This is a genomic window from Sphingomonas sp. SKA58 (assembly GCF_000153545.1).
Classification (GTDB): domain Bacteria; phylum Pseudomonadota; class Alphaproteobacteria; order Sphingomonadales; family Sphingomonadaceae; genus Sphingobium; species Sphingobium soli.
This window is the reverse complement of the sequence record NZ_CH959308.1, coordinates 5,001-61,912: the sequence shown is the minus strand read 5'-3', so window position 1 is coordinate 61,912 and position 56,912 is coordinate 5,001. Positions and strand designations below refer to the sequence as shown.

Sequence of the window (56,912 nt, the reverse complement as noted above, 5' to 3'; positions counted from 1 at the left end):
GGTCGGGGCAGGCGCCGGGCGATCCGGCGCACGGCGATACCGATGCCAAGCAGCAGGAGCAGAACCGCGCCGACGGCGCCCAGAACCGCCGCGGAGAATAGCGGATCGCCCGCCGTCCCAAGCGCCAGCGCGACGAGCAGCAGGCCGGCCAGCGTCATGGCGGCAAGGCTGCGTCGGTCAAAACCGGAGCGACGTTCGATCGCACCCCGGAACAAGGCGGCGGCGGGCTGGGTCCGTGCCCGGGCCAGCGGCGGGAACGTGAAGAGAAAAGCGATGAGCAATCCATAGAGCGCGCTTGTCGCCAGCGGCAGCGGGAACAGGCGGAAACCCGGGCTGACCGGCAGCACGTCGCCCGCGAGCGCGACCACGAGCGGGGGCAGCACCGCGCCGACGACGAGCCCTGCGGCAATGCCCAGCAGCGCAACGGCGCCCACCTGCAAGCGGTAGATGCGCGCGATGTCCGCCGCGCTTGCGCCCAGCACCTTGAGCGTCGCAATGCCATTGCGCTTGCCCGCGAGATAGGAAGCGACCCCGTTGCTGACGCCGATCCCGGCGATGACCAGGGCGGCAAGGCCGATCAGCGACAGGAACTGCCCCATCCGGTCGATGAAGCGATTGGCACCGGGCGCGGCACGATCGCGATCCTTGAACGTCCAGCCTTCGCCCGCGCGCGCCTTTTCCCAATCCTTGCGCACGGTTGCCGCGTCATAGCGCGGGTCGAGGCGAATGCGATATTTGGTGGAATAGAGACTGCCGGGCTGGATCAAGCCGGTCCGACGCAGCCCCGACAGGGACGTGATCGCCACCGGCCCCAGGGTGAAGCCCTCCCCCAGCCGGTCGGGCTCATCCACGATGATGTCGCGGACGGTGAAGAGCGCGTCGCCGTAGCGCAGCTTTGCGCCGCGACCGATGCCCAGCCGTTGGGACAAAGCGTCGCCGATCAGGATATCGCCGGCATCAAGCGGACGATAGATGCCGTGCCGCAACGCCAGCGCGCCATAAAGCGGATAGGCAGCGTCCACCCCCTTGAGCTCGGTCAGGATGGCGGGCGGCGCGTTCCCCCTCCCCTGCCCCACCCGCTGGGCCATGGCGCGCATGCGGATAGTTTGGCTGAGCGCGCCAAGTTGACGAAAAGCCTGTTTGTCGCCCAGGCTGGCTTCGCGCTGGGTCATGCCGATTTCGATATCGCCGCCCAGGATCAGCCGTCCCCGATCGCGCAGTTCCTGCGTGATCGCGCTGGTCAGGCTGCCGATCGCGGCCAGCGTCGCAACGCCCAGAAACAGGCAGAGGAACAGGAGGCGCAGGCCGCGAAAGCCCAGATGCAGGTCGCGACGGGCAATGCGCCACGCTGCGCGCCAGCCAAGCCGGCTCACGCCATGTGATCCGACAGGATGCGTCCGTCACGCATTTCGATGATGCGCTCGCAGCGCTGCGCCAGCGCGGCGTCATGCGTGATGATGAGCAGCGTCGCCCCCGCCGCCGCCTGCCGTTCAAACAGCAGGTCCATGATCGCCGCGCCAGTCGCGGCGTCCAGATTGCCGGTGGGCTCGTCGGCAAAGAGCAAGGTGGGGCGCGGCGCCACCGCGCGCGCGATGGCGACGCGCTGTTGCTCGCCACCCGACAATTGCGCGGGATAATGATCCAGCCGGTGGCCAAGGCCGACCGCGCGCAATTCGTCAGCAGCAATGGCAAAGGCGTCCGCCTGCCCCGCCAGTTCGAGCGGCACCGCGACATTTTCCAGCGCGGTCATGGTGGGAAGCAGATGAAAGGATTGGAGGATGATGCCGATCCGACCGCGCCGGGCGCGTGCCAGATCATCCTCCCCCAAGGCGCCGAAATCGACCCCGCCAATTTCCACCCTTCCCCCGCTTGCCCGCTCCAGCCCTGTCAGCACCGCCATCAGCGAGCTTTTGCCCGATCCCGACGCGCCCAATATGGCGACGCTCTGCCCGCGCTGCACATGCAGGTCGATCCCCTTGAGGATCGTTACCGGGGCCTCGCGGGTTCCAAGCTGAAGCGTGACATCCTGGGCACGGATGGCGATAGTTGCAGGATCAAGTGGCAAATGCATGAAGGGAATGGGTCCTTGGCGGGCAGGTTGACGCAATATGGGGCATTGACGCTGATTGTCCATCTGACGGCGGGTTGTTCTCCTGACGCGCCGCCCCCTCCCCCGGCGAGAGAACAGGCGCAGAGGGTGGAGCCGCCGGCCCGGGCGACGCCATCTGCCGACCGCAAACTGGTCGTGGCGTTTGGCGACAGTCTCTATGCCGGCTATAATCTGGACCAGGGACAAGGGCTGGCGCCGGTGTTGGAGCGCGCGCTGGCCGACCGAGGCCTCAAGGCGCAGGTGGTGAATGCCGGCGTATCGGGCGACACGACGACGGCGGGGCGCGCCCGGCTGGCCTTCACGCTCGACGGACTGCCGCGCACGCCGGACCTGATGCTGGTCGGACTTGGCGGCAACGACATGCTGCGCGGGCTGTCGCCGCAGGAAACGCGCGACAATCTGGACGCGATCCTGCGCGAAGCCAAGGCGCGCGGTATCCCGGTTATGCTGACCGGCATGCTCGCGTCGCCCAATATGGGGGCCGATTATGCCGCCGCGTTCAACCCCATCTTTCCGGATCTGGCGCACAAATATGACGCCGCGCTTTACCCGTTCATGCTGGATGGGGTGCTGGGCGACCGGACGCTGCTTCTGCCTGACGGCATCCATCCCAATGCGCGAGGCGTGACAGTGATCGCCCGCCGGCTGGCGCCGATTGTTGCGCAAAATCTTAAAGGCTGACGCCGGCGACGCCGTCGCCGCTTGGGGGTGATTTTGGGAGGGCCGACCCGGTGCAAGCGCGCGCGATCGGCGCCTAGAGTTGACTTTCCCAAGCGGCCTTTATCATTGAATATACTATTCTTTCTTGTTGATAATAAACAGATTATCATACCCTGCCATATATAGGACAGGAGGCGGCCCTTGGAGGAAGATCGGCAGCTCGCTTATGCGCATGCGCAGGAGGCTCTAGGCCGTCTGGACGAGCGCATGCGGCTCAGCCCGGTTCGCGCGGCCTTCCGTGTGCGCGCCCACGTCGCCGAACGTCAGGCATTGGCCGCGATCGATGCCGTTCCGTTGCATGACCATGATATCGAGATTGACGGCCGGGGCACGGTAAGAACATCGACCTTCGACCTCAGCCTGGGGCGACGGTCCATCGGAACGCCCATTAGTCTGGACGCGCTGGCAGGCGACGCCATGGCGGTGCTGGACTGGCTTGGCATGAAACCAGACCCGATGGGCGATGGCGGGGTGGTCAACGGGCCAATACTGGATGACATGATCGCGCGCGTGGAGACTTGGCAGCGGGCGATAGAGCGGTGGCGCGCCTCCCCTCCCCTGATCGCCAGCGCGCATGTCGCTGCGTCCTGGCGATCGCACGCGCCTCTTGGTCGGAGCGATCTGGCCGCCAGCCTCCTGATTGGGGATCGATGGGGACCGGGGCGCTGGAATGGGTCGCATGGCGGCCTGATTGCCCTGGGTCTACACACGCAACAGAGCGGATGGCGGATGGCGCGAGACGCTGCGCTGGAGCGCGTATGGCTGGACGCCATTCGGGATGCTGCGCAGATGCTGCTGGACCTGGAGCTTCGCCTGCGCGGTTTTGCCGCACGCGCACGCCATTTTTTGGACTCGCGGCGGCGCGCTGGGCGGCTGGGTGACGTGCTGCATCTCGCAATGTTGCGGCCCTATGTAACGAGCGCAATGGTGGCGCGGCATTTGCAGCTGACCAGCGCCGGTGCGATCAAGTTGTTGACCATCGCGGCAGAGGCGGGGCTGCTGATCGAACGCACCGGGCAGGCAAGCTATCGCCATTATGCGATACCGGTTGCCGCACCGCCCGGTGTTCCGCGCGACGGCCGCAATCCGCTGGACCGGTCAGAACCGAGCATCTGGCAAGATGACTCGGTGCCATGGGATTGGCCGGGATGACAATTGCTGCCTGTGCAATTGCGACCATAAAAAATCAAAATATCGAACCATGCCCGTCGCGTCAGCGGCGGGAGATTCCAGGATTCTAGAGATTCTAAGATTCGCCATATGTAAGTTATTCTTTTCGCAGCGGGATTCAGCACTGACCTGACCCGGTGGGGGTGATTCCCTGTCCTTGTGGGGGCGCAAGCCTGACCCGATGGGGGGCTTATCCTGCCTTCTTGGGGACTGTCCTGACCGCTTGGGGGAACGAGTATGAGCACCCCATAGGGCGTAAATTCGAGCGTTGATGCGCCCAGGGGCTCGCAAGTCCGCGACTCGGGGCGAAACAAAGATTTCCTATTGAGCAGCGCGAATTTCTATCCTGACCTGATGGGGGCATCCATACCGGTCTATCCTGTCCTGACTTGACCTTCGGCGTCAGGACAGGCATTTCTGGCGCGATCGACGGGGTGGCGCCATGGACGAATCTGCAGGCATCGAGCAACAGCAAAGCGAAGAGGCGGCCGCGACGCCGCGGTCGATGCGGGTCGCGGCCGCGCTGTCGCGCAAGGGCGGCGATGAATTCGTCAAACCCGGTCGGCTGGTCGAGGTGCGGTTCGTCAAGGGTCAGTCACTTAGCTTGACCGCTTCGCGCCTGCTCGCCCTCATGATCCTGACGGCCGGGGGCGATGCCTGGCGTGATATTCCACATCGTATGCGCAAGGCGGATATCCGGCGCGGCCACAAGGGCAATGAGCGGATCGTCGATATGCTGGAAGAATTGCACCGGACGCTGTTTGCCGAAGACGACAAAAGCTGGCGGGGAAAGCGTGCTACCAAGCGGTTCAATTTGATCCAGGCATCGTGGGAAGAGGTCGAGGACGGGGACAAGGAAACCGGGTGGATTGAATGGCAGTTCACGCCCGATGCGCGGCGGCTGATCCAGGAATCAGAGACCTATGCCGTCATGAACCGGCAGGCGGTGTTGGGTTTCCGCTCGGCTTACGCCCTCAAACTGTACGAGGAGGGCGCGCTGCGCCTGCACCGCCGGCAGCCTGTATGGAAGGTCGATATCGTCGGGCTCAGGGCAGCTTTGGGTATTGATCCGGACAAATATGGCGATTTTGCACAGTTGCGTCGCAAGGTGCTCAAGATCGCAAAGACGGAGATCGACCAGCTGGCCCATTTCACGGTGGAATGGGAGGAAATCCGCCGCGGCCGCGCGGTGGTGGAGATCATATTCCGCTTTGCGCCCAAGGGCGCGCCATCGCAGATCGCGACCGTCGATGAATTGGCGCGCCACTCCGCCGGTAGGAAGGCCAGGCGAGAGCATGCGGTGGAAACTGTGATCGCAATTGGGCGGGAGGAAGATCTGGCAGACCCGGCAGAGGTCACGCATTTGCTGTCTGCCGCGACAACGTCACTGACCGTGAGCGAAGAGCGGGCGCGCGACAAGGCGGCGGCGCCCTGGGCGCGGTTTCCGCGTGGCAGGCTGCATTTCGGGACGACAGAGCAGGCGGCACGGGCCATAGGCTTGCGTCATGGCGGGGGGTGGGACGTCGACCTGATTGCCGATGCCTATCGAGAGGCCATGGGCGACCGGCTCGACAGCCTATCAGGCGCGAAGCTTGAAAAGTCGTGGAAGGGATTTTGCGAGGCATTCTTCGCGCGGCGGGGGCGTCCATCGTAATAATTGCAGCCCTGCAATTTTTCCTGAAGGGCGAATGCGGCGACCTGAGATGTCGCCTATCATATTTACGTCGAACTACGTTGGGGTAGCCTTTGGACCATCAACATAGCTGGCGTCCTTTGATGCAGAGCATGAGCGCCAAGGGCGCTACATGCATGCGGACAAATCGCGACGGCGCCCCTTTGCCGCTCGCCTAAGTCGTGCGTGCGCCCGCATCTCCGGTGGGGGTGTGCGCGATCGTTTTCGTGAACCGGCTTTTGCCACCGCTGAGGATCCGCTGGCGCACCCGCCTATTGGAACGGGAGCCAAGGGCGTCGCTGGTTGTTCGGGCGGCTTGATACACGGGGAGGTTCGCGATGTCTGAACCATTGCTCTGCTCATGCTCCTTCTGCTGATGCGCAGCGCCCTCCCCTTCGGCGCCACCCAAGAATCGCGAATGCACAAAATCCAGGTGGAAAGAATCAAACCGGTTAATCTGATGACTGGAACATTTACCGACTCCCTCGGCATCATGCGCCCACCCTTCAAGGGGTCACGGTGCCGATTGCGCAGGCTAATCAAGAATTGCAGCCCTGCAATTTTGTATCGCCGCCCCCAAAAGGTCAGGATCCATCATGCTCTGTCATGTCGACCGCCCCCATCAGGTCAGGATAGGTAGCACAATTTACGATGCGCTGAAGCTACAACGCGGATTTGTGAATTTAACGCGCATATTGACGGGAAAGTGAAAATCGAAGATGTAGTACGCCAGTTTCACAAGGAGCAGCTATGGCTTCCGCATTTGAACAAGTGCGGCTGGGGGAAGCACTGGACGTTGCCACTCTAGCCTCTCGGTCCTCTTCTGTCCTCGAAAAGCTGCGCAATTCTGCACGCAACGCGCGAGCCGACGAACGGCGCGAGCCAACTTTCCAGATCGGAAAGGCCGCCGACCTGGTGGGGCGAACGACAGCAGCGATTCGGGAGGCGGAAAGCGATGGCCGCCTTGTCCCCCCTCCCCGTGCGGACAATGGGCGGCGTATGGGTTACACGCTCGCGCAACTCAACGATATGCGCGGCACCTTTGGCACGCGGCCGTGGCGGGAACCCGAAGACCCATGCTCGATCATCGCGGTCCAGAATTTTAAGGGCGGTGTCGGCAAATCAACCGTGTCGGTGCACCTTGCCCAATATCTGGCCATTCGCGGCTATCGAGTGCTCCTCATCGATTGTGACAGCCAGGCGTCGGCCACGACTCTGTTTGGCTATGTGCCCGATCTCGATCTGGATGAGGACGAAACCCTGTACCCCTATCTGCGCGAGGGGGAGCGGGCGTCGCTCGACTATGCGATCAAGAAGACGCATTTTGACGGGCTGGACCTGATCCCCGCCAATTTGCGACTGTTCCAGTCGGAATATGAACTGGCCGCCCGCATGGCGCGGGGGCAGGGGACTTTGCTGGACCGCATGGCGCATGGCATCGCGTCGGTCCAGGATCTTTATGATGTGATCATCCTGGACCCGCCGCCAGCGCTCGGCGCGATTTCCCTGTCGGTGTTGCGCGCAGCCAATGCCCTGGTGGTCCCGGTGCCGCCCACGGTGATGGACTTTTCCTCGACGACCGCCTTTCTGGCGATGCTGGACGAGACGATCCAGGAACTCGCATCCTACGACCTTGCGCCGCAACTCGCTTTCCTGCGGTTCGTGGCGTCGAAGGTGGACGAGGGCAAATCCATGCAGAAGGGGCTGCTGGATCTGATGCGACAAGTCTATGGCAATGCCATGGTGCGCACGCCGCTCAAGGATTCAGCGGAAATCGACAATGCGACCGCGCGATTGATGACGGTCTACGAACTGGAAGGTCCGATGACCAGCAAGGCGGTTCGCGACCGGTGTCTGACCTATCTCGACGGAGTGAATGCGGAGATCGAGCTGGAGATCCGCAAAACATGGCCCAGCCATCTGGGACGCCTGCGCAAGGCGGGCCACGCATGAGCAGGAGAAATTGCAGCCCTGCAATTTGGCATGGAGGAGAGCGAGCATGAACTCCCGGAACAAGAGTTTCATGGCCGACCTGGTGTCGGCAGTGGAGCCTGCGGCCGAGGGACAGGGGCGGCCTTCGCGCCTGGGCGTTGGCGTGCTGGGGGGACGCAACAACCGGTTGGCGGAACTGGCGTCCGGGTCGGTGGTCAATAACCCGCAGGAGCTTGTCGATCCTGCCCGGTGCCGCATCTGGGATCGGCACAACCGGGATTATGCGGCGCTGAATGAAGAGCGCTGCAACGACCTTATCGAAAGCATAGTGGCGCAGGGCAAGCAGGAGGTGCCTGCGATTGTCCGGCGCGTGCAGGACCCCGATTATGATTATGAGGTGATCTGCGGCGCCCGCCGGCATTGGGCGGTGTCCTGGCTGCGCCAGCATAATCATCCTGAAATACGCTATCTCGTTGAAATCAGGGACTTAACGGATGAGCAAGCGTTCCGCATCTCGGACCTGGAAAATCGCGCGCGGGCGGACCTAAGCGACCTGGAGCGCGCGCGTGACTATTTAAAGGCGCTCGACCTTTATTATGCCGGCAGTCAGAAGCAGATGGCCAAGCGGCTCAACCAGTCAGAGGCCTGGCTGAGCCGGTATCTTGACCTTGCCCGACTGCCGCAGGATTTGGTGGAGGCGTTTCCCGACCCCTTCGACCTTAAAATCTCCCATATCGGCAGTCTAAAGCCGATCCTGAAGGCCGATGACATGCGCGCCACGGTGCTGGGCGAGGCACGCCGAATTCGCGAAGCACGATTGGCAGGGGAGGGGGGCATTCCTGCCAATGCGCCGGAGATGATCCGCGCTTTGGTCGCAGCGGCCGGCATGACCGCCAATATGCGGGAAAAGGCTCGTCCGCCCAAGGCCCCCAAGAGGACAGGATCGGATGCCGTCATCGTCCACAGCGCCGCAGGCGCGCCTCTGTTGCGGGTCGATGCGAAGGACCGGCGTGGCGTGACGTTGACCCTGTTTCACAAGGGTGGCGGGTCGCGTGCTGAGGCCGAAGGGGCTTTACGCGACCTTCTCGACAATCATTGGCCAGCCGGATAACAGGCAGGGTGCGCGATCCGCGTTCGAAAAAAGGGCTGTGGCTTGCCATATAGGCACTGCAGATATTTGCCTGAATGCCCTTGCGCCGGTGCGGCCTGCTTGCAATATGGCCGCGCGGCGTGGGGGCGCTGTTACAAGAGTGTGGAAACATAATGCCCTCCCTGTTCGGGATGACGCCGGCGCGATCTTCGACGCTGCTTCCCTTTGCCTTGCTGATCCTGATGATCCCGCCCTTTCTGGCGGACATGGCATTGCCACTCGGCATGTCGGTATGGGTGCTATACCTACTGCCGCTCACCTTGTCCTACATGACGTCACGGGCGATCATTCCGCCACTGCTGGCGGTGATCGCGACTCTCTTGATGGCGATCGGCTATCAGATCGCGCCGGCGGGCGTCGATCCGACTGTTGCGCAGGTCAATCGCTCGCTCGGGGGCCTAACGGCCTGGTTGTTGGGCGGCCTTGGCTATGCGTTCATTCGCACGAAACTGGCCGTGCGGAGGGAGGAATGGGTTCAGCGATCGCAGATCGGCCTTGGCCGGGCCATGGCGGGCGAACGCAATCTTCAGACGCTGGGCGAAGACCTGCTCCGCAATCTCGTGACACGTCTGGATGCGCAGGCGGCCCTGCTATTCGTCGATGACGGCGCGGCCTATCGCAGGGTCGCCAGCATCGGGGTGCCCCAGGGCGCGGACATTATCAGCTCGACCGGTCCAGACGATGGTCTGATCGGCGTCGCCATCACCGAACGGCGCATTGTCCGCGTCGGTCCGGTGCCGCCATCCTATCTGGCCTATGGCGCCGGCATGGGGCAGGCCGCGCCCACCACCATGCTGGTCGCGCCCGCCTGCGCTGACGATGATGTCGTTGCCGTGCTGGAAATCGGTTTTGCGCAGGAGCCAGACGCCCAGGCGCTGATATTGCTGGAGCGGGCAGGGGAAGCGATCGGCAAGGCGATCCGCGCCGCGCGCTATCGCGAGCGCTTGCAGGAATTGCTGGAGGAGACGCAGCAGCAATCGGAGGAATTGCAGGCGCAAAGCGAGGAGTTGCGCAGCGCGAACGAGGAACTGGAAGAGCAAAGCCGGGTGCTGCTCGATTCTCAGGCGCGCCTGGAAACGCAGCAGGCGGAATTGGAACAGACCAATGTCGAGCTGGAGGAGCAAACGCAGCAGCTGGTTCAGCAGCGCAATGATCTGACCCGGGCGCAGGCGTCGTTGGAGGAGCAGGCGCGCGAACTGGAGCAGGCGAGCCGCTACAAATCCGAATTTCTCGCCAATATGAGCCATGAGCTGCGCACCCCGCTCAATTCGCTACTGATCATGGCGCGATTGCTAGCCGACAATCGAGCAGGAAACCTGACCGCCGAGCAGGTTCGCCATGCCGAAACCATCGAGACGTCGGGCAACGACCTGCTGCTGCTGATCAACGACATATTGGATATTTCGAAGATCGAAGCGGGTCATGTCGACCTTCAGACGCGGCCCATGCGCATCGCGCCGATGGTCGAGAAGCTGCATGCTCTGTTGGAACCGGGCGCGCGGCAAAAGGGGATTGCGCTGCGTATCCCAGCGGCCAGCGCCATGCCGGTCGAGATTGAGAGCGACCCCCATCGGGTGGAGCAGATCCTCAAGAATTTCCTGTCGAACGCGATCAAGTTCACCGACAAGGGCGAAGTCACGCTGACGGTGGAGGAGGCTGGGGACGACGCCATTGCCTTTACCGTCCATGACACGGGCATCGGCATTCCGGTCGAGCAGCAGCAGACTGTCTTTGAACCCTTCCGGCAGGCCGATGGATCGGTCAGCCGCAAATATGGCGGCACCGGGCTGGGCCTGTCCATATCGCGCGAACTGGCGAAATTGTTGGGCGGCGAGATCAGTCTGGTGAGCGCGCCGGGGGAGGGGAGTAGCTTTACGCTCACGCTGCCACGCCATTTCACCGAGACGCCCGTCACCCGTCCGCATTATCGGCCCGCGCCGCGCGAGGCGGCCCCGCTGCTGGCGACCCGCACCGACCTGCCAGCGCCACCGCCGCGCGTCCGGTCTGTCGAGGATGATCGGGACGCCCTGACCGGCGACAGCCGCGTCATCCTGTTTGTCGAGGATGATCCGGCCTTCGCCCGCATATTGTGCGACCTGGCGCGCGAACTGGATTTCCAGTGCCTGTTGGCCGAAAGCGCGGACGAGGGCGTGACGCTGGCGCGCCAGTTCGTGCCGCAGGCGATCATCCTGGACATGGGGTTGCCCGACCATAGCGGGCTGTCCGTGCTCGACCGGCTGAAGCGCGACGTCAATACGCGGCATATTCCAGTGCATTGCGTATCTGTGGCCGACCATGCGCATGCGGCGCTGTCGAGCGGCGCGGTGGGCTATATGTTCAAACCGGTCAAACGGCAGCAGCTTACCGAGGTGCTGGAAGGGTTGCAGCATCATTTTTCCGCGCGCATGCGCCGCGTTCTGCTGGTGGAGGATGACGCCACCCAGCGCGAAAGCCTGCGCCTGCTGCTGGCGACGCGCGATGTCGATACGGTCGAGGCGGCCGACGCAAGCGAATGTCTGGAGCGGCTGTCTACCCAGACGTTCGACTGCATGGTCATGGATCTCAATCTGCCGGACGCATCGGGCTTTGAGCTACTGGAAAAGCTGAGCCGCGATGACAGCCTCTCCTTCCCGCCGGTGATCGTCTATACCGGCCGCGATCTGTCGGCCGAGGAGGAGTTGCGCCTGCGCCGCTATTCCAAGTCGATCATCATCAAGGGGGCAAAGTCGCCCGAGCGGCTGCTCGATGAAGTGACGCTGTTCCTGCACCAGGTGGTCGCCGATCTGCCCGCGCGGCAGCAGGCGATGCTGGCGACCGCGCTCAATCGCGACGCGCTGTTGGAAGGGCGCCAGATATTGGTCGCGGAGGATGATGTGCGCAATATCTACGCACTCACCAGCCTGTTCGAGCCGCATGGCGCCACCGTTCATATCGCGCGAAACGGCGTGGAAGCGCTTAAATTCCTGGAGGGCGAGCGCGGACGGGATATCGACCTGGTGTTGATGGACGTGATGATGCCCGAGATGGACGGGCTGACGGCCACGCGCGAGATCAGGGCCAATCCGAACTGGCGCGACTTGCCGATCATCAGCCTGACCGCAAAGGCGACCGCGCAGGATCAGGCGCAATGCATCGCCGCGGGGGCCAATGATTATCTGGCAAAGCCCCTGGACGTGGACAAGCTGCTATCGCTGGTGCGGGTGTGGATGCCGCGATGACGATCGACGCGGTCGTGGCGAACGACACCATCGAAGAGCTGCAATTGCTTGAGCTTGACTGCCTGCTCGACCTGCTATGGCGCCGCCACCAGTTCGACTTTCGCGGCTATTCGCGCGGGTCGATGCTGCGCCGCATGGTTCGGGCGCAGCAATTTTTCCAGTGCGACAGCTTGTCCATGTTACAGCATCGGATGCTGCACGAACCGGCCATATTGCCCGACCTGCTGAGTTTCCTGACCATCCATGTCAGCGAGATGTTTCGCGATCCCGGCTATTTTCGTGCCCTGCGCGAAGAGGTCATCCCCCATCTCGCGACGTTCCCCTCACTCAAGGTCTGGGTCGCGGGATGCAGCACGGGGGAGGAGCTCTATTCGCTCGCCATCCTGTTTCGGGAGGAAGGGCTGGACAGCCGCACGCTCTTCTATGCCACAGACATCAGCCCGGCCGCGCTGCGCAAGGCGGAAATGGGCATTTACGATCTGGACCGGCTGGCGGGCTTTACCGCCAATCATCAGGCGTCGGGCGCGCGCACATCGCTGAGCGATTATTATACCGCCGCTTATGGCGGTGCGCGCTTTGATCCCAGCCTGCGCGAGCGCACGCTTTTTGCCGAGCATAGCCTGGTCAATGATCAGGTGTTTGGCGAAGTGCATCTCATATCCTGCCGCAATGTCCTCATCTATTTCGATCGCCCCTTGCAGGACCGGGCGATCGGATTGTTCCAGGACTCGTTGGTCCGAGGCGGTTTTCTGGGTCTGGGCGCCAAGGAAACCTTGCGTTTTTCAACCCATGCAAATGCATTTAGCGAATTTGCCGCGCAGGAGCGGATTTACAGGAAAGCCCAAAGCGCAGGAAATGTCGTCCATGTCTGAAGAAGCGCCGATCAATTTCCTGCTGGTGGACGATGTGCCCCAGAATCTGGAAGCGCTCGAAGCGCTGCTGGCCAATGACGGACTGCGCCTGTTCAAGGCGCAGTCGGGCGCGCAGGCGCTGGAACTGATGCTGGAGCATGAATTCGCGCTGGCGTTGCTCGATGTGCAGATGCCGGAAATGGACGGGTTCGAACTGGCCGAGATCATGCGCTCGACCGAGCGGACCCGCGCTATTCCGATCATCTTTCTGACGGCTGTCGCGACCGATGAACAGCGCCGCTTTCGCGGATATGAGGCCGGTGCGGTCGATTATCTGCTCAAGCCCATCGACACGCGCATGCTGCGCAGCAAAACCGATGTCTTTTTCGAACTGAGCCGGCAGCGCCAGACATTGGCACGCCAACGCGATGCCTTGCGCGACACGGCGGAGCAGCTGGCGACGACGCTCAACCGCCTCAATGCCCATCGCGACAATTCGCCGCTGGCCATCGTGGAATTCGAGCCTGACCTGAGGCTGATCAGCTGGACACGCGGGGCGGAACGGCTGTTCGGCTGGTCGGCCGAGGCGGTGCTGGGACGCCATGCCGGAACCATCGGATGGATGGATGTGGACACGGCCGGTGCGGTCACGCGCCATGTCGCGGCCCTGACGCTTGGCGGGGAACAGCGCGACATGCAGGTCCATGCCGTCCAGCGGATCGACGGCGCGTCGCTGGAATGTGAATTTTATTATTCCCTGTTGCTGGACCATCAGGGCAAGCCGGCTTCCGTTAGCGTCCAGATTCTGGATATTACCGAACGGCGGCGGGCGGAGGAAACACAGCATCTTTTGATCGGGGAGCTTAACCACCGGGTCAAGAATACGCTCGCGTCAGTACAGGCGATCGCCTTCCAGACGATCAAAGGAGCGCCCAGCCCCGCTGAATTCGCTGACAAATTTACCGGTCGCCTTCAGGCGCTGGCGCAGGCGCATTCGCTGCTCAGCCGCCAGACCTGGCAAAGCGCCAGCCTGTCGCAACTGGTGCAGGATCAACTCGACCTGGGCACGATCGATGAGGGACGATGTTCGGTGTCCGGCCCTCAGGTCGAATTGTCGCCCAACCTGGCGCTGCATCTGGCGCTGGTCCTGCACGAACTGGGCACCAACGCCGCCAAATATGGCGCGCTATCCAACCGCGAGGGGCATGTGTTCATCGACTGGCGGATAGTGAATGAACGATTGTTGCTTAGCTGGCGCGAAAGTGGCGGGCCGGCCGTCACCCCGCCAACGCGCAAGGGCTTCGGCACGATATTGGTCGAACGCAGCCTTTTGGGGGAGGGTGGGGCGGTGAGCGCCGACTATCCGGTCGAAGGCGTGCACTGGCAGTTCGACCTTCCCTGGTCCCCGGCCACGACGGACATGGGATCGGCCAGCCCACCTCCCGGCGCGGCAGTCCATGAACCGATCATCTATGGCGAACGGCTCAACAGCCACACCATCCTTGAAGGGCTGGAATTTCTGGTGGTGGAGGATGAACCGCTGATCGCGTTCGAACTCGCCGACGTGTTGACCGAAGCCGGCGCGCGGGTGGTCGGGACGCCATCGACCCTGGACGATGCGGTCAATGCAGCCGAAACACTTGCTTTCGACGCGGCGATCCTCGACGGCAACCTGCAAGGGGCGGCGGTCGATCAGATCGCCGAAGCGCTGGATCGCCGGGGCATACCCTTTCTGTTCCTGTCTGGCTATGGACCCGAGCATCTGCCCGTCGCCTTCAACGAGCGGCCGTTGCTGAACAAGCCGTTCGACAGAGGCCATCTGCTCACCATCTTGCGGCACATCGTCAAGTCGCCGACGCCTGAACCGGTGCCCGCGCGCCACGTTGCGAATTAGGGCGCGAGCACCGTATCGACCGCCTGGGCCAAAGTGTCCGGATAGTCGAGGGTATAGTGTAAGCCGCGGCTTTCCTTGCGATGGAGCGCGGAGCGAACGACGAGCCGCGCCACTTCCAGCAGGTTGCGCAATTCGATGAGGTCGGGCGTCACCCGGAAATTGCCGTAATAATCGTCAACCTCGCGCGAAAGCAGGTCGATGCGGTGTTGCGCCCGCTCCAGCCGCTTGGTGGTGCGCACGATGCCGACATAATCCCACATGAAGCGGCGGATTTCCTTCCAGTTATGCTGGACGATGACTTCCTCGTCGCTGTTGGTGACGCGGCTTTCGTCCCACGCGCGGATCGGCGGGGGCGGGGGCAGGTCGTCCCAGGAGCCACGGATATGCTTGGCCGCCGCTTCTCCAAAAACGAAACATTCCAGCAGGGAGTTGGACGCCAGGCGATTGGCTCCGTGAAGGCCGCTTTCGGTCACTTCGCCAGCGGCATAGAGGCCGGGCAGGTCGGTGCGGCCATCAAGGTCGATGATGACGCCGCCACAGGTATAATGCTGCGCCGGGACGACCGGGATCGGCTCCTTGGTAATGTCGATGTCGAGATCCAGCAGCCGGGCATAGATGGTCGGGAAATGATGCCTCACGAATTCCGGCGGCCTGTGGCTGATGTCGAGATGGACATAGTCCAGCCCCAGGCGCTTGATTTCATGGTCGATGGCGCGTGCCACGATGTCACGCGGGGCGAGTTCCGCGCGCGCGTCGAAACGCGGCATGAAGCGTTCGCCGCCACCCGGCACGCCGGGGGGGAGTTTTAGATGACCGCCTTCGCCGCGCACCGCTTCAGTGATCAGGAAATTCTTGACCTCCAGATTATAGAGGCAGGTGGGGTGAAACTGGTTCATCTCCATATTGGAAACGCGGCACCCCGCGCGCCAAGCCATGGCGATGCCGTCCCCGGTCGCGCCGCGCGGCGCGGTGGAGAAGAGATAGGTGCGGCCTGCGCCGCCAGTGCACAGGATGGTTGCGCGGCCCAGCAGTGCGTCGACGCGCTTGGTCGCCTTGTTAAAGGCATAGACGCCCCAGACATGGCCGTCGCCCGAATAGCGCTCGCCATGGCGCGAGGTGATAAGGTCGATCGCGACCATATCCTCCATCAAGGTGATGTTGGGATTGGCGCGCGCGGCCTTGAGCAAGGCGACCTGGACGGCGTGGCCGGTGGCGTCGTCGACATGGACGATGCGGCGATGGCTGTGCCCGCCTTCGCGCGTAAGGTCCCAGCGCTTGCCAAAGGCGTCGCCGCCATCCTCGCTGGGGTTGAAGGGCACGCCGAGCGCCGCGAGCCGCTCGATCGCGGCGGGCGCTTCGGACACGACGAATTCCACCGTCGCGCGATTGTTGAGGCCCGCGCCGGCGACCATCGTGTCGTCGACATGCGCCTCAAAACTGTCACCCGCGTCGAGTACAGCAGCAATGCCGCCCTGCGCCCAGTTGGTCGACCCGCTGTCGAGCGCGCCCTTGGCCAGCACCAGGACCTTGCGATCCTGCGCGAGGTTGATGGCGGCCGTCAGTCCGGCGGCGCCAGAACCGATGATGATGACGTCATGGGGGGTGGTGGGCATATATAGCGCTCTTGCTGCTTCTGTTCTACGCCCCTTCCGCAGACGGAAGGGGGGACTGTTTCGCGTTACGCCGCCGCCGTCAGATGCAGGAACACATCCTCCAGGTCCGGGTCGCGGGTCACCACATCGACGATCGACAGGCCGCTTGCCTGCACGGCGCTCAGCACTTGGCCGGCATTGGCGCGGTCCTTGCTGTAGGTGATGGTGAGTGTGCGTTCGCCGGACAGTTCCACCTTTTCGAAACAGGGGGCATCTGGCGCGGCCGTCACATCGCGATCGACCGTTACCTGCACGACCTTCTCCTGTGCCATGGCGATCAGTTCGCGTGTCGGCTTGTCGGTGATCACCTTGCCATGATTGATGATCCCGATGCGGTCACACAGTTCCTCGGCTTCCTCCAGATAATGGGTGGTGAGCACGATGGTGACGCCCATGGCATTGAGTTCGCGGACGTAGTCCCATAATTGCTGGCGCAATTGCACGTCGACGCCGGCGGTGGGTTCGTCCAGCACCAGGATGGGTGGCGAATGGACCATGGCCTTGGCGACCAGCAGCCGACGCTTCATACCGCCCGACAGGGTGCGGGCATAGGCATTGGCCTTGTCGTCCAGATGCACCGCGCGCAGCAATTCCATCGACCGGCGCTTGTCCTTGGGCACGCCGTAGAAGCCTGCCTGATTGTCCAGCGTCTCCAGCGGCGTAAAGAAGGGGTCGAAGACGATTTCCTGCGGCACGATGCCGATCGAATTCTTGGCGTTGCGCGGATTGACGTCGATGTCGAAGCCCCAGATGCGCACGTCGCCGGCCGTCTTGTTCACCATGCCGGCCAGGATGTTGATCGTGGTCGACTTGCCCGCGCCATTGGGGCCGAGCAGGCCGTAAATCTGGCCGCGTGGAATGGTGAGGTCGATGCCGTCGAGCGCGCGCTTGCCGCCCTTGTAGACCTTGGTGAGGTTACGGATTTCGATAGCGGCTTGCGGGGCAGGGCTGTCAGTCATGCCTGTTCTATGGGGATGGCGACAGAAGAAGGGAAGAGGGCGGAGGCATTGGGGAGGCTAAGGATCGCCTGGCGGCCTTTCGGGATCGGGGCCGGCAAGACATGGAGTGCCCCGAGTGGGTTGAATATGGGCTTGATGATTTCCGCCGGGACGCTTTTCGTGTAGGGGTAGGATTCCCAAGGTGTGGGCATGCGTTCCAAAACCCGCACTGCTATTGGTCCTTTCCATCCGCCTCTCATCTGGAGACTATTGATGAAAATCGCCCTGATTACGGAAAACAGCCAGGCGGCGAAGAATTCGACGATCCATTCGGCATTGACCGCCGTTGCCGAACCGCTGGGCCATGAAGTGTTCAACTATGGCATGTATACGGCCGAGGATAAGGCTTCGCTGACCTATGTCATGAATGGCATCCTGACCGGCATCCTGCTCAATTCCAAGGCGGCCGACTTCGTCGTTACCGGCTGCGGCACGGGCATGGGTTCCATGCTGGCATGCAATGCCATGCCCGGCGTGTTTTGCGGCCTGGTCATCGATCCGACCGACGCTTTCCTGTTCGCACAGATCAATGACGGCAACGCCATTTCCATGCCCTATGCCAAGGGTTTTGGCTGGGCCGCCGAGCTGAACCTGCAGGATGTCTACCGCAAGCTGTTCGAAGGCGAGCGGGGCCTTGGCTATCCCAAGGAACGGGCCGAAATCATGGCCAAGAATCGCGGCATCCTGAAATCATTGAAGGACGCTTCGTGCAAGGACATGGTGACGGTATTGAAGTCGGTCGATCAGGATCTGCTCAAGGCCGCGATCGCCGGTGAACGCTTCCAGGAGTATTTCTTCGCCAATGCGCAGGATGAGGCCATTCGCGATTATGTGAAGGGCGTTCTGGAAGGGGCGCCGGCATTGGCTGACGCCTGAGTATGAGGCGACCGGGCGGCAATCGCGCCGTCCGGTTTGCTCTTAAAAATCTTCGGCGATATCCATGAGCGCGAGCAGCTTCTTCGGCGCAACCTGCCGCCAGCTAGCGCGAAGCCGATCGCCGATGTGGTCCCAGTCATTGGCGCCTTGGTCCAGCCGGATGCCGACCCAGTCCGTGCCGAAATAGGCCGGGCGATAATATCGGTCGGGGTCCGCATCGATCAACGCCGCCTGTTCGTCCGGTGCGGTGGTCTTGACCAGCAGTGCAACGATGCCGTCGCCATGATGGTCGCGGGTGAACCAAGCGAATTTCTTGCCCTTTTCAATCCCGAAACATGGCATGCCATGGGAGGTGATCTCGTCTGCCTGGGGCAGGGCAAGGGCAATTTCCCGGACGCGGTTGAGCATCCATTCGGGCTGCTGCTCGCGCGTGACGAACTCCGCCAGCGTGCGCGAATAGAGCTGGTGCTCGGCGATCAGGATGCGGGCGGCAAGGCTGTCGGCGCTATCGTCCGGCAGGATCGCGACCGCAGTCTGCGCCAGAACCGGCCCGTCGTCCAGTTCGGCCGTCACGACATGAACGGAGCAGCCAGCTTGGCTGTCGCCTGCGTCGATGGCGCGCTGGTGCGTGTCGAGGCCCTTATATTTGGGCAGCAGGCTGGGATGGATATTGAGCATCCGGTTTTCCCAGCCGGCAACGAATTCCGGCGACAGCAGCCGCATATATCCCGCCAGAGCGACATAGGCCGCACCCGCTGCGCGCAATTGGGCATCGATGATCGAATCGAATTCGGCGCGTTTCAGCCCCTTGTGGCTGTAGCCAAAGGTGGCGATGCCCTCCGCCGCCGCCAGCGCCAGGCCCGGTGCGGCCGGGTCATTGGCGGCGACCAGCACGATCTCATAGGGGCAGTTGTCAGCCTTTGCGGCATAGAGCAACGCCGCCATATTCGACCCCCGCCCGGAAATCAGAACAGCGACCCTGGCTTTTGCCATCATTTTCCCTCCGTTCCGCCGGACAAGGTTGGTGGCATCACCCCAGATGGGTGGCCGACCAGTCTGCTTTCGCGCTCCAGCTGTCAGCGCTGCCCCGGACGGTGCAGCCCTTTTCCCCGGTAACGACCGCGCCGATGGCGAACACGGCTTCGCCCGCATCCTCCAGCGCCTTCGTAACGGCGGTAACATGCGCCTCATCCACGGCCAGCACCATGCCGATGCCGCAGTTGAACGTGCGCGCCATCTCCTCCGGCTCGATATGGCCCTGTGCCTGCAAGAAGGCCATCAGCCGGGGCTGAACCCAGGCGTCGGCTTCGATCACGGCGTGCGCGCCTTCGGGCAGGACGCGGGGTATATTTTCCAGCAAGCCGCCACCGGTGATATGCGCCAGCGCGTTGATCAAGCCCGCGCGCACCAGCGGCAGCAAGCTTTTCACATAGATGCGCGTGGGCGCCATCAGCGCGTCGATCAGCAGCACGTCCTGGTCGAACAGGGCAGGGCGGTCGAGCCTCCACCCCTTGTCGGCGGCAAGGCGGCGGACCAGCGAATAGCCGTTTGAGTGCACGCCCGAAGAGGCGAGGCCCAGCAGCACGTCGCCGGGTTTCACCCGGTTACCGGTCAGTGCCTTGGATCGTTCCACCGCGCCGACGCAAAAACCCGCAAGGTCATAGTCGCCATCGGCATACATGCCCGGCATTTCGGCGGTTTCGCCGCCAATGAGCGCGCAGCCCGCCTGACGACATCCCTCGGCAATGCCGGCGATGACGCGTTCGGCGACGCCGCTTTCCAGCCGACCGGTCGCATAATAATCAAGGAAGAAGAGCGGCTCTGCCCCCTGGACGATCAGGTCATTGGCGCACATCGCGACCAGATCGATGCCGACACCATCATGGCGGCCATGGTCGATCGCGAGCTTGAGCTTGGTGCCGACGCCATCATTGGCCGCGACCAGCAACGGGTCATCATAGCCCGCGGCCTTGAGATCGAAAAAGCCGCCAAAGCCGCCCAGTTCCGCGTCAGCGCCCGGCCGGCGCGTCGCCTTTGCCAGGGGGGCGATGGCGCGGACCAGGGCATTGCCCGCGGCGATGTCGACGCCAGCCTTGGCGTAGCTGTAGGATTCGTTGTCGCTCATGATCAGCGCCCCTAGAACAAAGAGGCGCAAAACGGAAGCTTGGCATCCCGGGCATTACGCGCCAAAAGGGTGCGCGTGAGCCTGAGCCCGTCCCTGTCCCGCCCCCTGTTCCGGCCCATGGCGCTGGTGCGCCTGCTGTCCCGGCCTGTCCAGATCGCGATCGCCATCGGTCTTGGCTTGCTGGCCGCCGCGCTGTTCGCGCAGATGGAGGGGGAACGCGGCGTCCCGCCAATCGCCAGCGGCGGCGATTTCGAGGTGACAGGCGTCAAGGTGGATGTGGAAGCCAAGGACGCTGACAGCGCGCGCTATGCCGGCTGGCGCATGGCGCAGCGACAGGCCTGGCGGATGTTGTGGAGCCGCACCCATGGCGGTGCGGGCGCGCCGGCGCTGTCCGATTCGCAGTTGGAAGCGATGATTTCAGGGATCGAAATCGAGCAGGAGCAGGTGGGCCCCACCCGTTATGTCGCTACGCTGGGCGTCATGTTCGATCGCGCGCGCACCGGGCAGTTGCTCGGCGTGTCGGGCAATGTCCGTCGGTCGCCGCCGCTGCTGGTCATTCCGGTGATGTGGGATGGCGGGTCCGCCGTTTCCTACGAGCGGACCAATGAATGGCAGAAGGCTTGGGCGCGCTATCGGACCGGCGAAAGCGCCATCGATTATGTGCGCGTCGCCGGATCAATCGCCGATCCGATCCTGCTCAATGCTGGCCAGACCGGGCGACGCGGCCGGCTGTGGTGGCGGGTGCTGCTCGACCAATATGGCGCGGCCGATGTCGTCATCCCGATCGTGCGGTTGGAGCGCGCCTATCCCGGCGGCCCGATTACCGCGACCTTTACGGCGCGCTATGGCCCGGACAACAGCCTGATCGGCAGCTTTGCGCTGCGGGCGTCGAACGCCAGTGGCCTGGCGCAGATGCTGGACGAAGGCGCGAAGCGGATCGACACGCTCTATACCGGCGCGCTCAACGACGGCCGCCTGCGTCCTGACCCCTCGCTCATCATCGAGGAGCCGGTCGATCCCGCCACGCTGGAGATTGAAAATGCCGTCGAAGCGCCGATCGAGGCGATCGATGTGCCGGTTGCGGGCGTCAGCACGACCGGCAGCTTTACGATCCAATATGACACGCCGGACGTCAGTTCGGTGGGCGCAGGCGAATCGGCCGTCCGGTCCATCCCGGGCGTGCGTTCGGCATCGACCAGCAGTTTGGCGCTGGGCGGCACATCGGTCATGCAGGTCGGGTATGACGGCAGCATCGACATGCTGCGCACCGGGCTTCAGGCGCGCGGTTATCAGGTCGCCGTGGCTGGAACGACGCTGCGCATCACGCGGCGACAGGCGCCGCCTCCCGCGCAATGAGCCAGATCAGCCTTCCGTTCGAAGGCCATGAAGGGAGGGGCGAAGGCGATTTTCTTGTCAGCGACGCCAATCGTGTCGCCGTTGCCTATCTGGAGCGTTGGCGGGATTGGCCGCTGTCCATTGCCGTTCTGACTGGCCCGCCGCGTTCGGGACGGTCGACACTGGCACGTCAGTTCGCCCGCATGAGCGGTGGCGATGTCATCGATGATGCGCATGAGGGTGACCGCCCGCTGGACGATCATCGGCTATTTCATGCCTGGAACGCCGCGCAGACGGAGCATCGCCCGCTTCTGCTCGTAGGGCAGGCACCGCCCGCCACCTGGCCCGTCACCTTACCCGACCTACGCTCCCGTCTGGCCGCCGTCCCCCATGTCGGCATCGATGCACCCGACGAGATGCTGACCCGCGCACTCATCCAGCGCAGTTTCGATGCCGCTGGCGCGGCGTATTCTGCGGATTTGCCAGATTGGCTGGCGCGGCGGATCGACCGATCCTACGCCGCCATCGAAACGATCACGCGCCTGCTGGATCGCGCTGCCTTGTCATCTGGACGCAAGATTTCGGTCGCAATGGCGAAAGAGGCCCTGCAATCTGCGGGTATCCTGCCTATAGTCCCGCCCGATCCTTCCTCAGTGCAACGCGAGTAGTCCGTGGCCGAAGCCGATCCCATTGCCAATCTGTCGCTGCCCAGCGACCGCTATTTCAATCGTGAGCTGTCCTGGCTGGCGTTCAACCAGCGCGTGCTGGAAGAGGCGATGAACCGCGCCCATCCGCTGCTGGAGCGCTTGCGCTTCCTGTCGATTTCGGGCGCGAACCTTGACGAGTTTTTTTCCGTGCGGGTCGCAGGGCTTAAAGGGCAACAATTACAGAATGTCGACATGCGCTCCGCCGACGGGCTGACTCCGGCGCAGCAACTGTCCGCGATTACCGAGACGACAGGCACGCTGATGCGCGCGCAGCAGAAAGTGTGGGGCGCGCTCCATGGCGAACTGACGCAGGTTGGCGTCGAGGTCATCGGCCCTTCGGCCGACATGGACAATGTCTGCGCCGCTTGGCTGCGCGAACATTTTCTGACGCAGATCTTCCCGATCCTGACCCCCCAGGCCCTCGACCCGGCACACCCCTTTCCCTTCATTCCCAACCAGGGGCTGTCGATCGTTTTCGATCTCGAGCGCCTGTCGGACAAGCAGCCGATCCGCGAGCTGGTGATGATCCCATCGTCGCTCGCGCGGTTCGTGCGCGTGCCAGGGGACCCAGCGCGCTACATGGCGCTGGAGGCGGTGATCCGGCGCTTTTCGGAGGACCTCTTCCCTGGCTATCGCGTTCGCAACAGCGGCGTCTTCCGCATCATCCGCGACAGCGACATCGAAATCGAGGAGGAAGCGGAGGATCTGGTCCGCTATTTCCGCAGCGCCATCAAACGCCGCCGCCGCGGCCGTGTTATCCGCATGGAAATCGAGGAGCGCATTCCCGAACCGGTCGAGGAAATGTTGCAGGACATGCTCCAGGGGCATGACGCGATCATCGAGGAGGTGGAGGGTTTTGTCGGCATCGGCGACTTGTCCGGCATCGTCGATGAAGATCGGCCAGACCTCAAATTCGAACCCTATGCGCCGCGCTTTCCCGAACGTATCCGCGAATATGGCGGCGACTGTTTCGCCGCGATCCGGGCCAAGGACATTGTCGTCCATCACCCCTATGAAGCGTTCGACGTCGTCATATCCTTCCTGAAACAGGCGGCGTCCGACCCGGATGTGGTCGCGATCAAGCAGACGCTCTACCGCGCGGGCAAACAGTCGGCGATCATCCGGGCGCTCATCGACGCCGCCGAAGCGGGGAAGTCCGTGACCGCAGTGGTCGAACTCAAGGCGCGATTCGACGAAGAACAGAATTTGATGTGGGCGGACGCGCTGGAGCGTGCGGGCGTGCAGGTCGTCTACGGCTTCATCGACTGGAAGACCCATGCCAAGGTGTCGATGGTCGTGCGGCGCGAAGGAGAGCAGTTCCGCACCTATTGTCATTTCGGCACCGGCAATTACCACCCGATCACCGCGCGGATTTACACTGACTTGAGCTTCTTCACCGCCAATCCCGATTATGGCCGCGATGCCGCAGCGTTGTTCAACTATATCACCGGCTATGTCGAACCGCAGGGTCTGGAAAAGCTGGTGATGAGCCCGCGCGACCTGCGCAATCGGCTGTGTGAACTGATCGAGGCGGAAATCGATCATGTGCGCGCCGGGCGGCCCGGCACCATCTGGGCCAAGATGAACAGCCTGGTCGATCCCGCGATCATCGAAAAACTCTATGCCGCCAGCAATGCCGGGGTGCGGATCGAGCTGATCGTGCGCGGCATTTGCTGCCTGCGGCCGGGGGTGCCGGGCATGTCTGAAAATATCCGCGTGAAGTCGGTGGTCGGCCGTTTCCTGGAACATAGCCGCATCACCGTGTTCGGCAATGGCAAGGCGCTGCCCAACAACGGCGCGAAAGTCTATATCAGCTCGGCGGACTGGATGCCGCGCAATTTCGATCGCCGTGTGGAATTTTTGGCCCCGGTGGAAAGCGGCACCGTGCACGACCAGATCGTCGACCAGGTGATGGTCGCCAACCTTATCGATACGGAACAGAGCTGGGAGCTGGATGCCGAAGGCCATTATAGCCGGGTCGAGGCAGGCGAGAAGCCGTTCAACCTGCATCGCTATTTCATGACCAATCCGTCGCTTTCGGGACGCGGCGCGGCTCTGGACAGCGACGCCGTCCCGACCTTGCGTTTGCGCAGCGGGGGTTGAACGCGGCCATGAATTCGATGCTGAGCCGCGTGCGCGCCGCAGCCGAACAGATGGTGACATCGCCCGAGCCCGCCCATGCGCGCACGGCGATCATCGATATCGGGTCGAACAGCGTGCGCCTGGTCATCTATGACGGACCGCGCCGCATCCCCTTCATCCTGTTCAATGAAAAGGTGATGGCCGGACTGGGCGCCTCGCTTGCCCGCACCGGTGCGATCGAACCCGAAGCAATGGAGCGCGGCCTGCGCGCCATCGGTCGGTTTGCGCATCTGTGCCGGTCGATGAAGGTTGCCGATATACGCTGCGTCGCCACGGCGGCAGTGCGCGATGCAACCAACGGACCCGACTTCATCGCCCGCGCCAAGGACATGGGGCTGACGGTCGAATTGCTCACCGGCGCGCAGGAAGCGATCGGCGCAGCCATGGGTGTCCTGTCGGGCATTCCCGGCGCGGACGGCATTGTCGGCGATTTGGGCGGCGGCAGCCTGGAACTGGCGCGGGTGCGGGACGGGGCGGTGGAACAGACCATATCGCTGCCGCTGGGCGTGCTGCGCCTGCCGCAGATCCGCGCCAAGGGGCCGCGTGCCTTGGAGCGCGCCGTCGCCAAGATGCTGGACAAGGCCGGATGGGCCGCTGAACCAGGCTTGCCCTTTTACATGGTCGGCGGGTCGTGGCGTGCGCTGGCGCGGTTCGATATGCAGCTGACCCATTTTCCGCTGCCCGTCGTCCATCAATATGAAATGACGGCTGCGCGCGCCGAACAGCTGACCCGTATCGTCAGCCATGTCGACAAGGCCCGGCTGAAACAGATACCGGCCATGACGGGATCGCGCGTGCCGACGCTGCCGGACGCCGCCGCTCTGCTGTCGGTTGTGGTGCGCCAGCTCAAGTCGAGCCGTCTGGTCGTGTCCGCTTATGGCCTGCGCGAAGGGCTGCTTTACGGAGCGCTGCCGCCCGATATCCAACGGCACGATCCGCTATTGGTCGCAGCAGAGGCGGAAGGGGAGGCGCAGGCGCGGTTTCGCGGCCATGGGGATCGGATCGACCGCTGGATCGCTCCGCTTTTTACCGATGACGATGCGTCGGGTCGCCGTATCCGCCGGGCCGCCTGCTTGCTGGCCGATGTAAGCTGGCGCGCTAATCCCGACTTTCGGGCGGAGCGGGGTGTCGAAATCGCTTTGCACAGCAACTGGGTGGGTATTGACGCGGCGGAACGAGCGATGCTGGGACAGGCGCTCAGCAGTCATTTTGGCGGAGGGGTGGCACCGCTGCCGGCGCTGGAGCGAATCGCCATGACGGACCGGTTGCAGCGCGCCATTTTATGGGGCCTCGCCATCCGCCTGGCTCAACGCATGTCGGGTGGAGTGGAGGCGCCATTGGCGGTATCGCGGCTGGAACGGCATGATGACCGCATCGACCTGTATCTGCGCGCCGAGGATGCCGATCTTTATGGCGAAGCCGTCGAACGCCGCCTGCGGCATCTGGCCCAGGCCATGGGGTTTAAATATCGGATGATGAACGGCTGACGGGCGCCAAGGCGCCCGTCCCATTCAAACGCTTATCACGCTTATTCGCTCTCGCCGGTGGTTGGCGTCGCGGGGCCGCCGGCGGTTGCGGCGTCAGCGGGCGCCGCGCCTTCGACGCTTTGGGCGGCGTTGGTTGCATCGCCCGCCGCTTCGGCCGGCGTGGCGCTCGCTTCTGCTGGCTCAGGGTCGGCCGCGGGCAGCGGCAGGTTGGACCCTTGCGTGTTCAGCCAGGCGATCAAATTGGCGCGATCGGCCGGATTGCCCAGGCCGGCGAAGGTCATCTTGGTGCCTGGTGCAAATTCACGAGGGCTTTTGAGCCAGGCGTCCATATTTTCGAACGTCCACTGACCGCCCTTGCTCTTGAGCGCATCGGAAAAGGCAAAGCCCGCCTTGCCCACGGCAATCGCTTCGCCGACCGTGCCCCACAGATTGGGACCGATGCCATTGGCCCCGCCCTGGTTCACGGTGTGGCAGGCGGCGCATTTGGCGAACACCTTTTCGCCCGCCGCGACGTCGGCGCTGGCCAGCAGGGTGTTGAGGCTGGGCCCGCTGTCGCCGCCTTCGCCTTCGGCCTCCACGCCCTCGATGGCATAGCCCATCTTTTCCGGCCGTTCGGTTTCGAAATATTTGGAACTGACGATCGCGCCACCCAGGGCGATGATGCCTGCAAACAAAGCCCAGCCCGCCACGGTATTGAAACGATCGCCCATCTCGCTCGACTTCCCTTGCTTTTGTCTTGGCGGCTGTCAGTCGCGCCCCCTCTTGAGCGCTGCCATAATCGGGCTGGCGCGATGGTGCAAGCCGGGTTGATAGACGAATGCGCAGGGCGCTTGCGCCGGCCGGGGGGAAATCCTAAGCGCGCAGGCGCAAATGGAAAATTATCCTGCCCCCGCCCGCGCGATCGTCGCGGACCAGGCTGCCAAGGCCGCAGCCAACCCCGCGCGCGCCGTCGCCTATCAGGGCGCGCCCGGCGCCAATTCGCATCTGGCGGCGCTTGGCTATGCACCCGATTGCGTGCCCTTGCCCTGCTTCGCGTTTGAAGACGCCATCGACGCTGTGCGCAAGGGCGAGGCGGACCGCGCCATCATCCCGATCGAAAACAGCCTGCACGGGCGCGTGGCGGACATGCATTTCCTGCTGCCCGAATCGGGGCTCCATGTCATCGATGAATATTTCCTGCGCATTCGCCACTGCCTGATGGCGCCCGATGCGACGCCTGTAACCAGCGCGGTCAGTCATGTTCAGGCGTTGGGCCAGTGCCGCCACTATCTGCGCGAACGCGGCATTCAGCCGGTCGCCTATGCCGATACGGCGGGCGCGGCGGCACTCGTCGCCGAACGCAAGACGCCGGGGGAAGGGGCAATCGCGCCCTATCTGGCGGCCGAACTTTATGGGTTACGGCTGGTCGCGGAAAATATCGAGGATAGCGACGACAATATGACTCGCTTCCTTGTGCTGGCGCGTGAGGCGAAAATGCCGGTCGCAGGCATCGGCCCGGTCATGACCACTTTCCTCTTCGAAGTGAAGAATGTGCCCGCCGCGCTTTACAAGGCGATGGGCGGATTTGCCACCAACGGCGTCAATATGACCAAGCTGGAAAGCTATCAGCGCGGCGCCAGCTTTGCCGCCACGGAATTTTTCTGCGACATCGAAGGCATGCCGGGCGATGCGGCGGTCGACCGGGCGCTGGCCGAACTGGAATTCCACACCAAATGGGTCCGGCAGCTTGGCAGCTACCGTCAGGCCCGTCCGCGCACCTGACCCAAGCGGCGGCGGCGCGTCTCCACCCGACGCTCTCCACCCTTTCGCCCGTAATGCTTCAAGGGTATAGGCCGACCATGGTTGCTGCCATCCTTCTGTCCGCCTTGGCGATGAGCGTCATCGTCGGCGTGCGTTACCTGCTGGCAAGCGGTGGTTTCGCGCTCGCGACGCGCATTCGCCAGCCCGGTCTCTACCGAGGGCTGGAACGGCAGATGGGGCGGGAAGTGCGCTGGTCGCTCTTGTCTGCGGTCATTTACGGCGTGCCGGCGGGGATCGTCGCCTGGGGCTGGCAGGCGCGCGGCTGGACGCAAATTTACAGCGACATTGGCGACTATCCGCTCTGGTATCTGCCGCTGTCGGTGCTGCTCTATCTCGCCGCGCATGATTGCTGGTTCTATTGGACGCACCGCTGGATGCACCAGCCGCGCCTGTTCCGCATCGCCCATGCGGTGCATCATGCCAGCCGCCCCCCAACCGCCTGGGCCGCGATGAGCTTTCATCCCTGGGAAGCGCTCACCGGTGCGATCGTCATTCCGGCGCTCGTGTTCATAATACCGATCCATGTCGGCGCGCTGGCCGTCGTCCTGACCGTCATGACGGTCATGGGGGTCAGCAACCATATGGGGTGGGAAATGTTTCCGGGCTGGATGGTGCGCGGGCCGCTGGGCGCCTGGCTGATCACGGCGAGCCATCATCAGCGCCACCATGAATATTATGCTTGCAATTACGGCCTGTATTTTCGTTTCTGGGATCGTCTGTGCGGCACCGACAAAGGGTTGGGCAAATTTGCGAAGGGACGCACGTGAAGGCGGTTGGTCTGTGTCTGGCGGGGTTTTTTTCGATGGGTGCGGCGCCCGTCACTTTGCCACAGCCCCTCAGCATGGCGCTGGAAGGGCTGCGTTCGGCCAAGGGCCAGATTCTGATTTGCGTGACGCGCGATCCGGATCATTTTCCCGACTGCACGGATGACCCTGACAAGCGGCATTTTTCCATACCCGCGTCCAGCGACCCCGTGACGCTGGGTCAATTGGCGCCGGGCAGCTATGCCATCGCGATCATTCATGACGAAAATCGCAATGGGCGGTTGGATACCTTCGCCGGCATTCCGCGCGAAGGCGTGGGCTTCTCTCGCAACCCTGTCCTGCGCTTTGGCGCGCCCAGCTTCCGATCCGCCAGTTTCACGATCAGCGGCGTGCCGGTCGAACAGGATATTCAGCTGAAATATTTCCTGTGACGGAAATCGGGAACCTGTAACCCCCCCGAAACATTCTGCCTTCCGAATAGAGATTTGAAAACAGGGGTTCTCATGCCATCCTTCCGTAGCCTTTTGGCCACGACATTTGTCGCGTCCCTGTCATTCACCATGACCGCGCAGGCGCAAGAGGCGGAGGATCACAGCAATCTGACGATCGGCGTCGGCGCGGCCGCCGTGCCGAGCTATGAAGGGTCCGACGATTATCGTGTCATCCCGATCCCGCAGCTGCGGGGCAAGGTTCACGATTTCGCCTTCTGGACGCGCGGGCCTGCCCTCTTCGTCGATGTCATTCCCAATCGCAGCGACGAAGGTATCGACATTCAGCTTGGCCCCGTCGTGGGCGCACGGTTCGACCGCACCAGCCGCAAGCGCATCAAGGATGACTCCGTCGCCGCGCTGGGCAAGCTCGACACCGCGATCGAGGTGGGCGGCTTCGTCGGGATCGGAAAGACCGGCGTCATCACCAGCGCCTATGACAATATTTCGGCACGCGTCACCATCACCAAGGACGTTGCCGGCGCACATGACAGCATGATCGTGACGCCCGCGATTGAATATTTCACCCCTTTGTCGATCCGCAGCTTCGTTGGCCTGGGCGTGTCGGCCGATTATGTCGGCAAGAAATATGGCCGCTATTATTTCGACGTGACGCCCGAACAAGCCGTCGCGAGCGGCCTGCCGGCCTATGATCGCGCTGGCGACGGGTCGGGCTTTCGCAAGGTCAATTTCAACCTGACCGGTGGGTATTCCCTGTCGGGCGACATCCGGCGCGGCTGGACGCTGTTTGCCCTTGGCAGCTATTCGCGCATGCTCGGTGATTATGCGGACTCGCCCGTGGTCGCCATCGCCGGATCGAAGGACCAGTGGATCGGCGCGATAGGGGTCGGCTACACCTTCTGACGGCATCCTGCCTTGTTCGATGGGGGTGACGCCCCACATAAGGCGCTGTAAGGCAGCGGCCTTGACGGACCAACTTGGCAGGAGATGACGACGTGGCGACCCTGGGACTGAGCGAGACTGAAAAGGCGGCAGTGGAGGCATTTCGCCGTGACGTCGTCGATCCTTCGCGCACCAGTCTGGTCATTGTCGATTTCTGGGCCGAATGGTGCGGCCCCTGCAAGCAGCTGGCCCCGGTAATCGAAAAGGTCTGCGCCGACTATGCCGCCAAGGGCGTCAAGCTGGTCAAGGTCAATGTCGATGAAAACGGCTTTATCGCAAGCCAGTTTCGCGTGCAGTCGATCCCGACGGTTTATGCCGTTTTTCAAGGTCAGCCGGTGGCCGATCTGTCGCAGGCGCGGACGGAAGGGCAGTTCAAGCAATATCTTGACCAATTGCTGGCACAGCTTCCGATAGAATCCGATGAAAAGGCGCTGCAACAGGAAGTCGCGCCGCTGATCGCCATGGGGGAGGAAATGCTCGCGGGGGGCGAGCATGAACGCGCCCTTTCGATCTTCTTGCAAATCGCGGAGATGGATCCGGACAATGCCGAGGTCATGAGCGGCCAGGCCCGCGCATTGATCGCGCTTGGCCGACTGGACGAAGCCGAAGCGCTGATCGCCGGCCTCCCACCTGAAGTAGCAAAGCATCCGGCGATCGATCAGGCCCGCGCGGCGATCGCGCTCAAGCGCGAAGCGCGTCCGACGGCTGATCTGTCGGACCTGGAATCAAAGGTCGCCGCCGACCCCGATGATCATCAGGCGCGTTTCGATCTGGCGGCGGGCCTGATGGGCAATGGCGATCGCGACGGCGCCGCCGACATGCTGCTGGAAAGTGTCCGGCGCGACCGCGGATGGAATGATGGCGCGGCGCGCGCTCAGCTGGTGAAGATTTTCGAGGCAGTGGGTCTGGAAGATCCTTGGGTTGCAACGCAGCGGCGGAAACTGTCGCAGATATTGTTCGCGTAACGACGATGGCGGCGACGCGCGTCTCCATCTTTCCGCTAGCGGGCGCGCTGCTGCTGCCGGGTATGGACCTGCCCCTGCATATTTTCGAGCCGCGCTATCGCGCCCTCATCCATGACGCAATGGCGCGGGACCGCCGGATCGGCATGATCCAGCCGCGTGGCGACGGTCCGGTGCCACCGCTTTATGATGTCGGATGCTTGGGCCATGTCAGCCATATAGAGGCTCTGGAGGATGGTCGCTTCAACATCATATTGACCGGCCTCGCCCGGTTCCGGGTTCTGCGCGAACTGCCTGTGGCGACGCAATTCCGCCAGGTCGAGGCGGAGGTGGAACAGGCGAGGGGTGAGGACGAAGTGTTGTCCGCAGTGGAACGCGCCGCGCTGGAGCAGGAATCGCGACGCTTTGCCGACATGCTGGGCTATGTCGTCGACTGGACGGCGGTATCGCGGCTGGACGATGTGGCATTGGTGAATGGCATTGCGCAAATCGCGCCGTTCGATCCTGCGTCCAAGCAAACCCTGCTGGAAGCCGACAGCCTTTCCGAACGGTCGGAGCGCATCATGCAATTGATGCAGATCATTGGCCGGATCGAGCGCGACGGCGGCGCGACGCTGCAATGATCGAACCGGACGCAAATTTCCCTCCCATTGACCCGTGGTTATTGGAAAAGCTGGTATGCCCAGTTACGCGGACACCGCTGCGCTGGGATGCCGGGCGGCATGCCTTGGTTTCGGAGGCGGCCGGGCTCGCTTTTCCAGTGCGTGACGGCGTGCCCCTGCTGGTGGCAAGGCAGGCGCGTCCGCTGTAAGGCGCGGTTAAGTGGCCACTGCTATGAGGTGCCTCGCGCCAAACGGTCACAGCAGATAAGGTAAACCCGATGTTCCTGCCAATGCTCCTTCTCGCCCTGGCGACCCCGGTTTCCACGCCGGCGGCGGTTCCCGCGCCAGCCGTCGATCCGCTGCCCATGTCAGACACGCGGGGACTGACCTGCGCCGACGATAGCTCCGTTCGCGACATCGTGATTGATTTCACGGCCGGGCGCTGGCGGGAATCCGGGCGGAAATGGAGCAAGATCATCGCGCAGGACGATGCGACGATTACATTGGTCAAGCAGGGCGGCGGGCTGCTCAGCGATCTGCGCCGGGTCGAACAGCTGGACCGCGCGACGTTGGTGCTGTCGACCGAGTTGCACACGGGGCTGATCGACGAAAAGCGGGCCTATCATTGCCGTGTCGTGCCGCCTTTCGACGCCGATCGACAGATTTAAAGTCTGGCTGCGTTATCGCTGCGCCGCGATACATTCCACCTCCAGGGGCGCGCCCAGAGCAAGTCCATTCGCGCCAAAGGCGCTGCGGGCCGGCAGGCGCTTGCCCTTGAAATAGGGCAGATAGGCCGCGTTGAAGCGTGGCCAGTCCGTCATGTCGGCCAGCATCACCGTGCATTTGACGATGTCGTCATAGTCGAGTCCATTGGATTTCAGGATTGTGCCGACCGCATCCATCGCGCCTTTGACTGCGGCATCAAATCCGTCCGTATGGCGGTCCATCCCCTCCGGCACTTGGCCGATCTGGCCGGACAGGAAGAGGAGACCGCCGGCTGGCACCGCCGGTGAAAAGGGCAATTGGGCGGGCAGCGGTTGCGGCGTAGCAGCGGGCTGCGCCATGGCCGGCGCGGCGGCCAGCAACAGGCTGGCGATGAGGGCGAACTTCATGGCGATCTCTCCTTGACGGGTCAGGCGCGGGGCAGGGCACCAAGCAGACGCTCCACGTCCTGCGTATCGGTAAAAACGGATGGCGCTATCCGCAAATGATGATCGTGCAGCGACACGCGCACCTGCGCGCGCGCCAAAGGTCCGGTCAGCCGTTCCTTGGCGTTGGGCAGAAGGGCCGTCAACAGGGGCGTGCGTGCGTCGGCCGGAGTGATGAGGCGATAGCCCTTGGCGGTCAGCCCCTCCCGCAGCAGCCCGATCAACTCTTGCGCGTGAGTCTGGATCGCCGGAACGCCGATGGCCGTAATATAATCAAGCCCGTGGTCGATCGCGGGTATGACAGCCTGTGCATAGGTGCCGGTCCCGAAATGGCCGAGGGCGCCCGTTCGGTGGATATAGCCGGTCGGCGCATTTCCGGGCGGGTCCATGGGATAGACATGGGTTTGCGGCGGTGACAGGCCGATGCCCGGCGCGGCGCCGGGAGCGGCAAAGCCATAATAGCCAAAGTCCGCCAGGCGAAGGTCATCGACGATGCCGCGCCTGGCGTAGAGAAAGCCAAGGCCAAAATCTCCCATCAGCCATTTATAAGTGGCGCAGGCGGCGAAATCGACGCCGCTGTCGTGCAGATCGACCGGCACCGCGCCGGCGGCATGGATGATGTCGGCATAAACCAGTGCGCCGGCCGCATGCGCCAGCGCACATACCGCCTTCAGGTCATGCTGGAACCCGTTATAGGTGGACACGAGCGACAGGCTGACCAGCTTGGTGCCCGGGGTGATTGCGCGCGCCATGTCCTCCGGCAGGATCCGCCCGTCGCGGGCCTGAACCCAGGCGACATCCACGCCCTGTTTGGCCAGTTCCTGATACATCGGAAAGGCCGCGTAGAAATGCAGCGTGTCGGTGACGATCCGTCCGCCACTGCCGGGAAAACCCAGCGCGCGAAGCACCGCTTGCTCGCCTGCGGTGGTCGATTGCACCCAGGTCACTTCATCGGGATCGGCATTGACCAACCGCGCGAACTTGGCGAGCGTGGCGGCGCGATCCACCGGCGGCGGCGCGGCAGGATCAAGCGTGCGGCCAGCGACATAGGCATCCATCGCCCGCCTTGCGCCCAGGCTGATCGGGTGGATCGACGCACTGTCCAGATAAGCGATCGGGGTGACTGCGAAACCGGCCTTGTCCGGCAGGGCAGGGGGATTGGTCGCGCCTGTCGCCTTGGCCGCCACCGGCATGGCGATCGCGGCGCCGATCGCCTGCCGGCGCGACAGCGTCATGCCAGGACTTTGAGCAGGGCGGTCTTGAAAGCCTGCATCTCTGCCTCTGTGCCGATGGACACGCGCACCCAATCCTCCATATGCTTGCGCGGCCCGCCGATGAAGATGCGATCGCGCGCCAGTGCGGCTGTCACATCAGCCCCCGGACGGCCGACATGGATCATCAGGAAGCTCGCTTCGCTCGGCAATGTGCGCAGGCCCTGCGTCGCGCACCAGGTAATCAGATCGTCGCGCACCGCCTTATTCTCAGCTTTGCGCTTCGGCACCAGATCGGCATCGAGCAAACTCGCTTCGGCCGCGACCACGGCGGGCATGGGGGTGATATTCACGCCATAGCGCGCCATCCCATCCAGCAAATCCTTGCGCCCGGCGATCAGGCCGCAGCGTAGGCCCGCCAATCCGTAAATTTTGGAAAAGGTGCGCGCGACCAGCACGTCCGCGCCCGATGCCACTAGATCCAGGCAGCTTTGCGCGTCGCTGAACTGGATATAGGCTTCGTCCACCAGCAAAATGCTGCCCTTGGGTTTATGGGCGAGCAGCCATTCGATGTCCGTGCGTGCGACGGGAAGGCCGGTCGGATTGTTGGGATTGCAAAGATAATAGACGCCGGCATTCGGAGCGGCCGCGAGCAGCTTTTGCGGATCGGCCACGAAGTCGCCAGCCAGCGGCACCGCGACCGAGCGTGTAACGCTTTTATCGCCAAGGCCCAGAAACCCTTGGTCGAATGTCGGTTCGAAATAGGCGATCGGTCGTTCGCGCGAGCTATAGGTCAGCGCGACCGACCGCAGCGGCATGAAGGAGCCGGGGTGGACCTGAACCTGATCGGCGGAGAGGCCGTTTTGACCGGCGAACAGGCTTTCGAGCTTGCCGGCAAAGGCCATGCCATAGCGGCCTGAAAGGGGCGGCAGGGCGGCCAGCGCCCGAAGGGCGGACGGGCCGGGGCCCACCGGATGTTCGTTGCTGTTGATATAGACGGCATCGGTCAGGCTCGCGACCATGCCGGCGGGATCGTCGGGCAGTGCGACCGCGCGGCCGCGCTGGGCAACAGCGGGCAAGGCGGAAACGGCGCCCGCCGCGGCCACCGCACCGCGCATCATCATTCGTCGGGACAGGGACATGGGCCACCTACCAATTGCCAAAAAGCAAAAGGGCCGATCCATCGCTGGACCGGCCCTCCTTCGTGACGACGTCAGAACTTGAAGTCGAGACGCGCGTAATAATAACCCCCGGCCGAGCCATAGGCACCATGGCCATAATAGCTGTTCCAGGATGTCGTGCCATTTTCATAGGGCGACTGACCCGGCAGCACGGTGACACCGCTCAGCAATTTTGGCTTTTCCGGCCGCTTGTCGAACAGGTTGTTCGCGCCGACCGAGAACTTCACAAAATCGGTGAAGTCATAGCCCAGTTCCAGATCGGTGATCCCGGTCGCCTTGACGATGCCGTCCCGCTCGATCGGCTGGCCGTTCATCGCCGCTGCGGACAGGGCCGAACGGACGAGGATGCTGGTCTTGCCATAGAAGGTCTGGCGTAGATTGGCCGAGAAGGGGCCGCTCGCAAAGTTGATACTGCCCACAACCTTATATTCGGGCGACGCGTCCTCGATATAGCTTTCCGATACGGAACTGAAGAGGGCGGGGTTGCTGTTATCGGTAATCTTGGTCTTGTTGTAGTTCGCCGTCAGCGACAGGTCGAGCTTACCGAAATCGAGCATCACCGGATAGCGGGCGGCGAAGTCGATACCGTAGGTTTCGGTGTCGATGAGGTTGGTGAAGCTCGCCACGCCCAGCGTTTGAAGCCCGGTGTCGAGCACAAGGCCGGTAGAAGCAATCGCGGCGAGGATGCTTTCCGCCCCAGCGACGGGATTACCGCCCTGGATGGCGGGCAACGTCGCTGTTGCGGAGATGCGGTCCTTGATCTTGATATAATAGCCATCGATCGTGATCGCGAGCTTGGGCGTTGGGCGAATGACGATACCGGCCGAGAAGTTGGTGGACTTCTCAGGACGCAGCGCATTGAAGCCCAGCAAGGTTGCTGCTGGCGAACCGGCCGGCAATTGCAGCACGGCGCTGGTCGGCCCCACATTCACCGTCGAATAGAAGGATTCGGCCAAAGTCGGTGCGCGGAAGCCTGTGGACGCGGTGCCGCGGATCGCGAAGGCGTCGGAAAAGTCGTAGCGCGTCGTGATCTTGCCGATCGTCGTATCGCCAAAGTCGGTATAGTCCTCGTAGCGGCCGGCAATGTCGATGGTCCATTTGTCGATCGGTTCGGCGATCAGGTTGATATAGGCTGCCCGCGAGCTGCGACGATGTTTGCCTGCATCGATATCCTTGTAGCCGGGGAAGGACTGAACGCCTTCTGCCAAGGTCGAATAATAGTCGCCCTGCAGGATTTCATAGGTGTCGCGCCGATATTCGCCGCCAAAGGCAAGGGTCAGCGGATTGGCCATGCCCACATCAAATTCCTTGCGGATGTCGAGCGTGGTGGTCAGCTGGCTGAGCTTGAAGCCGCCGTCATAGGCGTCGCTCACCGTATTGGGCGTGATCGTCGGGTCCGTGAGCGAGGCGTTATAATTGGCGATCCAGAGCGAACGATGCGCCGATTCAATGGTCCAGATCTTATTCTGGTCATAGCCGTAGGTGACGCTGAGGTCGTAATTCCAGTCGGACCCGAACTCACCCTTGGCGCCGACGGTGAAGCTATATTCCTTCTGTTCCACCTTTTGCTGTGGGACCATGCCGAACGTGCCGGTGTCGCCATAACAGGTGGTAAGGTCGGTCGCATCCGCGCAAATGCGGTTGGGTGGACGATAGCCCTGCAGCGCATAGCCCACGCGCCGCGACACATCACCGAAGCTGTAGAGTTCGACCCCGCCGAAATCATAGCCCATATTGTAAAAGAGGATGTTGAGCTGCGACTTCGCCTGCCCGCCATTGATGCCGTTGAGATCAAGATTGGCCCAGGCAGGATCATAATAGTTGCTGGTCGATGGGAACTGCCCGGGATAGGTGCCGGCGGCGTTTACATAGGGATTGCCGTCAATGTCGGCCATGATGACCTGGCCCGTGCCGGTGGTCGTGTAATCCTGGCGGCGGTGGAAGGCGGTAACGTTGAAAAAGCCGTCTTCGCCCAGCTTGAAGCCGACATTGCCCGATGCGGAAAATAGTTCGCCTTCGCTGTTATAATATTGGCCGCCCGTCACCTTGAAGGTGCCGCCGTCCGTCTGATCCTTCAGGATCATGTTGATCGCGCCGGCGATCGCGTCGGTACCGTACACTGCCGATGCGCCATCCTGTAGGATTTCGATGCGCGACACGGCGTCTGGCGGAATGAGGTCGATGCTGGGCGCGGCCGATCCTTGGAACGGACCAGGGATCACCTGGAGGATGGCGGAACCGTGGCGACGCTTGCCGTTCACCATCACGAGCGTATGGTTCGGGCTTAGACCGCGCAGACGGGCCGACAGCGAGAAGTTGGACATGTCCACGCCCTGCGTCTGGGCGGTGAAGCTCGGCACCAACTGGGTGAGGGCCTGATTGAGGTTGGGCTGACCGACGCTCGACAGCGCCTGTTCGCCCAGCACGGTGACCGGCGCGGCGCTGTCCGCGGCCTGCATGCCGACAGCGCGTGTACCAGTGACGATGATGGCTGCGCCGTCGTCGGCCTGCGGTTCCTGCGGCGCTTCCTGCGCCAGCGCACCGGCCGACCAGGACGATGCCAGGATAAGAGAAAGTTTGAACGCGGACAGTCTTGTCATTCATGCCCCCTGTTTTTGCAATGTCGATGACAAAGGGATGAACGAACGGTGTCAGCCGAGCCGCTATTGCAGCGCAGCATTTCCAACAAGAGAAGAGTCTGTGTCTGAAAAGACACAAGTGCCAGTGCGAACCTATTGGCTTTGCGTAGGCAGGCTGATCATGGCCCCGAAAAATTACTCTTCAGGGCAACTTTGCATCCACTGACATGGAGGGTTTTTATCGCAGAACCGTTATACTAACTTACGTCCTTGAAATCAGGATGCGAGCGCCGCGTCGATCAGCGACCTGGCTTCCGCGCCTTCCCAGTCCATTGCGCCGATCACGCGCAGCATTTCCTTGCCCTGCGCGTCGTAGAGGACGGTCGTGGGCAACACACCGGTTGCGTAGGAAAAGCCGAAGCGATTATCCGGATCGGTATAGGCTTTGAGATGCGGCAAATCATGTTTGGCGAAAAACGCGCCGGCGGCCTTCGCGCCTTGCACATCCTGCGAAATGGTCAGTACGGCCAGCCCCTTGGGGCCGTGAGCAGCTGCAACACGGTCGAGCGTCGGCATTTCCGCTATGCAGGGCGCGCACCAGGTTGCCCAAAGATTGACCAGCATCGGCTTGCCCGCAAAATCCTGCAACGTCATGTCACTGCCATCGGGCGCCTGAAACACGAAGTCGGGCGCGGCGGTGCCTGCCTTGCTGCGGTCGATCTTGTAATTGAACGCCGCCTCGCCCTTCGGTTCTGCGGTGGCTTCGCCGGTCGTCGGCGTGACTTCGCCGCTGATGGCGGCATTGGCTTGCTCCTTGGGCGGCGATTGCCTATCGCATGCCGCCAGCAACGCAGGCAGGAGCAATATCATTAGCGCGCGGGACGACGACAGCATGGGTTCAGGCTCCAACAGCATGTGGGGCGGCCGCTTCGCTGCCGGCCCCGCTTCGATCATGCGCGAGATAAATGCCTCGATCCCGTTCGACAAGCGCTTGTGGAAACAGGATATCGTCGGGTCCAAGGCGCATGTGGCGATGCTGGCGCGTCAGGGGATCGTCACCCAGGCCGATGCAGACGCGATCAGCGCCGGGCTGGACACCATCGCCGCTGAATATGAAGCGGGCGGGGTTCCGGTGAACCTCGACCTGGAAGACATCCATATGGTGACGGAGTCGCGCCTGGCGGAGCTGATCGGCCCGGTGGCCGGTCGGTTGCACACGGCGCGCAGCCGCAATGACCAGGTAGCGACCGACTTTCGCCTCTGGGTGCGCGACGCCATTGATGAGGTGGAGGCTGGCCTTATTGGCCTCCAGCGCGCGTTGGTGGCGCGGGCGCAGGACCATGCCGACGCCGTGATGCCGGGCTTTACCCATTTGCAATCGGCGCAGCCGGTGACGCTGGGCCACCATCTGATGGCCTATTATGAAATGGTGCGCCGCGATCGTAGTCGCTTTGCCGATGCGCGCGCGCGGCTCAATGAATGCCCGTTGGGCGCGGCAGCGCTCGCCGGCACCGGGTTCCCGACCGATCGGCACATGACAGCAGCGGCTCTCGGCTTTGCTAGGCCGACCGACAACAGCCTGGACAGCGTATCCGACCGTGATTTCGCGCTCGATTATCTGATGGCCGCAACTCAGGCGTCGCTCCACCTTTCTCGCCTGGCCGAAGAGTTCATCATCTGGGCGAGCCAGCCCTTTGGCTTCGTCAAGCTGCCCGACGCCTATTCGACCGGCAGTTCGATCATGCCGCAAAAGCGCAATCCTGATGCGGCCGAGCTGGTGCGGGGCCATGCGGGACGCATCATGGGCTGCATGACCGCGCTTTGCATGACGATGAAGGGTCTGCCGCTCGCTTATTCCAAGGATATGCAGGACGATAAGCCCCCCGTGTTCGAGGCGCATGACCTGCTGGCTCTGTCGATTGCTGCGATGACCGGCATGGTGGAAACCGTGACCTTCCGCACTGACCGGATGCGCGGCCTCGCCGAAAGCGGTTTTGCCACCGCGACGGACCTCGCCGACTGGCTGGTGCGGGAAGGCGGCATCCCCTTCCGCGAGGCGCATCACATCACCGGCCGCGCCGTGGCGGCGGCAGAAGAGGCGGGCGTCCCGCTCGACCAGTTGCCGCTCGACATGTTGAAGGCGATCGACGATCGCCTTGACGATCGCGTCTATGCAGTGCTGACGGTCGATGCGTCGGTCGCCAGCCGCAAAAGCCATGGCGGCACAGCACCCGAACAAGTGCGCGCCCGCATCGCGCAGGCGAAGGAGGAACTGGGATGAAGACACTGCGCATCCTCGCTGGGCTTGGCCTCGCTGCCCTGACGCTTGCCGGCTGCGGCGGCCGCCAGCCTCTGAAACCCGTCGAGGGGCAGAAGCTGCCTGCGGTGCCCGTCGGTGCGGCGACCGCACCTACCAGCACGCAATTGCTGACGCCGTCGATTCAGGCGCGTCCGGAGCGCAATGTCGAACTGCTGACCCAGTCGCGCGAGCGCACTGACGATGAATTCGACCTGCCGCCCGAAGCGCGGCCCAACTAGACCATAGGACAAGAGTTTGGATCATTTCTCTTATGTCGACGGCGCCATGCAAGTGGAGCAGGTGCCGATGGAGGCCATTGCGCAGGCGGTCGGCACCCCGGTCTATGTCTATTCGACCGCGGCGCTGGAACGGCATGTCGGGGTGTTCCGCGAAGGTCTGGCGCAGCTCAGTGATCCGCTGATCGCGTTCGCCGTCAAGGCGAACCCCAATGCCGCAGTGCTGGCGACGCTCGCCAGGCTGGGGCTGGGCGCTGACGTCGTATCGGCCGGCGAATTGTTGCGCGCGGTGGCAGCGGGCATACCGGCCAGCCGCATCGTCTTTTCGGGCGTCGGCAAGACGGCCGAGGAAATGCGGATCGCGCTGGACCATGGCATTTACCAGTTCAACCTGGAAAGCGAACCGGAAGCCGAGATGCTCTCGCAGGTCGCGGCCGCGATGGGCAAGCGCGCGCCGGTCGCCTTTCGCATCAATCCGGATGTGGACGCAGGCACCCATGCCAAGATTTCGACCGGCAAGTCGGAAAACAAGTTCGGCATTCCCTATGATCGCGCCTTGGACAGCTACGCTGCCGCCCGCGATCTGCCTGGCCTCGATGTTCAGGGTGTCGCGGTTCATATCGGCAGCCAGCTGACCGATCTCGCGCCGCTGGAGGCGGCGTTCGTGAAAGTCGGCGCGCTGATCGAAGTGCTGCGCGCGGCCGGCCATGACATCCGCACGGCGGACTTGGGCGGTGGCCTTGGCGTTCCCTATGATCCCGCCCAGCCGCTGCCGCCCAGTCCGGCCGACTATGGCGCGATGGTGTGCCGGGTGACGCAGAGCTGGCCCGTCCGGCTGATGTTCGAGCCTGGCCGCGTGATCGTAGGTAATGCGGGCGTGCTGCTGTCGCGCGTCATTCGGGTGAAGCAGGGCGCGCAGGCGCCTTTCGTCATCGTTGACGCGGCGATGAACGACCTGATGCGGCCCAGCCTTTATGATGCCTGGCATGACATTCGGACGGTGAAGCCATCGGGCGACCGCGCGACCGCCAATGTCGTCGGACCGGTGTGCGAAACGGGCGACACCTTTGCCATGCATCGCGACATGGATGTGGTGCGGGCGGGGGAATTGGTCGCCTTCATGACCGCCGGGGCCTATGGCGCGACCATGGCGGGCACCTATAACAGCCGACCACTGACGCCCGAAGTCCTGGTGTCGGGCGACAAATGGGCAGTGGTGCGCGAACGGCCGCCGCTCCGCGCGCTGATCGACGGCGATATCATTCCCGACTGGTTGGCGGACTGATGCACAGCCTGCCGGTCTTCCTTCGGCTGGCGGGGCGCCCGGTCATCCTGACAGGGGATGGCGAGGCGGCGGAGGCGAAGCGGCGGCTGCTCGAGCGCGCCGGCGCGCGGATCGTGGATGAAAACGATCAGGGCGCGCGCATCGCCATTGTTTCGGATGGTGATGAAGCGACGGCCGAGCGGCTGCGCGTACGCGGCATTCTGGTTAACGCGACCGACAATCCGGACCTGTGCGATTTCACGCTACCCGCGATTGTCGATCGTGATCCGGTGCTGATCGCCATCGGCACGGGCGGCGCATCGGCGGGCCTGGCCAAGGCCTTGCGCCAACGGCTGGAGTCATTGCTGCCCGCAAGGATAGGGGCGCTGGCGCAGGCCCTGTTCGATGCGCGCCCCGCCATCCGCGCGCGCTGGCCGGATGCAGGCGAACGGCGGCGCGCGATCGACGCGGGGCTGTCGCCGGGCGGGGCAATCGACCCATTGAACGAGCGGGCCGCGGCCGGGCTGGCCGGCTGGCTTTGCGGACCGGATGTGGCGCAAACGTCTCGGCTGGAAGTGGTTCACCTGTCTTCGAACGATCCAGAGGATCTGACGTTACGCGCCGCGCGGCTGTTGGGTGAGGCGGACCGTATCTATCACCATGCCGATGTTCCAGCCACGATCCTCCATCGCGCGCGGGCCGATGCCGTTCATATCCTTGTCACGCGTCCGCCGGAGGAACTGGAACCGGGTCTGTCGCTCTTGCTTGTCTTGGGGAACTGATTTCAGCGCGCGCTAAGGCGTGCGACTTCCGCCTGCAAATGGTCCACTGACGCCATCAGACGCGCACGATCCAGCTCCACTTGCCGCAACGTCTCGCGCGTTTCACCCAATTCCATTGCCCGCCGGGCGATGCGGGCGTCCAGCTCCGCATATTGCCGCGACAGCAAGTTGACGCGCTCGGCCCGCGCATGAACGCGCCGCAGCCGTGCGTCGAGCATGTCGAAATCAAAGGGTTTGACGATGTGATCGTCAGCCCCGGCATCCAGCGCCGCAATCATCTTGGGGGTGTCGGATGCGCCGCCGATCATCACGATGCAGGCATGTCCGGCCGGATGCGCCGCGCGGATTTTTTCCATCGTCCCGATCGCTGGCAGCAACTGCAAATCCATGTCGATAAGGATGATGTCCGATGGCTGAATGATCAGCGTCTTCTGCGCCGCAAACCCGTCCTCGACGACCGTGACGTCATAATGACGATGCGACAGGCGGCGTCCGATCACCGCGCGCGCCGTGGGATTTTCATCGACCAGTAAGAGGCGCAGGCGACGCGGGCTGACAGGCTGGGGCTGTTCTTCGTCAGGCGAAACCTGCGCGCCGCGATATATATAGGACATGCCTTGGGCTCCTGTCGTTCGCCCCGAGTTTAACGGGAACCGGGCAAAAAAATGCTTAATGGATCGGTCCATTATTAATTTCATTTAATTGGCTTGCCCTAGCCGCTGGCCCTAGCCCCTTCTTGGCTTATCTAAAGAGGAGGCCAGCATGACCAATATCGTCCCCCCGCTGGCGATCGAGGATATTCCCGATCTGTCTGACCTCATCAGCCCGTTTGGCTTGTCAGATGGCGGCGCACTGGACATCAGCCTGATGGATGTCGTGATCGCGATTATCGACCAGCCATGACGCCGGCGCCGCTCACCGCAGCGGCGCAGGCGGCGGCCACTGTGCCGCTTGGCGAAGCGGTGGCGCTGATCCGGCCATTCCTGCGTGATATTGCGTGGTTTAACGCGTGGCTGACGGAGCAGACCGGACAGATGCGCCTTGACCCCCTGTACCTCCCGCCCGTCCGCGCCAGCCGGAATGGAGGGGTGCGTCATCTGGTGTTCGTGCGGACGGAACGCATCTGGCTTACCGCCACCATCCTCGATCTTGCCGGACCGCCTGCTGACCGGCTGCATTTTTCCGGTCGCCATGCGCTGTGCCGTCCGCTCAATCGGCCGCTGTACGGCGAGATATTTAGGCTTGAGGGAGACCGCGCTGTACGTGCCCGGTCGATCGATTGTCAGCCCGGCACCATGTTGGATGTGGACGAACGGAATCAGGCGTTGCGCCTTGCGCACGGCGGCGGACTGCTCATGATGTTGCGCGCGCAGGTCGCGCCGCTTGGCCCCGTTCTGTCGCGCGGTGTCGATCTGGGCAGCGGAAGGACGAGCACATTGGCGCAGGTGGACGAAGGCCATGCGCGAACGCTGATGCTGCTCTCGCTCCTGCGGATACAGCAGCGGCACGATGCTGCGCCACTGTTCGCCGCCGCGCTCGACGCGCCGCTGCCGGGGCAGCGATGGGCGGCGATGCGGGAATATCTCGCACTCGACACGGCGCAGGCGCTTGATCCTCTGACGCGCATGGCGCAGGTCGACCCCGATGTAAATGTGCAGGCGCTGGCACGGCAGACGCTGGCAAGGCTGGAACAGGTTGCATGCCGCGCGTGATCGAAACGCAGGACGACGGCGCGATCCTCGATCTCGACGCATTGGTCGACTGGTGCGAAAGCCCGGCCTTCGACCCATCCTGCGAGGATGGACTGGCAGCCGCGGCGCCGATGCTCGCAGCCCTGGCGCGTAACCGCCATTTTCTCGCTGACGCCGCTATCGCCGAACTCAAGACCAGATGCGCGACCCAGCGCCGCCATAACCCCTATTCCGCGCAGGTCATGCTATTGCGGCCGCCAACGGGCAAATATGTGCTGCGGGCGGCGTTCTGGCCGGCAATGTCCGATCATGTCGTGCGCGCCAGCGGCACAGCGCACTTTCTCTATCATGTGCCGCATGACCACGGCTTCGATTTTCTCACCGTCGGCTATCTGGGGCCGGGCTATGGATCGGACTATCACGACTATGACCGGGCCGAGGTCGTGGGTTTTGAAGGTGAAGCCGTCAGGCTGCGCAGCGTCGGGCGTAGCTGGCTTCATGAAGGGCGAATGCAGCTCTACCGCGCCCACCGCGATATCCATACCCAGCTTCCGCCAGAGCGCATGTCGATATCGCTCAACATTCTGGCCAGCCCGCCAGGTCAGGGATGGCGGCGCCAATATCGTTTTGACACGGCGCGCGGCGTGATCGCGCAATCGATGACCGTGGCCAGTGCGCAATTGCTGCTCGAACTAGCGATCGGATGCGGCGACGAAAACGCCATGGATCTGGCGGCGGCGTTTGCCCGTCGTCATCCGCACGACGCGATGCGCCTGACCGCGTGGAGCGCCTTGGGCGACGCTTTGCAAGGGGATGCCCGCCGGGAGCATCTGGAAGCCGGCGCTGCCAGCGATAGTCCGCTGGTGCGCGCGCAGGCCTATGCATGTCTTGGAACACTCCGAAATGGATAGGAAACGGTTTGTTTTTGTTCCGCCGGGGCTGTCGGATGGGGCCGGACACTAGACGACAGGGCGAATGTGGGCGGGCGCGTGGAATGTCATGGTGTGGGAACCGATTTCGGACCGGTCGCCCGCGCATTAAGTGCGCGGGGCATGGATTTGGCGATGCGGCACGCGCCGGGCGAACCCCATGTCCGCGCGGGTGACGCGATGATCCTTTGGCAGCGAACGGATGATCCGCTTGCCCGCGCGCATGCCTTGGACAGTGGCGCGCAGGACGTGGTCGGCCCTTGGATGCACGAAGCGGAAGCTGCCGCAAGGATTATTCGTTTGGCGCAGGGGCAGAACCCAAGGCTGGTTCGGGGAGACCTGGTGATTGACCTGTTGGAGCGCCGGGTGGAGAGGAGCGGGCGCGCCATACCGCTGCTTGCCCGCGAATATGCCCTGTTGCTGCACCTTGCGCGTCATGCGGGGCAGCCGCATAGTCGTGAAGACCTGCTTCGGTCGATCTGGCGACTGGACTTTGACCCGGGAACCAACAGCGTGGAGGTACATATGTCACGCCTGCGCGCCAAGCTGGACCGGGGCCATCAATGGACGATGCTGCGCACGGTCAAGGGGCGCGGCTACATGCTCGATCCCGGCGCGGGCGCATAAGCGCGCAGGAACAGATCCACCGCGAATGCGGCATCCCGTTCGATATTCTCTGGTTCGACGTGACTGATCTGGCCCATCAAAAGCTGATGATGGAGTCCGGCCATGCACAGCGCCGTGAGCGCGCGGGCGGCCTCGAGTGGATCCGCCGCCCGCAGCGCGCCGCGTCGCATGGCTCCTTCCAGAAATTCGGCCAGCAGCGCCCGGGTATTACGCGGCGCCAGTTCAAAGAAGATGCGACTGAGTTCGGGAAACCGCCCGCCTTCGGAAATGACAAGGCGTTGCAACGCAATGGCTTCGGGGGACGTCACCTTCCCCACAAGGCTGATGCAGGCGCCCAGCAAAACTTCCTCCAGCCCGGCGTCGGGGTCGAGAATTTGGGAGAGGCGCGCGCGGTAGGCCCGGGCCACACGATCAAGCACGGCAGCAAACAGAGCGTCCTTTGACGGGAAATGACTCCAGAGCGTGCCTTTCGATCCGCCGAGCGCGGCAGCGATCCCCGACATGGTGGTGCCGGCATAGCCATGATCGAGGAAATAGCGTTGCGCGACCTCCAGGATCTTCTCCTGTCGGTCGCGTTTCCGTGCCTCCCGTCGGCTACAGGATGAAGGCTCGTTCAGCACCGTCATAAAAGCGTACCATATAGTACGATAACCTTGTTGACAAGCCACTGCAAGGAGCGCAAGGGCAATTTTCATACTATCTGGTACGGTTTGTAATGGCGATGAGTCGCATGATGTTATCCACTCGCCTCATTATGGGTTCTGCCGCGGCACTGCTGCTGTCTGGCTGCGCGGCGATACCCGACCTCGGGCCGAAACCCGCAATTCGCTCGGCCCAGAGCGTCGATGCCCGGCAAAGCCTGACCGCGCCTCAAGCCGTCTGGCCGGCCGATGACTGGTGGGTGGCCTATGGCGATCCGCAACTGACTGCACTCATCGAAGAAGGCCTGAAGAACGCGCCGGACATGGCGATCGCCGCCGCTCGATTCCGTCAGGCACAGGCGGTCGCGCAGCAGGCGGGGGCCGCGACGCTGCCGTCGGCCGACCTGGAAGCCAGCGCCAATACCACGAAGCAGAGCTATAATATGGGCCTGCCAAAGGAATTCGTGCCGCAGGGATGGTTGGGCACAGGTCGCGTGGCGCTGGACTTGGGGCTGGACCTTGACCTGTGGGGCAAGAACAAGGCGGCGCTGGCGGCCGCGACGTCCGAAGCGCGGGCCGCTGAAATTGACGCGCGACAGGCGCAGCTCGCGCTCACCACCGGGATCGCCAACGCCTATGCCGATCTCGCGCGGCTCTATGACGAGGCAGAGGTGCAGCAGCGCACGCTCGACATCCGGCTGGCCAGCCAGAAACTCGCTGCGGAACGGCGCGTGAATGGCCTGGAAACGCGCGGCAGCGTGCGCCAGGCCGACGCGACCGTGTCGGCCGCCAAGGCGCAGCTTGCCGGCGCCAAGGTGGCGATCGCCCTGCGCCAGCACCAGATTGCGGCCCTGATCGGCGCCGGGCCGGATCGCGGTCTGTCGATCACGCGGCCCGTCAAAGGTCAACTCTCGCCGCTCGGTCTGCCGGCCGACGTTACGACCAATCTGGTCGCGCGCAGGCCCGATATCGCCGCTGCGCTGGCCCGCACGGAAGCTGCGGCCAAGCGAATTAAGGTCGCGCGCGCCGATTTCTTCCCCGCCGTCCGGCTGGGTGCGCTGATCGGCGTGCAGTCGCTTGGCTATAACACCGTCTTTACCGGCAACGGCGCACAAGGCGGCGCGTCGCCTTTCCTGGACACCTTGTTCAAAAAGGATTCGATCTTCGGCAATGCCGGACCCGCGATCAGCCTGCCGCTGTTCCATGGCGGCGCGCTGCGCGGGCAGTATCGGAGCGCCCGCGCCGTCTATGATCAGGCGGTGGCGACCTATGATAAGACGGTGTTAACCGCCTATCAGGAGGTTGCCGACGCCGTCACCAGCCGTCGTGCGCTCGAACAGCGTCTGGCGGACGCCCGCGCGGCGCTGGCCGCCTCGCGCGACGCCTATGACGTAGCGCAGAAACGCTACAAGGGGGGGCTTTCGCCCTATCTCGACGTGTTGAATGTCGAGGATCAGCTGCTCGCTGCCCAACGCACCGTCTCTGATCTGGATGCGAGCGCCTTCTCGCTCGACATCGCTCTCATCCGAGCGCTGGGCGGCGGATTTACCGCCAGCGCTGCTTTGCCCAAGGACGACATCCATGGCTGACGCCGAACCCGAAAATATCGCGCGGACCAGCGAGCCGCAGGCCTCCGAACAGGACGCGCAGCAGGGCCAGCGCAACAGCGCCCGGCGCAAATGGCTGACCCGGCTGGGCCTGTTGGTGCTGGTGGTCGCCCTGTTGTGGGGCGCCTGGTATCTTTTGTTCGGCCGCAATCATGTCAGCACCGACAATGCCTATGTGAATGCGGAAATGGCGCAGGTGACGCCGCTGATCGGCGCGCAGGCGATCGACGTGCTGGTCAGCGACACGCAGTCGGTCAAGAAGGGCGATATTCTCGTCAAGCTTGATCCGACCAACGCCAAGATCGCCGTCGCGCAGGCAGAAGCCGACTTGGCTGAAGCGCGCCGTCGTTTCCGCCAGACCGATGCGACCAGCGATTCGCTTGCCGCGCAGGTTCAGGCCCGCAGCGCCGATATCGTTCAGGCGCGTGCCCAGCTTGCCACCGCGCAGGCCGATCTTGAAAAAGCGCGCGTCGACTTGCAGCGCCGCGAAGCGCTGGTTGCCGATGGCGCCGTGTCGGGTGACGAAGTGACTGCCGCGCAGACCGCTTATGCCAGTGCGCAGGCGGCGCTCAGGCTGGCGCAAGCGGGCGTCAAGACGGCTCAGGCGACGCGCGGTGCGGCGACTGGCCAGCTGGAAGCCAACCAGGCGCTGGTGCGCGGGTCGACCGAAGACACCGACCCGGCGGTCCTGGCCGCGAAGGCGCGGCTCGAATCCGCTAAGCTCGATCTGGAACGCACGACCATTCGCGCGCCGATCGATGGTGTCGTCACCAAGCGGCAGGTGCAGGTCGGCCAGCGCGTTGCGCAGGGCAGCCCGATCATGTCCATCGTCCCGATTTCGCAGGTCTATGTCGATGCCAATTTCAAGGAAAAGCAGTTGCGCGGCGTCCGCATTGGCATGCCCGCCAAGGTGACGTCAGACCTTTATGGTGGTGACGTCGTCTATCATGGCAAGATTGTGGGTTTTTCCGGTGGCACCGGCTCTTCCATGGCGCTGATCCCTGCGCAGAACGCGACCGGCAACTGGATCAAGGTGGTGCAGCGCCTGCCGTTGAGGATCGCGCTTGATCCCAAGGAACTGGCTGCGCACCCGCTGCGCGTCGGCCTCTCGATGGAAGTCGAGATCGACCTGGCCGACTGAAGGGAGCGCGCGGCATGGCGAGCGAAGACGATATCTTCTCGCGGCTTTCGCCGCGCACCCGGACGCTGGCGGGACTGGTTCTGGCATTGAGCAATTTGATGGTCGTGCTCGACCTGACCATCGCCAACGTGTCGGTTCCGCACATCGCCGGCAATCTTGGCATTTCCCCCGATCAGGGAACGTGGATTATCACCTCCTACGCCGTGGCGGAAGCGATCTGCGTTCCTTTGACCGGCTGGCTCGCGCAACGTTTCGGGGTGGTGCGGGTCTTCACCCTTGCGATGGCCGGCTTCGGTCTTTTTTCCGTTCTGTGCGGCCTGTCGACGACGCTTGGCATGCTCGTCGCCTGCCGGATCGGCCAGGGTATTTGCGGCGGTCCGATCATGCCGATGTCGCAGACGCTGCTGATGCGCATCTTTCCGCCCGAAACGCGTAATCGCGCGATGGGCATGTGGGCGATGACGACATTGATGGGGCCGGCGCTGGGGCCGATCGTCGGGGGGTATATCAGCGACAATTGGAGCTGGCACTGGATTTTCTTCATCAACTTGCCGATCGCCGTGCTGTGTGTCTTTGCCGCTCAGGCTTTGCTGCGGCCTGTCGAAACCGAAACGGCCCGGGTGCGCATTGACAAGGTCGGACTGGCATTGCTCGTCTTCTGGATCGGCTGTCTTCAGATCATGCTGGACATCGGCCGCGATCATGACTGGTTCGCGGATCCCACGATCATCGCGCTGGCGATCATGGCTGCGCTCGGCTTCTGCGTCTTCGTCATCTGGGAGCTGACTGAGGAGCATCCGGTCGTGGACCTGCGCGTGTTCCGCCATGTTGGCTTTAGCTCTGCGCTTTTCACCCTGTCGCTGTGCTTCGGGTCCTATTTCGCCAGCATCGTCGTCATTCCGCAATGGCTTCAGATGTCGATGGGCTATACCGCGACCTGGGCGGGTATCGTGACCGCGCTCACCGCCATGGCGGCGTTGTTCACCGCGCCAATCGCCGCGCGGATGATGGCCAAGACGGACCCGCGCCTGCTGATTTCCTGCGCCGTCGCCTGGATCGGGATCATGTCGTTGTGGCGTGCCCATTGGACCAGCGGCATCGATTTTTATGGCATGGCCCTGCCGCAGTTCATTCAGGGCTTCGCCTTGCCCTTCTTCTTCATTCCGCTAACGACGCTCAGTCTGGGATCGGTGCTGCCCAGCGAAACCGCCTCGGCCGCCGGCCTCCAGAATTTCGTACGTACGATGGCGACAGCGATCGCGACATCTCTGGTGCTGACCGAATGGGGTGATTCCCAGCGCGTGTCGCGCGCCGAAATGACGCGCGTGCTTCAGCCTGACCAGACCCAGTCGCTCCTGTCGTCATTGGGCCTGTCGCCCGACCAGATCCGGCAGGTGATAGCCAATATCGTCGAGCAGGAGGCGACGGTGATCGCCATCGACCATGTCTTCTTCATCTCCGCGATCATCCTCTTCGTCGCCGCCGCGATTGTGTGGATGGCGCCCAAGCCTGTCGGCAAGGTCGACACGTCCGCCGCGCATTGACAATGGAGCGGGGCGTCAGCCGCGCCACCGTCCAAGGATCGCGCCGTCCCGCAACACTGCGCGCGCCGCATTGTGGCCCGGCGCGCCGGTAACGCCGCCGCCGGGATGCGCTCCGGCGCCGCACATATACAGGCCGCGCAGTGGCCCGCGATAGGCGCCATGGCCCAGCACCGGCCGCGCCGCCCACATCTGATCCAGCGTCAAGGCGCCATGCATGATGTCGCCGTCGATCAGCCCGAATGTGCGCTCAAGGTCGAGCGGCGAGTGGATCTGACGAGCGATAATGCTGCGGGCAAAGCCCGGCGCCTGGGCATCGACCGTCGCGATGATGGTGTCGGCCGCCTCTTCCCGGGCATCGTCCCAACTCCGTCCGTCGGGCAGATGCGGCGCGAATTGCTGACAGAACAGGCTGGCGACATGGCATCCGGCCGGCGCCAGGCTGTCATCGACGGTGGAGGGGATCAGCATTTCGACAATGGGCGCGCGCGACCAGCCATCACGCTTTGCGTCCATGAAGGCGCGATCCATATAATCCAGGCTGGGGGCGATGATGATGCCGGACTGATGATGCGCCCCTTCCCCCGGCAGGCAGCGGAAATCGGGCAGGGCGGACAGGGCGACATTCATGCGAAACGTGCCCGACCCGGTTCGGAAACCTTTGATACGCTTGACGAAGTCCGCTGGAAGGTCGTTGGGTTCCATCATCCGCTCATAGAGCAGCCTTGGCCCGACATTGGCGATGACCCTTTTGGCCATGACCTCCTCGCCGCTCTCCAGCCGCACGCCTACAGCCTTGTCGCCATCGACCAGCACGCGCGCGACGGGCGCTTCCAGACTGACCTCGACCCCCATCGCCTGGACAACCCGCGCCATCGCCTGAGTGATGGATCCCATGCCGCCGACGACATGCCCCCAGGCGCCTTTCTTCCCGTTCACTTCACCGAAAACATGGTGCAGCAGGACATAGGCGCTGCCGGGGGTGTCGGGCGACGCATAGTTGCCGACCACCGCGTCAAAGCCGAAGGCGGCCTTGACCGGGTCGGACTCAAACCAGCTATCCAGGAAGCCGCGCGCTGATTTGGTGAACAGGTCCAGCACATCGCGCTGCTGTTCGATCGTGAGCGCTGCGACATGTCGACCCTGCCTTAACGCATCGAGCATCATAGTCATCCCGTCGCCGACATTGGGCGGGCATGACAGCACCAGGTCGCGGATGACATTCGCCACCGTTTCCAGCGACGCATAATAAGCAGGCAGGGCGTCGGCGTCGCGCGGACTGAACTTGGCGAATTCGCCCTGCGTCCGCGCGATGCCGCCGCCCAGAATGAGATATTGGTCGTCCGGCAACGGCAGGAAATTGCTCACCGGCCGCTCGATGACTTTGTAGCCCTGATCGATCAGCCGCATGTCGCGAATGATCCTAGGGTGGAGAAGGCTTACCGTGTAACTCGCCGTCGAATTGCGGAAGCCGGGATGAAAATCTTCGGTGACGGCCGCGCCGCCGACTATCGCGCGGCGTTCGAGGATCCGGACCTTGTAGCCTGCGCGTGCCAGATAAAAGGCGCAGACCAAGCCATTATGTCCGCCCCCGATGATCACGGCATCATAGCGCTTGCCCATGCCCCTCACTCCATCACGCTGCTCACTTTACAATCGTATAACAACTGTATGTGCAAAGTCGATGAAGCTGTCGCGTTCGCCGTCGGCTTGTTCAGGCGGTACGATCCGGCTGTTCGCCCCAATCTGCAAGGATGCTGGCCCGACTTGCTGCCTTTTCCCAGGGAAATACGAACCAGTCCTTGGTTACTGCCCGGTCGATCGTTTCCGCGCGATAGTCCACCCGAGCCGCCGATCGGCTGTTATCGATCAACACCGCCACGCGCAGCAGCGCCGCGTCGGCTTCGCCGAGCGCGCTGCGCAGGCGCAGGATCGTGCGCCCGCTGTCATTGATGTCGTCCACCACCAGCAGCCGTTTGCCGGCCTTCACCCGCAATCGCAATTCGCCCAGCAGCGTTTCGGCAAAGGCCGGGACCTGCGCGGAAAGATCGACCGATAGCATCGGTCGTCCCAAAGCATGGCTGAGCCAGGTGGCCGGCGCCAGCCCGCCGCGGCCGATGCCCACGATCCAGTCGGGTCGCCAGCCAGACGCGATCACGGCGTCGGCCAAGAGATCGATCTGCGCCAGAAAGCGCGCCATCTCTATGTCGGTCAGGATCGGCTTCTGCATTGTCATCCTCTCACCATCGCCGCGTCTCCCTCGATGGCAGCCTGCGCGCCATAGCGTCGCGCGAGCCAGGCGCAGGCCATCAGCTGTATCTGGTGAAAGACCATGACCGGCAACAGGATCGGCCCCGCCATCGCCGCCGGAAACAACACGCCGGCGATGGGCACGCCCGACGCCAGGCTCTTCTTGGACCCGCAAAATTGCAGCACGATCGCATCCTCGCGGGACAATCCCATCAGCCGCCCCAGACCCCAGCTGGTCAGCAATATGATGATCAGCAGACCGGCCGAAACGGCGACCAGCGTCAGCATCTCATCCTGCGACACGGCCCGCCACAATCCTTCCACGACAGCGGCGGAAAAAGCGGCATAGACCACCAGCAGGATCGATCCCCTATCCACGCGGCCGATCTTCGCCCGGTGCCGATCGATGAAGCCGCCGATCCAGGGGCGCAGCATATGGCCAAGGACGAAGGGCAGCAGCAATTGCAGCACGATCCCCTCCACGGCGGAGAGGGAAATGAGGCTTCCGCCTCCGCCCCGCTGTATCAACAGCGCGACCAGCAGCGGTGTCACCACTATGCCCAACAGATTGGAGAAGGAGGCGCTGACCACGGCGGCGGCGACATTGCCGCGGGCGATCGCGGTGAAGGCGATGGAGGACTGAACCGTCGATGGCAGCAAGGTCAGGAACAACAATCCGGTGCCCAAGCTTTCCGGCAGTGGGCCGAATCGGCTGATCAGCCATCCGAATATGGGAAAGAGAAGGAAGGTCATCGCCAGCGTCGCGCCGTGGAGTTTCCAGGCGCGGGCGCCCTGCCAGATGGCGGCCCGCGACAATTTCGCGCCGTGGAGGAAAAAAAGCAGCACGATGCCCGCATCCGCCATGCCCTCGGCAATGCGCGCGCCCTGGCCGCGCGCCGGCAGCACGGACGCTAGGGCGACGGTCGCAATCAGCATCAGCAGAAACGGGTCGAGCGCCTGGCGCAATCGGTTCATCATCACATCTGGCACCATTTGATCGAAACGCAGGGGATAGACGCGCCCGTCAGACTGCGCCAACAAATTCCCTTTGCAGCGCAACAAGGGAGAGGCCGGGCGTGAGCGAGAATATAGCGATCATCCAAAATGAGGGCGTGGTGGAGATCCATCTCGATCGCCCGGACAAGAAAAACGCTCTGACAGGCGCCATGTATCGCGCCATGATAGCCGCGCTGGCGGATGCGTCGGCGCGCGAAGCGGTTGGCGCGGTGCTGATCACGGGACGGGGGGATGCCTTTTGCGCGGGAAATGACCTGGCGGATTTCAGGGCCGGTCCGGAAGGAGGGGCGGCAGCCTTTGATTTCATTCAGGCGATCGCCGCTTTCGACAAGCCGTTGGTGGCGGCGGTGCAGGGTCTGGCGGTCGGCATCGGCACCACCATGCTCTTGCATTGCGACCTGATCTACGCCGCGCCTGACGCGCGTTTCATTTTGCCTTTCGTCAATCTGGGCCTGGTCCCCGAAGCGGGCTCCAGCCTGCTCGCGCCCGCAATCCTGGGGCATGCCAAGGCAGCGGCAATGCTGCTGCTGGGCGAACCGCTCGATGCCGAGGCTGCCGACCGCGCGGGTCTGATCACGGCTATCATACCCAGCGAGGCGCTGATCGACCATGCCCGAACCAAGGCCGCAGCGCTGGTAGCCAAACCGCCCCGGGCTCTCACAGCGACGCGCAGGCTGATGAAGGGCGATCCTGCGCTGTTGGCCAGCAGGATGCAGCAGGAGGCCGCATTGTTCCGGCAGGCTATGGCTTCGCCCGAAGCTGTGGAAGCCTTCACCGCCTTCTTCGAAAAGCGCCCGCCGGTGTTTCGCCGGGATTGAACTACTTGCGCGCGGGGACTGCGATTGTCGGGTCTGCTGTCGTTGCTGGATCAGGGATGGAGCATCCGCATCCAGCGTGCGAAGTCGAGACTGCGATTGTCCTGGGCCAGCAGGTGCGGTTGCGACCAGAAATCCGCGCCGCACTGACGCGCTTGCCCGGGGGCGATGCCGAAGGCGCTTCTGAAGGCGCGACTGAACGCGGATTCGCTCGCAAAGCCGCAATCGCGGGCGATCTCACCAATCTTGCGCCGTTGATTGGCGGGGCTCGACAGGATGATCGCCGCCACCGCCAGACGACGACGGCGGATATAGTCCGCGATCCCGCCGACCGGCTGGAAGGTTCGATACAGGGTTGCGCGTGACATGCCCAGGCTTTGCGCAAGCGACGCGGCGTCGAGCGATGGCTCTCTCAGCCGCCGGTCTATCTCCTGCGCCACTTTGCGGAACGGGGATAGGGGCGCGGGGGCCGTAGGCGCAAACCCACCGCCGCCCTGATCGGCCAGCATCGTTGTTACCAGCGCGACGGTCGATCGGGCCGCCACCTGGGCATCCCCCGGGGTCAGCGTGGGCAACCGGTCGACAAGCGCACGCATATAGCTGCCGAGCATCGCCGCGATCGCCCCATTTGCGGGCAGCACATGTCCGTGCAGCCGGGACGCGTCGTCACAATGGTGCGCGAGGAAAGGGCGGGGTATCAGCACCGAGATGTTCGTGAAATCCGTCGCCCGTGTTTTCAGTCCTTGAGCCAGATCGAAGATGACGACGTCACCGGCCGTCACAACGACCGAATGGTCGGCTGCAACGCCAGCGAAACCACCCTCCACATAGAGTTGGACCAGAAGGTGATCGAGGCCGCTGGTTGCGACCAGAGCAGCGTCTCGATCAAAGGCCAATGCGGAGGACTGGAACCGTCCGACCATGATGGTGCCAAGATGCCACGCAGAAAGGTTGAGGCGATATAGCCGCTCATCGCCCAGGCAAGTCAGCGTGAACACATCCTGCACTGATTGGCGGAAAGCCGCCAGCGCCTCGGGTCCTGTCATCGCATCAGTGGAAATCCCGAACGAGGGTACAGACAAAGTTTCCGGTTTGTCCATCGGCGACAACCCCATTTCTCCCTGGCGATTAACCATTCTTTGTGGGGGTTTAGCGTGATCGAGGCAATTTGTCTCAATTTTGCTGCACATCGTTTCAACGGCTGGGCCTGGCGTTGACAATATGTCTTCTGCCGGATGATGGCCGGGCCACTGAGATTGGCCGGCGAGGGGCGCTGGAGGATGTAGGCTATGATCGGCGCTGGGAAAAACGCGTGGCCAGGAATGGCAGCCGGGCATCCCCACAAGATCAAGGCAACCATTCCTTCGTCGCGTCCCGCCCCCCGTCTTTTTGCATTGTAGCGGAGACGGCTTCACAGCCTTCTGACGACGGCCAGGCGATGGCTGCGACCCCCATCGCCCGTTATCAGGAGCGGCGCTTGTCCTGGGCCATCGCGCCAGGGACAAGCGCCGGACGCGATGCCAGATCAAAGCCCCGCGATGTTCGCATATATCTCCGATGCCGCGGCCGTCGTTCAGGGAAGGGCAAAATAGCGGCCTTAAATTCCTATTCGTGATGAACTGGTCCACGCCCTTTGCGTTATGCCCTGTCTTGGCTTGTTCGCGCCGATATGGGAAATGGGCCGGCGACTTTGGTCCGAGCGAAATGACAGGAAGACAGGCTTGCCCTTCAACAGGATGATGATCGCTGGCTGGGTCGCGGCTTTGTTGGCCATGGCCGCGTCAACGCCACTAGCGGCGGCCGACCCCGCGCCGTTCGAATTGTCCGGGCCGGCTCTGCGCATCATGGTGACGCGCGGCGACCAGACTTTGCCGATCGGGCAAGTGCCCAGTCTGTCCGAAGGAGACAGGCTGGCGATCCGGGCAGACCTGCCCCAGGATCAGGGCGCGCGCTTCATTCTCGTTGCGGCCTTTTTGCGTGGTGCGACCAATCCACCGCCCAAGGACTGGGTCCAGTTTGCCGAAACCTGGAAGAAAAAGGCAAAGGACCGCGAACTGGAACTGACCGTTCCCAAGGGCGCGCGACAGATGGTCCTTTTCCTGGTGCCCGATACCGGCGGGGCGGAAGGGACGCTGAGCGACGCCGTGCGCGGCAAGCCAGGTGAATTCGTACGTGCGACTCAGGACCTCAATCAGGCGTCGCTCGATCGGTCACGGTTGGACAGTTTCATGGCGGCGATACAGGCGCAGGAAAACACGCATCCGGAATATCTTCGCACGCTGGCGCCCGTCCTGGCGCGGAGCCTGTCGATGAAATTGAACGAGGATTGCCTGTCGAAGGTGATCGAGATGCAGGCGGCCTGTTTGCTCGATAATCGCGAATCGCTGGTGCTGAC

Annotated in this window: 52 protein-coding genes (2 of these 52 cut by a window edge); 34 read left to right on the top strand and 18 right to left on the bottom strand. The window is 63.3% G+C overall.

The annotated features are described in order from the left end of the window. Positions 1-1,373, bottom strand: partial view of an ABC transporter permease gene (locus SKA58_RS15670; RefSeq protein ID WP_009823447.1) — the 5' portion only. It extends 1,150 nt beyond the left edge of the window; only the first 1,373 of its 2,523 coding nucleotides appear in the window; it begins with the start codon at positions 1,371-1,373; the stop codon falls past the left edge of the window. Next, on the bottom strand, positions 1,370-2,071 hold the full coding sequence (locus tag SKA58_RS15665; protein WP_009823446.1) for an ABC transporter ATP-binding protein: 702 nt from the start codon (positions 2,069-2,071) through the stop codon (positions 1,370-1,372). Before SKA58_RS15665 ends, SKA58_RS15670 begins: the two co-directional genes overlap by 4 nt. Between SKA58_RS15665 and SKA58_RS15660 the strand changes: the two genes are divergently transcribed. The 8 genes from SKA58_RS15660 to SKA58_RS15625 all read left to right on the top strand — a co-directional run bounded on the left by SKA58_RS15660 (position 2,066) and on the right by SKA58_RS15625 (position 14,717). Next, positions 2,066-2,791: an arylesterase gene (locus tag SKA58_RS15660; protein WP_037543792.1), complete on the top strand. Its 726-nt coding sequence runs from the start codon at positions 2,066-2,068 to the stop codon at positions 2,789-2,791. The two genes, SKA58_RS15665 and SKA58_RS15660, sit on opposite strands and share 6 nt — an antisense overlap. 180 nt (positions 2,792-2,971) lie before the next feature. Beyond that, on the top strand, positions 2,972-3,982 hold the full coding sequence (locus SKA58_RS15655; RefSeq protein ID WP_009823444.1) for a helix-turn-helix domain-containing protein: 1,011 nt from the start codon (positions 2,972-2,974) through the stop codon (positions 3,980-3,982). Between the two features lie 523 nt (positions 3,983-4,505). After that, complete coding sequence (locus SKA58_RS15650) at positions 4,506-5,654, top strand: replication initiation protein (RefSeq protein WP_037543894.1); 1,149 nt, start codon at positions 4,506-4,508, stop codon at positions 5,652-5,654. 768 nt (positions 5,655-6,422) lie between these two features. Continuing rightward, the gene (locus SKA58_RS15645) at positions 6,423-7,625 is read left to right on the top strand and encodes an AAA family ATPase (protein ID WP_037543790.1); all 1,203 of its coding nucleotides are present in this window, start codon (positions 6,423-6,425) and stop codon (positions 7,623-7,625) included. 46 nt (positions 7,626-7,671) lie between these two features. Beyond that, on the top strand, positions 7,672-8,715 hold the full coding sequence (locus SKA58_RS15640) for a ParB/RepB/Spo0J family partition protein (RefSeq protein ID WP_037543788.1): 1,044 nt from the start codon (positions 7,672-7,674) through the stop codon (positions 8,713-8,715). Positions 8,716-8,867: 152 nt separating this feature from the next. Beyond that, positions 8,868-11,972, top strand: coding sequence for a response regulator (locus SKA58_RS15635; protein WP_009823440.1), 3,105 nt, complete (start codon positions 8,868-8,870; stop codon positions 11,970-11,972). Further along, on the top strand, positions 11,969-12,844 hold the full coding sequence (locus SKA58_RS15630; protein ID WP_050763073.1) for a CheR family methyltransferase: 876 nt from the start codon (positions 11,969-11,971) through the stop codon (positions 12,842-12,844). The genes SKA58_RS15635 and SKA58_RS15630 overlap by 4 nt, the downstream gene beginning before the upstream one ends. Next, entirely contained in the window at positions 12,837-14,717 is a 1,881-nt protein-coding gene (locus SKA58_RS15625) for a response regulator (protein WP_050763056.1), read from the top strand. Before SKA58_RS15630 ends, SKA58_RS15625 begins: the two co-directional genes overlap by 8 nt. On the opposite strand, the gene nadB is transcribed toward SKA58_RS15625, so the two are convergent. Both nadB and SKA58_RS15615 read right to left on the bottom strand, forming a co-directional pair. Continuing rightward, positions 14,714-16,330: an L-aspartate oxidase gene (nadB, locus tag SKA58_RS15620; protein WP_009823437.1), complete on the bottom strand. Its 1,617-nt coding sequence runs from the start codon at positions 16,328-16,330 to the stop codon at positions 14,714-14,716. The genes SKA58_RS15625 and nadB overlap by 4 nt on opposite strands. 65 nt (positions 16,331-16,395) lie before the next feature. Next, positions 16,396-17,328: an ABC transporter ATP-binding protein gene (locus SKA58_RS15615; protein ID WP_009823436.1), complete on the bottom strand. Its 933-nt coding sequence runs from the start codon at positions 17,326-17,328 to the stop codon at positions 16,396-16,398. Positions 17,329-17,580: 252 nt separating this feature from the next. On the opposite strand from SKA58_RS15615, the gene SKA58_RS15610 reads away from it, so the two are divergent. Beyond that, positions 17,581-18,243: an RpiB/LacA/LacB family sugar-phosphate isomerase gene (locus SKA58_RS15610; RefSeq protein ID WP_009823434.1), complete on the top strand. Its 663-nt coding sequence runs from the start codon at positions 17,581-17,583 to the stop codon at positions 18,241-18,243. A gap of 42 nt (positions 18,244-18,285) precedes the next feature. On the opposite strand, the gene purN is transcribed toward SKA58_RS15610, so the two are convergent. Then, positions 18,286-19,236 (bottom strand): phosphoribosylglycinamide formyltransferase, encoded by a 951-nt coding sequence (purN, locus tag SKA58_RS15605; protein ID WP_037543888.1) that lies wholly within the window; start codon positions 19,234-19,236, stop codon positions 18,286-18,288. A gap of 37 nt (positions 19,237-19,273) precedes the next feature. Then, entirely contained in the window at positions 19,274-20,368 is a 1,095-nt protein-coding gene (purM, locus tag SKA58_RS15600) for a phosphoribosylformylglycinamidine cyclo-ligase (RefSeq protein ID WP_009823432.1), read from the bottom strand. A 117-nt stretch (positions 20,369-20,485) separates the two neighbouring features. On the opposite strand from purM, the gene SKA58_RS15595 reads away from it, so the two are divergent. Genes SKA58_RS15595 through SKA58_RS15580 form a run of 4 tightly spaced genes read left to right on the top strand, consistent with a single transcriptional unit; the run spans position 20,486 to position 26,039 of the window. Further along, positions 20,486-21,724, top strand: coding sequence for a hypothetical protein (locus SKA58_RS15595; RefSeq protein ID WP_009823431.1), 1,239 nt, complete (start codon positions 20,486-20,488; stop codon positions 21,722-21,724). Further along, entirely contained in the window at positions 21,721-22,371 is a 651-nt protein-coding gene (locus tag SKA58_RS15590; RefSeq protein WP_009823430.1) for a chromosomal replication initiator protein DnaA, read from the top strand. Before SKA58_RS15595 ends, SKA58_RS15590 begins: the two co-directional genes overlap by 4 nt. A gap of 3 nt (positions 22,372-22,374) precedes the next feature. After that, positions 22,375-24,513, top strand: a complete 2,139-nt coding sequence (locus SKA58_RS15585) for an RNA degradosome polyphosphate kinase (RefSeq protein ID WP_009823429.1) — start codon at positions 22,375-22,377, stop codon at positions 24,511-24,513. 8 nt (positions 24,514-24,521) lie between these two features. After that, positions 24,522-26,039, top strand: coding sequence for a Ppx/GppA family phosphatase (locus SKA58_RS15580; RefSeq protein WP_009823428.1), 1,518 nt, complete (start codon positions 24,522-24,524; stop codon positions 26,037-26,039). 41 nt (positions 26,040-26,080) lie between these two features. Here SKA58_RS15580 and SKA58_RS15575 read toward each other — a convergent pair whose 3' ends face one another. Continuing rightward, positions 26,081-26,749, bottom strand: a complete 669-nt coding sequence (locus tag SKA58_RS15575; RefSeq protein WP_009823427.1) for a c-type cytochrome — start codon at positions 26,747-26,749, stop codon at positions 26,081-26,083. 160 nt (positions 26,750-26,909) lie between these two features. On the opposite strand from SKA58_RS15575, the gene SKA58_RS15570 reads away from it, so the two are divergent. From SKA58_RS15570 to SKA58_RS15540, 8 genes are all read left to right on the top strand, one after another. Further along, positions 26,910-27,800, top strand: coding sequence for a prephenate dehydratase (locus SKA58_RS15570; RefSeq protein ID WP_009823426.1), 891 nt, complete (start codon positions 26,910-26,912; stop codon positions 27,798-27,800). Positions 27,801-27,877: 77 nt separating this feature from the next. Continuing rightward, entirely contained in the window at positions 27,878-28,606 is a 729-nt protein-coding gene (locus SKA58_RS15565) for a sterol desaturase family protein (RefSeq protein WP_009823425.1), read from the top strand. A gap of 35 nt (positions 28,607-28,641) precedes the next feature. Further along, positions 28,642-29,034 carry a DUF2141 domain-containing protein gene (locus tag SKA58_RS15560; RefSeq protein WP_050763072.1) on the top strand — a complete coding sequence of 131 codons (393 nt, stop codon included), beginning with the start codon at positions 28,642-28,644 and terminating at the stop codon, positions 29,032-29,034. A 93-nt stretch (positions 29,035-29,127) separates the two neighbouring features. Further along, complete coding sequence (locus SKA58_RS15555) at positions 29,128-29,955, top strand: MipA/OmpV family protein (protein ID WP_232209448.1); 828 nt, start codon at positions 29,128-29,130, stop codon at positions 29,953-29,955. Between the two features lie 92 nt (positions 29,956-30,047). Further along, a complete protein-coding gene (locus SKA58_RS15550) occupies positions 30,048-30,959 on the top strand; it encodes a tetratricopeptide repeat protein (protein ID WP_009823422.1) in 912 nt (303 codons plus the stop codon). 5 nt (positions 30,960-30,964) lie between these two features. Beyond that, complete coding sequence (locus SKA58_RS15545) at positions 30,965-31,579, top strand: LON peptidase substrate-binding domain-containing protein (RefSeq protein ID WP_009823421.1); 615 nt, start codon at positions 30,965-30,967, stop codon at positions 31,577-31,579. After that, positions 31,576-31,767 carry a Trm112 family protein gene (locus SKA58_RS19560; protein ID WP_009823420.1) on the top strand — a complete coding sequence of 64 codons (192 nt, stop codon included), beginning with the start codon at positions 31,576-31,578 and terminating at the stop codon, positions 31,765-31,767. The genes SKA58_RS15545 and SKA58_RS19560 overlap by 4 nt, the downstream gene beginning before the upstream one ends. A gap of 81 nt (positions 31,768-31,848) precedes the next feature. Then, entirely contained in the window at positions 31,849-32,226 is a 378-nt protein-coding gene (locus SKA58_RS15540) for a hypothetical protein (protein WP_037543779.1), read from the top strand. Positions 32,227-32,238: 12 nt separating this feature from the next. On the opposite strand, the gene SKA58_RS15535 is transcribed toward SKA58_RS15540, so the two are convergent. The 5 genes from SKA58_RS15535 to SKA58_RS15515 all read right to left on the bottom strand — a co-directional run bounded on the left by SKA58_RS15535 (position 32,239) and on the right by SKA58_RS15515 (position 38,547). Further along, positions 32,239-32,670, bottom strand: coding sequence for a RidA family protein (locus SKA58_RS15535; RefSeq protein ID WP_009823418.1), 432 nt, complete (start codon positions 32,668-32,670; stop codon positions 32,239-32,241). A gap of 20 nt (positions 32,671-32,690) precedes the next feature. Then, a complete protein-coding gene (locus tag SKA58_RS15530) occupies positions 32,691-33,941 on the bottom strand; it encodes an aminotransferase class V-fold PLP-dependent enzyme (RefSeq protein ID WP_009823417.1) in 1,251 nt (416 codons plus the stop codon). Next, on the bottom strand, positions 33,938-35,041 hold the full coding sequence (locus SKA58_RS15525; RefSeq protein WP_009823416.1) for an aminotransferase class I/II-fold pyridoxal phosphate-dependent enzyme: 1,104 nt from the start codon (positions 35,039-35,041) through the stop codon (positions 33,938-33,940). The genes SKA58_RS15530 and SKA58_RS15525 overlap by 4 nt, the downstream gene beginning before the upstream one ends. 89 nt (positions 35,042-35,130) lie before the next feature. Next, positions 35,131-37,698 carry a TonB-dependent receptor plug domain-containing protein gene (locus SKA58_RS15520; RefSeq protein WP_009823415.1) on the bottom strand — a complete coding sequence of 856 codons (2,568 nt, stop codon included), beginning with the start codon at positions 37,696-37,698 and terminating at the stop codon, positions 35,131-35,133. Positions 37,699-37,953: 255 nt separating this feature from the next. After that, positions 37,954-38,547: a TlpA family protein disulfide reductase gene (locus SKA58_RS15515; RefSeq protein ID WP_037543886.1), complete on the bottom strand. Its 594-nt coding sequence runs from the start codon at positions 38,545-38,547 to the stop codon at positions 37,954-37,956. 43 nt (positions 38,548-38,590) lie between these two features. Here SKA58_RS15515 and argH point away from each other — a divergent pair, with 43 nt between their 5' ends. From argH to SKA58_RS15495, 4 genes are read left to right on the top strand one after another with little or no spacing between them, the layout of a single operon-like run. Further along, positions 38,591-39,958, top strand: coding sequence for an argininosuccinate lyase (gene argH / locus SKA58_RS15510; protein ID WP_009823413.1), 1,368 nt, complete (start codon positions 38,591-38,593; stop codon positions 39,956-39,958). Then, a complete protein-coding gene (locus SKA58_RS15505; protein WP_009823412.1) occupies positions 39,955-40,215 on the top strand; it encodes a hypothetical protein in 261 nt (86 codons plus the stop codon). The genes argH and SKA58_RS15505 overlap by 4 nt, the downstream gene beginning before the upstream one ends. A 16-nt stretch (positions 40,216-40,231) precedes the next feature. Further along, positions 40,232-41,497, top strand: coding sequence for a diaminopimelate decarboxylase (lysA, locus tag SKA58_RS15500; protein WP_009823411.1), 1,266 nt, complete (start codon positions 40,232-40,234; stop codon positions 41,495-41,497). Beyond that, positions 41,497-42,258 carry a precorrin-2 dehydrogenase/sirohydrochlorin ferrochelatase family protein gene (locus tag SKA58_RS15495; protein WP_009823410.1) on the top strand — a complete coding sequence of 254 codons (762 nt, stop codon included), beginning with the start codon at positions 41,497-41,499 and terminating at the stop codon, positions 42,256-42,258. The genes lysA and SKA58_RS15495 overlap by 1 nt, the downstream gene beginning before the upstream one ends. A gap of 2 nt (positions 42,259-42,260) precedes the next feature. On the opposite strand, the gene SKA58_RS15490 is transcribed toward SKA58_RS15495, so the two are convergent. Further along, on the bottom strand, positions 42,261-42,872 hold the full coding sequence (locus SKA58_RS15490) for a response regulator transcription factor (RefSeq protein ID WP_009823409.1): 612 nt from the start codon (positions 42,870-42,872) through the stop codon (positions 42,261-42,263). Between the two features lie 148 nt (positions 42,873-43,020). Here SKA58_RS15490 and SKA58_RS20115 point away from each other — a divergent pair, with 148 nt between their 5' ends. From SKA58_RS20115 to SKA58_RS15475, 4 genes are all read left to right on the top strand, one after another. Next, positions 43,021-43,161, top strand: a complete 141-nt coding sequence (locus SKA58_RS20115) for a hypothetical protein (RefSeq protein WP_009823408.1) — start codon at positions 43,021-43,023, stop codon at positions 43,159-43,161. Then, positions 43,158-43,970: a hypothetical protein gene (locus tag SKA58_RS15485; RefSeq protein WP_009823407.1), complete on the top strand. Its 813-nt coding sequence runs from the start codon at positions 43,158-43,160 to the stop codon at positions 43,968-43,970. The genes SKA58_RS20115 and SKA58_RS15485 overlap by 4 nt, the downstream gene beginning before the upstream one ends. Beyond that, positions 43,958-44,860, top strand: a complete 903-nt coding sequence (locus SKA58_RS15480; protein WP_009823406.1) for a hypothetical protein — start codon at positions 43,958-43,960, stop codon at positions 44,858-44,860. The genes SKA58_RS15485 and SKA58_RS15480 overlap by 13 nt, the downstream gene beginning before the upstream one ends. Positions 44,861-45,013: 153 nt before the next feature. After that, complete coding sequence (locus tag SKA58_RS15475; protein WP_232209447.1) at positions 45,014-45,505, top strand: winged helix-turn-helix domain-containing protein; 492 nt, start codon at positions 45,014-45,016, stop codon at positions 45,503-45,505. On the opposite strand, the gene SKA58_RS15470 is transcribed toward SKA58_RS15475, so the two are convergent. Then, entirely contained in the window at positions 45,475-46,131 is a 657-nt protein-coding gene (locus tag SKA58_RS15470; RefSeq protein ID WP_009823404.1) for a TetR/AcrR family transcriptional regulator, read from the bottom strand. The two genes, SKA58_RS15475 and SKA58_RS15470, sit on opposite strands and share 31 nt — an antisense overlap. Before the next feature lie 89 nt (positions 46,132-46,220). Here SKA58_RS15470 and SKA58_RS15465 point away from each other — a divergent pair, with 89 nt between their 5' ends. The 3 genes from SKA58_RS15465 to SKA58_RS15455 are packed head-to-tail and all read left to right on the top strand — an operon-like array spanning position 46,221 to position 50,438. Then, entirely contained in the window at positions 46,221-47,735 is a 1,515-nt protein-coding gene (locus SKA58_RS15465; RefSeq protein ID WP_009823403.1) for an efflux transporter outer membrane subunit, read from the top strand. Next, the gene (locus SKA58_RS15460) at positions 47,728-48,894 is read left to right on the top strand and encodes an EmrA/EmrK family multidrug efflux transporter periplasmic adaptor subunit (protein WP_009823402.1); all 1,167 of its coding nucleotides are present in this window, start codon (positions 47,728-47,730) and stop codon (positions 48,892-48,894) included. Before SKA58_RS15465 ends, SKA58_RS15460 begins: the two co-directional genes overlap by 8 nt. Before the next feature lie 14 nt (positions 48,895-48,908). After that, positions 48,909-50,438, top strand: a complete 1,530-nt coding sequence (locus SKA58_RS15455; protein ID WP_009823401.1) for a DHA2 family efflux MFS transporter permease subunit — start codon at positions 48,909-48,911, stop codon at positions 50,436-50,438. 15 nt (positions 50,439-50,453) lie between these two features. Here SKA58_RS15455 and SKA58_RS15450 read toward each other — a convergent pair whose 3' ends face one another. The 3 genes from SKA58_RS15450 to SKA58_RS15440 all read right to left on the bottom strand — a co-directional run bounded on the left by SKA58_RS15450 (position 50,454) and on the right by SKA58_RS15440 (position 53,660). Beyond that, a complete protein-coding gene (locus SKA58_RS15450; protein ID WP_009823400.1) occupies positions 50,454-52,058 on the bottom strand; it encodes a phytoene desaturase family protein in 1,605 nt (534 codons plus the stop codon). 91 nt (positions 52,059-52,149) lie between these two features. Next, positions 52,150-52,665, bottom strand: a complete 516-nt coding sequence (locus tag SKA58_RS15445) for a phosphoribosyltransferase (protein WP_037543776.1) — start codon at positions 52,663-52,665, stop codon at positions 52,150-52,152. Between the two features lie 2 nt (positions 52,666-52,667). Next, complete coding sequence (locus tag SKA58_RS15440) at positions 52,668-53,660, bottom strand: bile acid:sodium symporter family protein (RefSeq protein WP_037543885.1); 993 nt, start codon at positions 53,658-53,660, stop codon at positions 52,668-52,670. Between the two features lie 101 nt (positions 53,661-53,761). Between SKA58_RS15440 and SKA58_RS15435 the strand changes: the two genes are divergently transcribed. Then, positions 53,762-54,520 (top strand): enoyl-CoA hydratase, encoded by a 759-nt coding sequence (locus SKA58_RS15435; RefSeq protein WP_009823397.1) that lies wholly within the window; start codon positions 53,762-53,764, stop codon positions 54,518-54,520. Between the two features lie 50 nt (positions 54,521-54,570). Here SKA58_RS15435 and SKA58_RS15430 read toward each other — a convergent pair whose 3' ends face one another. After that, a complete protein-coding gene (locus SKA58_RS15430) occupies positions 54,571-55,563 on the bottom strand; it encodes a helix-turn-helix domain-containing protein (RefSeq protein ID WP_009823396.1) in 993 nt (330 codons plus the stop codon). A gap of 690 nt (positions 55,564-56,253) precedes the next feature. Between SKA58_RS15430 and SKA58_RS15425 the strand changes: the two genes are divergently transcribed. Continuing rightward, positions 56,254-56,912, top strand: the 5' portion of a protein-coding gene (locus SKA58_RS15425; RefSeq protein ID WP_037543884.1) for a hypothetical protein. It continues 1,732 nt past the right edge of the window; the window shows 659 of its 2,391 coding nt (coding positions 1-659); its start codon is at positions 56,254-56,256; its stop codon lies beyond the right edge, outside the window.

What these genes read in the sequence shown, in the direction of transcription:
- SKA58_RS15615 (WP_009823436.1), bottom strand. Translation starts at nt 17,328, where the DNA reads ATGACTGACAGCCCTGCCCCGCAAGCCGCTATCGAAATCCGTAACCTC.
- SKA58_RS20115 (WP_009823408.1), top strand. Translation starts at nt 43,021, where the DNA reads ATGACCAATATCGTCCCCCCGCTGGCGATCGAGGATATTCCCGATCTG.
- SKA58_RS15590 (WP_009823430.1), top strand. Translation starts at nt 21,721, where the DNA reads ATGAGCCAGATCAGCCTTCCGTTCGAAGGCCATGAAGGGAGGGGCGAA.
- SKA58_RS15575 (WP_009823427.1), bottom strand. Translation starts at nt 26,749, where the DNA reads ATGGGCGATCGTTTCAATACCGTGGCGGGCTGGGCTTTGTTTGCAGGC.
- SKA58_RS15565 (WP_009823425.1), top strand. Translation starts at nt 27,878, where the DNA reads ATGGTTGCTGCCATCCTTCTGTCCGCCTTGGCGATGAGCGTCATCGTC.
- SKA58_RS15665 (WP_009823446.1), bottom strand. Translation starts at nt 2,071, where the DNA reads ATGCATTTGCCACTTGATCCTGCAACTATCGCCATCCGTGCCCAGGAT.
- SKA58_RS15520 (WP_009823415.1), bottom strand. Translation starts at nt 37,698, where the DNA reads ATGACAAGACTGTCCGCGTTCAAACTTTCTCTTATCCTGGCATCGTCC.
- SKA58_RS15460 (WP_009823402.1), top strand. Translation starts at nt 47,728, where the DNA reads ATGGCTGACGCCGAACCCGAAAATATCGCGCGGACCAGCGAGCCGCAG.
- SKA58_RS15530 (WP_009823417.1), bottom strand. Translation starts at nt 33,941, where the DNA reads ATGACGCTGTCGCGCCGGCAGGCGATCGGCGCCGCGATCGCCATGCCG.
- SKA58_RS15445 (WP_037543776.1), bottom strand. Translation starts at nt 52,665, where the DNA reads ATGCAGAAGCCGATCCTGACCGACATAGAGATGGCGCGCTTTCTGGCG.
- SKA58_RS15635 (WP_009823440.1), top strand. Translation starts at nt 8,868, where the DNA reads ATGCCCTCCCTGTTCGGGATGACGCCGGCGCGATCTTCGACGCTGCTT.
- SKA58_RS15495 (WP_009823410.1), top strand. Translation starts at nt 41,497, where the DNA reads ATGCACAGCCTGCCGGTCTTCCTTCGGCTGGCGGGGCGCCCGGTCATC.
- SKA58_RS15480 (WP_009823406.1), top strand. Translation starts at nt 43,958, where the DNA reads ATGCCGCGCGTGATCGAAACGCAGGACGACGGCGCGATCCTCGATCTC.
- SKA58_RS15515 (WP_037543886.1), bottom strand. Translation starts at nt 38,547, where the DNA reads ATGATATTGCTCCTGCCTGCGTTGCTGGCGGCATGCGATAGGCAATCG.
- SKA58_RS15490 (WP_009823409.1), bottom strand. Translation starts at nt 42,872, where the DNA reads ATGTCCTATATATATCGCGGCGCGCAGGTTTCGCCTGACGAAGAACAG.
- SKA58_RS15525 (WP_009823416.1), bottom strand. Translation starts at nt 35,041, where the DNA reads ATGATGATGCGCGGTGCGGTGGCCGCGGCGGGCGCCGTTTCCGCCTTG.
- SKA58_RS15630 (WP_050763073.1), top strand. Translation starts at nt 11,969, where the DNA reads ATGACGATCGACGCGGTCGTGGCGAACGACACCATCGAAGAGCTGCAA.
- nadB (WP_009823437.1), bottom strand. Translation starts at nt 16,330, where the DNA reads ATGCCCACCACCCCCCATGACGTCATCATCATCGGTTCTGGCGCCGCC.
- SKA58_RS15430 (WP_009823396.1), bottom strand. Translation starts at nt 55,563, where the DNA reads ATGACAGGACCCGAGGCGCTGGCGGCTTTCCGCCAATCAGTGCAGGAT.
- SKA58_RS15645 (WP_037543790.1), top strand. Translation starts at nt 6,423, where the DNA reads ATGGCTTCCGCATTTGAACAAGTGCGGCTGGGGGAAGCACTGGACGTT.
- SKA58_RS15570 (WP_009823426.1), top strand. Translation starts at nt 26,910, where the DNA reads ATGGAAAATTATCCTGCCCCCGCCCGCGCGATCGTCGCGGACCAGGCT.
- SKA58_RS15450 (WP_009823400.1), bottom strand. Translation starts at nt 52,058, where the DNA reads ATGGGCAAGCGCTATGATGCCGTGATCATCGGGGGCGGACATAATGGC.
- SKA58_RS15475 (WP_232209447.1), top strand. Translation starts at nt 45,014, where the DNA reads ATGCGGCACGCGCCGGGCGAACCCCATGTCCGCGCGGGTGACGCGATG.
- SKA58_RS15560 (WP_050763072.1), top strand. Translation starts at nt 28,642, where the DNA reads ATGGGTGCGGCGCCCGTCACTTTGCCACAGCCCCTCAGCATGGCGCTG.
- SKA58_RS15640 (WP_037543788.1), top strand. Translation starts at nt 7,672, where the DNA reads ATGAACTCCCGGAACAAGAGTTTCATGGCCGACCTGGTGTCGGCAGTG.
- SKA58_RS15610 (WP_009823434.1), top strand. Translation starts at nt 17,581, where the DNA reads ATGAAAATCGCCCTGATTACGGAAAACAGCCAGGCGGCGAAGAATTCG.
- SKA58_RS15540 (WP_037543779.1), top strand. Translation starts at nt 31,849, where the DNA reads ATGCTCCTTCTCGCCCTGGCGACCCCGGTTTCCACGCCGGCGGCGGTT.
- argH (WP_009823413.1), top strand. Translation starts at nt 38,591, where the DNA reads ATGTGGGGCGGCCGCTTCGCTGCCGGCCCCGCTTCGATCATGCGCGAG.
- purM (WP_009823432.1), bottom strand. Translation starts at nt 20,368, where the DNA reads ATGAGCGACAACGAATCCTACAGCTACGCCAAGGCTGGCGTCGACATC.
- SKA58_RS15580 (WP_009823428.1), top strand. Translation starts at nt 24,522, where the DNA reads ATGAATTCGATGCTGAGCCGCGTGCGCGCCGCAGCCGAACAGATGGTG.
- SKA58_RS15505 (WP_009823412.1), top strand. Translation starts at nt 39,955, where the DNA reads ATGAAGACACTGCGCATCCTCGCTGGGCTTGGCCTCGCTGCCCTGACG.
- SKA58_RS15595 (WP_009823431.1), top strand. Translation starts at nt 20,486, where the DNA reads ATGGCGCTGGTGCGCCTGCTGTCCCGGCCTGTCCAGATCGCGATCGCC.
- SKA58_RS15535 (WP_009823418.1), bottom strand. Translation starts at nt 32,670, where the DNA reads ATGAAGTTCGCCCTCATCGCCAGCCTGTTGCTGGCCGCCGCGCCGGCC.
- SKA58_RS15660 (WP_037543792.1), top strand. Translation starts at nt 2,066, where the DNA reads ATGCATGAAGGGAATGGGTCCTTGGCGGGCAGGTTGACGCAATATGGG.
- SKA58_RS15470 (WP_009823404.1), bottom strand. Translation starts at nt 46,131, where the DNA reads ATGACGGTGCTGAACGAGCCTTCATCCTGTAGCCGACGGGAGGCACGG.
- SKA58_RS15440 (WP_037543885.1), bottom strand. Translation starts at nt 53,660, where the DNA reads ATGAACCGATTGCGCCAGGCGCTCGACCCGTTTCTGCTGATGCTGATT.
- purN (WP_037543888.1), bottom strand. Translation starts at nt 19,236, where the DNA reads ATGGCAAAAGCCAGGGTCGCTGTTCTGATTTCCGGGCGGGGGTCGAAT.
- SKA58_RS19560 (WP_009823420.1), top strand. Translation starts at nt 31,576, where the DNA reads ATGATCGAACCGGACGCAAATTTCCCTCCCATTGACCCGTGGTTATTG.
- SKA58_RS15455 (WP_009823401.1), top strand. Translation starts at nt 48,909, where the DNA reads ATGGCGAGCGAAGACGATATCTTCTCGCGGCTTTCGCCGCGCACCCGG.
- SKA58_RS15625 (WP_050763056.1), top strand. Translation starts at nt 12,837, where the DNA reads ATGTCTGAAGAAGCGCCGATCAATTTCCTGCTGGTGGACGATGTGCCC.
- SKA58_RS15465 (WP_009823403.1), top strand. Translation starts at nt 46,221, where the DNA reads ATGGCGATGAGTCGCATGATGTTATCCACTCGCCTCATTATGGGTTCT.
- SKA58_RS15545 (WP_009823421.1), top strand. Translation starts at nt 30,965, where the DNA reads ATGGCGGCGACGCGCGTCTCCATCTTTCCGCTAGCGGGCGCGCTGCTG.
- SKA58_RS15485 (WP_009823407.1), top strand. Translation starts at nt 43,158, where the DNA reads ATGACGCCGGCGCCGCTCACCGCAGCGGCGCAGGCGGCGGCCACTGTG.
- SKA58_RS15650 (WP_037543894.1), top strand. Translation starts at nt 4,506, where the DNA reads ATGCGGGTCGCGGCCGCGCTGTCGCGCAAGGGCGGCGATGAATTCGTC.